This window comes from Nonomuraea rosea (assembly GCF_039539705.1).
Classification (GTDB): domain Bacteria; phylum Actinomycetota; class Actinomycetes; order Streptosporangiales; family Streptosporangiaceae; genus Nonomuraea; species Nonomuraea rosea.
The window spans coordinates 1-54,745 of sequence record NZ_BAABDQ010000063.1; the positions used below are offsets into that span (position 1 = coordinate 1).

A 54,745-nucleotide genomic window follows, 5' to 3' on the forward strand; every position below is an offset into this window, starting at 1 on the left:
GTCCGCCAAAACCCCAACGGCACCCTCCACTACCTCGGCCGCACCGACCACCAAATCAAACTCCGCGGCCACCGCATCGAACTCGGCGACATCGACACCACCCTCGAAACCCACCCCTGCATCACCCAAGCCGCCACCACCGTCCACCAGGACACCCTCGTCGCCTACCTCGTCGGCACCTCGATCGACCCGGCCGGCCTCCGCGCCCACCTCGCCGAACGCCTGCCCGCGTACATGATCCCCACGATCTTCATCCCGCTCGCCGCGCTCCCCCTCACCCCGAACGGCAAGCTGGACCGCAAGGCGCTGCCCGTTCCCGGGGTCGTGGCGGACGTGCCGCTGCGGCCGCGCGCCGCCGGCGCGCAGGTGCCGCTGTCCCCTGCTCAGGAGCGGGCCTGGTTCCACGCCTCCTACCTGGACGGCGACGCCGCCGCGCACCTGTCCGCGTCGCTCAGGCTGACCGGCCGCCTCGACGAGGACGCGCTGGCCGGGGCGCTGACCCGGCTGGCGAGCCGCCATGAGGGCCTGCGCACCCGCTTCCCCGGTGACGAGGGCCGGCCGCGGGTGGTCGTGGAGCGCGCGTACGAGCCGCCGGTCGGCAGGCACGACCTCACGGGGCGCCTGGATGCCGAAGAGGAGGCCGTGCGGCTGGTGGCCGCCGTGACCGGCGAGCCGTTCGATCTGGCCGCCGCGCCGCCGGTGCGGGTGGCGCTGGTGCGGCTGGCGGCCGACGACCACGTGCTGTGCGTGGTGGCCCATCCGGTCGTGGCCGACGAACGGTCGATGGGGGTGCTGCTCGACGACCTGGCCACGCTGTACGAGGGCCGCGAGCCGGCCCCGCTCCCCGTACAGGCCGGAGATGTCACGCGCTGGCGGGACAGCCGCGAGTCGATGGCCGCTCCCGCGCTCGATCACTGGTGCGGGCGGCTGGCCGGGGCTCCGGTCCTGGACCTGCCGCTGGACCGCCCCAGACCCGAGACCCCGGCCCGCGCCGGCGGGTGGCACGAGCTGCGGTTGCCCCCGGAGCCGGCGCGGGCGCTGGAGCGGCTCGGCGCGGGGGCCGGCGGCGACCTGTTCACGGTGCTGCTCGCGGCCTACCAGGTGCTGCTGGCCCGGCACTGCGGCCAGACCGGCTTCCTGATCGGCCGGCCCGTCGACGGGCGCGACCTGCCCGGCCTCGAACCGGTCTTCGGCCACCTCACCCGCCACCTGGTGCTGCGCGGCGACCTGTCCGGCGACCCGGCCTTCACCGAGCTGCTCCGCCGGACCAGGGAGTCCGAGCTGGAGGCGGCGGAACACGCGGACCTCTCGCCCGAGCGGCTGGTCTCCGCGCTCGCGGTGGAGCGCGATCTCGGGCGGGAGCCGCTGTTCCAGACGACGCTGCGGATGTGCGAGCCCGTGCCGGAGCCGGGGACGTTCGGCGGGCTGGAGCACCGGCCGTTCGCGGCCCGGCCGCCCGAGACCGTCTACGACCTGGCGCTGGAGGCCAGGCCCGCGGCCGGCGGCCTCACGCTGGTCTTCCAGTACGACGCCGCGCTGCTGGACGCGGGCACCGTCGAGCGGCTGGCCGGACGGTTCGCCGTGCTGCTCGACCAGGTCATGAACGCTCCTGACCGGCGCATCTCCGAGCTGCCCCCGCACACCCCGGCCGACGAGGCCGATGCCTGGCCGGAGCGGATCCTGGACCCCTGGGGCGGCCCCGTGCCACCGGGCGCCGCCGGTGAGCTGCGGACGCAGGACGGCGAGGTGCGACGGGTGCGGCGGCTGCCGGACGGGCGGCTGGAGACGCTGCCGGTGCCGCACGTCGTCGGGAGCGCGCGCACCGGGTTCAGGCCCGGGTACCTCGCGCCGCGTACCGACGCCGAGGCGCTGGTGGCCGACGTCTGGGGCGACCTGCTCGGCGTCCACAAGGTCGGCGCCGACGACGACTTCTTCCACCTCGGCGGGCACTCCCTGCTCGCCGTACGGGCTGCGGCCCGCCTGCGGGCCACGGTCGGCATCGAGGTGCCGATCCGCACGTTCTTCACCCATCGCACGGTGGCGGAGCTCGCCGGCGCGGTGGAGGAGATCCTGCTGGCCGACCTGGAGAACCTGTCGGATGAGGAGGCCCTGCGCCTGCTCGACTCCACGGAGGCGCCGTGACCAGCCTGTCCCCCGCCAAGCAGGCGCTGCTCGCCCAGCGGCTGCGTCGGCGTACGGCCACGACGACGATCGGCCCGCGCCCGCCGGGGAGCGAGCCGCCGCTGTCGCACGGCCAGGAGCGGCTGTGGTTCCTGGAGCAGTACGTGCCCGGCACGGCCGCCTACACCGTCTCGTGCACCGTGCGGGTGACCGGGGAGCTGGACGCCGGCGCGCTGCGGCGGGCCGTGCACGAGGTGGCGGCCCGGCACGAGGTCCTGCGCAGCAGGTTCGTGACCTCCGGCGACGGGACGCCGCGCGTCGTGGTCGACCCCGTGGGCGGCACCGAGCTCCAGACGGCCACGGCGAGCTCCGCCGCGCATGCCCGCGACCTGGTTTCGGCGGAGCTGGCCCGGCCGTTCGATCTGGCGGCGGGCCCGCTGCTGCGGGTCCTGCTGGTGCGGCTCGGCCCGGCCGACCACGTGCTGCTGCTGGCCGCCCACCACGCCGTCGCCGACGGCTGGAGCTGGGACGTCGTGCTCAACGAGCTGTTCGCGCTGCAGGCGGGCGGCACGCTGGAGCCGTTGCCCGTGCAGTACGGCGACTATGCCGCCTGGCAGCGCGAACGCGTGGGCACCCCCGCCTACCGGGCGGACGTGGACTACTGGCGGGATCAGCTCGCCGGGGTGCCGTCGCTGGAGCTGCCCACCGATCTGCCTCGGCCGGCCGAGCAGACGTTCGCGGGGGCGGCCCACGGGTTCCGGCTGGACCCGGAGCTGTCCTCGGCGGTGCGGGCGCTGGCCGGGGCGCGGGGCGCGACGCCGTACATGGTCCTGCTGGCCGCCTTCCAGGCGCTGCTGGGGAGGTGGGCGGGGCAGAGCGCGTTCGCCGTGGGGACCCCGGTCAGCGGACGGGGGCTGCCGGAGCTGGACGGGCTGGCCGGGATGTTCGTCAACACCCTGGCCATGCGGGCGGACCTGTCGGGGAGCCCGTCGTTCGCCGACCTGCTGGCCCGCGTACGTGACACCGCGCTGGACGCCTTCGCCCACCAGGAGCTGCCGTTCGACCAGCTCGTCAACGAGCTGCGCGTGGAGCGGGACGTCAGCCGCCCCGCGGTGTTCCAGGTGATGTTCGCGCTGCAGAACTACACCAGCCGGCCCGTCGACTCCGGCGCGCTGGAGCTGTCGTGGTTCGCCGCCGACACGTCCGTCAGCCGGTTCGACCTCAGCCTGTACCTGCACGAGGGGTCCGGTGGGCTCGACGGCACGTTCGTGTACAACACCGCGTTGTTCCGGGCGGGCACGGTGGAGCGGATGGCGGCGGGCTTCGAGACGCTGCTGCGCGCGGCCGTCGCCGAACCCCGGACGCGGCTGGCCGATCTCGACGTGCTCCCGCCTGCCGAGCGCGCCCGCCTGCGTGCGCTGGAGTCGGCTCCGCCGCCCGCGGCGCCGGCGTACGGCCTGCTGCACGAGCTGGTCGCGGCGCAGGCGGCCCGCACGCCTGACGCGCCCGCGGTGGTCTTCGAGGGCGAGCGGCTCTCCTACGCGGAGCTCGACCGGCGCGCGGGCCGTCTCGCGCGCCGGCTGCGGGGGCTCGGGGTGCGGGCCGGCGATCGGGTGGCGGTGTGCCTGGAGCAGTGCGCGGGGCTGGCCGTCGCGCTGCTCGGGGTGCTGAAGGCGGGCGCGGCGTACGTGCCGCTCGACCCGGAGCAGCCTGCGGAGCGGGTCGCGTACATGGTGGGGGACGCCGGCGTCCGTACGGTGATCACGTCGGCGGGGGCGCGCGGGCCGCTGCCGCCGGAGCTCACCGAGGTGCTGCTCGACGGCCCGGCGCCCGCCGACGGCCTGCCCGACGGCCTGGAGCTGGCCGGCGGCCCCGGTTCGCTGGACGGCGGGATCTCCCCGTCCGGCCTGGCCTACGTGATCTACACCTCGGGCACCACCGGGCGGCCCAAGGGGGTGGCGGTCCAGCATCGTGAGGTGGTCGCGTACCTGGCGGGGGTGAAGGAGCGGTTCGCGGTCGAGCCGGGCTCCTCCTTCGCCCTGCTGCAGTCGCTGGCCTTCGACTTCGGCGTCACGACCTTCTACCTGGCCCTGCTCACCGGCGGCTGCCTGCACCTGATCCCGTCCAGGACCCCGGCCCCCGAGCTGGCCGAGCACTTCGCCCGGAGTCCGGCCGACTACCTGAAGATCACGCCGTCGCATCTCGCCGCGCTGCTCGCCGAGGTGGAGCCCGCCGCCCTGCTGCCCCGCAAGCTGCTCATCCTCGGCGGCGAGGCGTCCGGCTGGGCGTGGGCCAGGGAGCTGGCCGCGTCCGGCCGGTGCGGGGTGGTCAACCACTACGGCCCGACGGAGGCCACGGTCGGGATCACCACCTTCGCCGTCGATCCGGCCGAGCCCGCGCGGGAGACGACGCTGCCGGTCGGCCGCCCGCTTCCGGGGGCGCGCGTACAGGTGCTGGAGGAGCGGCTGCGGCCGGTGCCCGTCGGCGTGGCCGGCGAGATCTACCTGGGCGGGCCGCGGCTGGCCAGGGGGTACCTCGGGAAGCCCGCGCTGACGGCGGACCGGTTCGTGCCCGATCCTGAGGGCGAGCCGGGCGCGCGCATGTACCGTACGGGCGACCTGGGCCGGTGGCTGCCCGGCGGCGACCTGCAGTTCCTCGGCCGTCGCGACCTGCAGGTCAAGATCCGCGGGTATCGGGTCGAGCTGGGCGAGGTCGAGTCCGTGCTGTCGGAGTGCCCGGGGGTCGCCCAGGCGGTGGCGGACCTGCGTGACGACCGGCTGGTGGGCTACCTGCTGCCCGCGGACGGGCCGGGAGACGCAGCGAGCGACGCTGCGGGCTCGGGCAGTGTGGCGGGCTCTGGGGGCGTGGCGGGCTCTGGGGGCGCTGGGGGCGCTGGGGGCGTCGCGCGGTTGTCGGCTGCCGAGGTGCGGGCTTGGCTGCGCGACCGGCTGCCCGACTACATGATCCCGGTCCGGTACGTGTGGCTCGACCACCTGCCCCTGAAGTCCCATGGCAAGGTCGATCGGGCCGCCCTGCCCGACCCCGGCGACGACCGGCTCGACGACGGCGCGGAGTTCGTCCCGCCCGGCACCCCGGCGGAGCAGACCGTCGCCGCCGTCTGGGCCGACGTGCTCGGGCTGGCCCAGGTCGGCGCGCTGGACGACTTCTTCGAGCTCGGCGGGCACTCCCTGCTCGCGATGCAGGTCCTGGCCCGGCTGCGCAGGGCCGTACCGGAGCGCCGGATCACCCTGATGGACCTGTTCAAGCACACGACCGTGCGGGAGACCGCGGCGCTGCTGGCGGGCGAGCCGGGCGGCGAGACCCAGGACGGCCTGCTGCACCGGCTCACGCCGGCCCGCGTGACGACGAACACGCTGGTGTGCGCGCCGTACGGCGGGGGCAGCGCGGTCATCTACAAGCCGCTCGCCGACGCGCTGCCGGATGACTGGGCGCTGTACTCGATCGCCGTCCCCGGCCACGAGCTCGGCGAGGAGGCGCTGCCGCCGGACGAGGTGGCGCGCCGGTGCGCCGCCGAGGTCGTGGCGAACGTCCCCGGCCCCGTCGTCCTGTACGGGCACTGCGGCCTGGGCGCCATGCTGATCGCGGAGATCGCCCGGCGGCTGGAGTCGGAGGGTCACGAGGTCGCGGCCGTCTATCTGGGCGGCATCTTCCCGTTCGCCCGGCCACGCGGGCGGCTGAGCGGGCTGCGCGACCGGCTCGACGACCTGCGCGGCGACCAGGGCCGGGTGAACGCGCTCACCGCGGCCGGGCTCGACGTCTCCGACCTGAGCCCCGAGGAGCTGCGGCTGATCGTCCGCAACCGCAGGGACGGCACCCGGGCGGCGGAGCGGTACTTCACCCGGCTGTTCGAGGAGGAGGCCGGGCGGCTCTGCGCGCCGGTCATCGCCGTCGCCGGTGAGCGTGACCCGATCATGGAGTTCTACCAGGAGCGGTATCGGGAGTGGCATGTCCTGTCGCCGGTGACGGGATGCGTGGTGCTCGATGAGGCCGCCCACTTCTTCGTGAAATATCGGGCGGAGGAGCTGGCGGAGATCGTCACCCGTACGCACCCCGCCATCGCGACCGGCCGGACCGGCCCGCTGGAGCGCGTCACGGGTGCGGAGACCTGGTGGCTGCAGGGCGTCTCCACGACCCCTGCCTCGATCACCGGCCCGCCGGACACCCAGCCGGGGGTGAAGGGGGACGGCGGGGTGGCCGGGGACGGCGGGGTGAGCGGGGGCAGCGGGGTGACCCGGGGCGGCGGGGGTGGGCCGCGGCCCAGTATGCGCAGGTTCTTCGGGGTCGCCGCCGGTCAGGCGCTGTCCATCGTGGGGTCGGCGCTGACCGAGTTCGCCATCCCGCTCTGGATCTACCTGACCACCGGCTCGCTGGTCGACTTCGCGCTGTTCTCCGTGCTGGCCCTCGTACCCGGCATGCTGGTGGCCCCGCTCGCGGGGACCATCGTGGACCGCAGCGACCGGCGCCGGGTGATGCTGCTCGGCGACGTGGGCGCGGGCGGCGCGCAACTGGCGCTCGGGCTGCTGCTGTGGACCGGCAACCTGCAGACCTGGCACATCTACCCGCTGCTCGTCTGCCTGTCGGTGGCGCTGACCTTCCAGCGGATCGCGTACGGCTCCGCCATCCCGCAGCTCGTGCCCAAGCGCTTCCTCGGCCACGCCAACGGCGTGGTCGGCATGATCAACGGAGTCGCGCAGCTCATCGTGCCCCTCGCCGCGGCCGGGCTGATGGCCCTGATCGGGCTGGAGGGCATCCTGGCCATCGACGTGATCAGTTACGCGATCGCGGTCGGCAGCCTGCTGCTCATCCGCTTCCCCGCCACCATGGCCCTGCGCCGCCGGGAGTCGATGACCGCCGAGCTCGTCAACGGCTTCCGCTACTCGTGGGGCAACCTGGGCTTCCGTCGCATGGTCACCTTCTTCGCGGTGGTCAACCTGTTCATGGCCGCGCTGTTCCTGATGATCTCGCCGCTGGTGCTGTCGTCCGGATCGCTCGCCGACGTGGGGACGGTCTCGTTCTTCGGCGGGCTCGGGGTGTTCCTCGGCGGCTTCGGCATGGCGGCGTGGGGCGGGCCGCGGGTGCGGCGGTTCAGGGGGCAGCTCATGTTCACGCTGTCGCTGGCGGTCTCCGCGATGGTGATCGGGGTGCGGGACGACCTCGTGGTGATCACGATCGGGGTGTTCGGCCTGTTCCTGTCGCTGACCCTGCTCAACGGCGTCTACACCACGATCGTCCAGGTCAAGATCCCGCAGCGCTATCACGGCCGGGTCTTCGCCCTGAACCAGCTCGTGGCCTTCTCGACGCTGCCGCTCGGCTACGCGGTGGTGGCGCCGCTGGGCACGGCCCTGTTCGAACCGATGCTCGCGGAAGGCGGCGCGCTGGCGGGCACGGTCGGCCTGCTGATCGGCACCGGCGAGGGCCGCGGCATCGGCTTGCTCTACGTACTGCTGGGCAGCGCCATCGCGCTGTGCGTGCTCGTCGCCCGCCGCCGTCGGGCGCTGTGGGACTTCGACGAGCTGGTGCCCGACGCGCTGCCCGACGACCTGATCGGATACGAGGCCCTGCGCAACCGCGGGGCACTGGCCGGCGAACCGGAGGAGAAGACATGGACGACTACCAGGTCGTGATCAACGGCGAGGAGCAGTACTCGGTGTGGCCCGCGGACCGGGAGCCCCCGGCGGGGTGGCGGAAGACCGGCTTCCAGGGGGCGCGGGAGGCGTGCCTGGCCCACATCGAGGACGTGTGGACCGACATGCGCCCGCTCAGCGCGCGCTGATCGCGGGCGGGTGCCGGTCAGCGTCCGCTGATCGCGGGAGGCGCGGCCGGGCCGGGGCCGCTCGGCGCGCGCTGGTCGCCGAGGCGCCCGGACGGGTCGCCGGGGTGCGCGGCTGGGTCGCCGGAGTGGGCGGGCCGGTCGCGCAGGGCGCGTGGTGAGGCGCCCAGTTCGCGCCGGCACGCCTTGTTGAACGCCTGCAGGTCCGGGATCCCCACCGCGGCGGCGATCGCCGGGATCGGTGCCGGGCAGCCACCTGCGCCGGATCAACGAGTCACCTGCTGCACACCGCATATCTATACCAACCACGCTTTAGGGGAAGAACAACCAGTAGTTGGTGATTTGCCCCAACGACACGGCGCGGGCGCGATCTTCGCAGTTGATTCCGCCGTACCCGGGGGGTGAGTACGACACGTCGTTCCTGAAGCACGAGTTCTTCTTCGAGAAGCTGTCGCAACCCGGACATTCAGCCCTATCGTGTGGATCGCCCGACTCGCGATGGAAGGAGCGGGATGCCGGACATGCGCCCGCTCCACGAGAGCGATCCCGAGCGGATCGGCGGCTACCGGCTCGCCGGGGTGCTGGGCTCGGGCGGGCAGGGCGTGGTCTACCGCGCGACCGGCGACGACGGGCGCGAGGTCGCCGTCAAGGTGCTGCACGGCCACCTGAGCCATGACGACGGCATCGCGAAGGGGTTCCTGCGGGAGGCGGAGGCGGCGCGCCGGGTGGCGGCGTTCTGCACGGCGGCCGTGCTGGACGTCGGGATGCTCGATGACCGGCCGTACATCGTCAGCGAGTACGTGCCCGGCGAGACCCTGCAGGCGCTCGTCCGGTCGGCGGGCCCGCGTACGGGCGGGGCGCTGGACCGGCTGGCGATCTCCACGCTGACCGCGCTGACCGCCATCCACCAGGCCGGGATCGTGCACCGGGACTTCAAGCCGGGCAACGTCCTGATGGGGCCCGACGGCCCGATCGTCATCGACTTCGGGATCGCCAAGGCGCTCGACGCCACCACGCGCACGTCGGGGCCTGTGGGGACGCCCGCGTACATGTCGCCCGAACAGTTCAAGGCCGAGCGGGTGGGGCCGGCGTCGGACGTGTTCGGCTGGGCGGGGACCATGGTCTTCGCCGCCACGGGCCGCCCGCCCTTCGCCGGGGAGACGGTCGCGGCCATCGTGAACGGGGTCCTGAGCGGCTCGCCCGTTCTGGAGGGGGTGCCGGCGCATCTGCTGGACGTGATCGAAACCTGCCTGGCCAAGGACCCGCCGGCCCGCCCGACGCCGGCCGCCCTGCTCCAGCAGCTGATCCGGCAGGCAGGCCCGGCCACCAGGTCCCACCCCCGGACCCCACCCCTCCCCGGCTCCGCGCCCCATGGCCCTTCTGGCCCCGAAGCCGGGCGCGTGGGCCCTGCCGTTTCCGGCCCTCCGGGCTCCGCCGTCCCCGGCTCGTCGCCTGCCGACCTGGCCGCTCTCGGCTCCCCGTCTGCGGGAACACGTGACCCGGCGTCCTCTCGCGGCGGGACGTCCAGCCCCTGGATCCCGCCCGCGGGCCCGGCGGTCCCGTCCTCGGGAACGTCACGCGGCGAGGCTGCGCCCGTGGGTCCGGCCGTTCCGTCCCCGGGGACGGCACCCGGCGGAGCACCGCCCAAGGGGCCGGCGGTTGCGGGCGGGGGGCGTACCGGATCGGTGCCGTTGGGAACGGTCCTGCCCCTGGCCCGGCCCGCGGCCCCCGAGACGACCACGCCGCGCGGGGCGCTCAGCCGGCGGGTCCTGATCGGCGGTCTCGCCGCCGTGTCCGTCGCCGGAGTCGCCGCGTACGCCGTGCTGCGGCGGGACGAAGGTACGACGGGGCGGCCCGTCGGAGGGCCGACGGACCCAGCGGCCAAGGCGTCGGAGCGGCCGATCGGCAGCGGGTCGCCGTCCGCCCCCACCGGCAGCGCGTCGCCGGCTCCGTCCGCGTCGGCCGAGCCGTTCGGCACGCAGGTCATGGACCCCGTACCGCTGCCCGGAGCGAGCGGCGCGCCGGCGACCCTGGCCGCCGCGACGCTCGCCGGAGCGGCCGGAACCACCGCGACCAGCGCGGCCACGCCGGCCGGTGGATCCACCGTCGTGTGCGGCACGGCCAAGGGCGTGGTGCTGGGGTGGGACCCGGGCGCGGCCGTCACCCGGCTCGGCGACGGCGGCGGCGCGGCGACCTCGGTGGCCGTAGGCGCCCTGGGCGGCAGGAAGGTGGCGGCCTCCGGGCATGCGGACGGCAGGATGCGCCTCTGGAGCCTGACCGGCGAGAGCCTGGCCACGCACCGGGCCGCCGACCCGATCCTCGCCGTGACGATCACCGGCCAGGCGGGCGGGGGCCGGGCGGTCGCGGTGTCGCAGAAGTACGACGGCATGACCGACTTGCACAGCGTCGTACGCCTCTGGGACATCGCCACGGGCAAGCAACTCGGCCCCGCGATCACCGACCACTTCCAGGGGATCAGAGGGCTGGCGTTCGGCCGGCTCGGCGGCGACGACGTGCTCGTCACGGGAGACGGCGGCCAACGCGTCCGGGTGCGCCGCCTGACCACGGGCCGGTTGACGCATTCGTTCCGCACCGGGGAGATCGGCGGCATCGAGCTGCTGGCGTGCGGTGAGCTGAAGGGCAAGCCGGTGCTCGTCTCCACCCACCAGGACGCCACCCTGCGCGTGTACGACCTGGCGACCGGCAAGCGCAGGAAGAAGTGGACGTTCAGCGACCAGAGCCCGGACGACCGGGGCACCGGCGCCCTCGTGGCGGGCCTGCTCGGTGAGACGCCCATCGCGGCCGTCGCCCACGCCCCGGCGGGCGGGGAGGTCATCGTCCGCGTCTGGAACCTGAACGACGGCGAGATCCTGGGCGTCCTCGGCCCGGGACCGGGCGGCGCGATCCGGACGCTGGCCCTGGCCGAGCGGTCCGGCCGGCCCGTCATCGTGGGTGCGGACGACGACGGGCTGCTCCGCGTCTGGAGCCTCGGCCCGGCATGACACCGCGCCCGGCCGGGCGGCGGCGGTTACGGTGTGCGCAAGCGGTCGATGAGCGCTCGCGCGTCCCGGACCAGCGCGTCCCGTGCCGCCGCGTCCGGCACGTTGCCCCGCTTCTCGGCGATCTTCACGAAGCGCTGCAACGCGTCGATCGCGAGCCTCGGCCTGCCCTTCTTCTCCTGCCACTCGGCCAGGTCGAGCTGCCCGGTCAGCTCGTACGCGGCCCACCCCGTCACCGCCCCCGACTTCCTGAACCGGCCGACCAGCGCCCGCACATCCGCGTACGAGGTCGTGACCTGGAACGTCACGGTCGACGTCGTCGCCCGCCCCGCCCGGTCGGTCACGGTGCCCGTGAGCACGTGCGCCCCGAGCGCCAGCGGCCAGAGCGGGAGAGCCGCGCCCGAAGTGACCGGTTTGCCGTCGATCTGGGCGACGACGCCCCCGACGCCGGAGATCGCGTCGGTGCCCGACAGGACCGGCGTGAGCGAGGCCGAGTCACCGTAGGGCCGGGCCTCCACCCCGGTCATCGACAGCACGGGATCCGTCTTGTCGATCTTGATGCTGACGGTCCCCACGGGTGAGACGTTGCCGCCGCTGTCGGTCGCCCGGTACCGGACCTCCTTGGCGCCCTCGGCGCTCAGCGTCACGGGGTTCGCCGCGTTGGCCCAGGTGAGACCGCCGTCGAGGGAGTACTGGCGGCTCGACACGGCACCGTCGTCGGTCGCGGTGACGGTGAGCGTGACGTTGCCGGTGTACCAGCCGTTGGCGCCGTCCGGCTGGGCCGGGGACAGCGCCGCCGTCACGACGGGCGGGCTGGTGTCGCCCACGCCGCCGCCCTGGAAGGTGAACGCGTCCACCTCCACGCCGCCGGTCGAGGTCACGTACAGCCGCCCGCTCCCCTCGGGCGGAGCGGCGAACGCGGTCGTGACCGTCTGCCAGCCCGCGCCCGCCGGCACCGCCACGGTGGCGAACGGCGCGGCGTCCGGCGACTTCCAGCGCAGGGAGAGCGTCCCCGCGCCGGAGGCCGTGGTGCGCACGCCGGTGATCCCGGTGAAGTCGACCGGTTCGTAGGCGATCCAGTCTCCCGCGTCGAACGAGGTGACCTTGGCCTTGCCCGAGGCGGTCCCGTCGGGGGTGTCCGTGACGCCGCTGGTGTCGTCGGCGTGCTCGGCCTGGGTCAGCTTCGGGTTGAGGATCAGGGTGTCCTCGCCGAGCGCGCCGGGGATGCCGTTCGCGCCGTTGTCGCGGTAGCTCACGACGACCACGCCGTAGATGTTCTCGGTCTCGCCGTGCTCGGGCGCGCTCGCCGGGGTGGGCCAGGCGCCGGAGCAGCCCGTGCCGGTGGTCTCCGGGTGGGCGTGCACGTCGTGGCCGAGCCCGAACGTCCACTGCACCCGGCCGCACACCGGCTGGTCGCCGTCCTCGGCGTCGGACACCCCGATCCGGTACGGCAGCGCGTTCCCCCAGTCGAAGAACCCGCCGTCGGGCGGCGTCTTGATGCTCACCACGGGCGCGGTGTTGCCCACCGTGATCTCCAACGAGGTGAGCCCGGCCCGGCCGCCGGAGTCGGTGACCCGCAGCCGCGCCGCGTACTGTCCCAGCTCGGTGTAGGTGTGCCCGGCCATAGCCCCGGTCGCGTCGAACGTGCCGTCCCCGTCGAAGTCCCACTCGTACGTCAGCGCGCCCGGCTCGGCGTCGCGCGACGACGTGGCGTCGAAGGCGACGGTGAGCGGCGCCTGGCTGCTCGACGCCTTGTCGACGGTCATCTTCGCCTGGGGCGTCTTGTTGTCCGGCGTGTAGTCGATCCGGTAGAGCCCGGCGTCCGGGTTCGCGCGGAAGAACCCGTCGCCGTAGTCGAGCACGTACAGCGACCCGTCGGGGCCGAACTCGATGTCCATCGGGCTGTCGGTGATGGGCTGCGCGGCCGTTCTGAGCGCGCTGTTGGGCAGGAAGTGCTCGATCGCCGTGACGGGCCCGCCGGGGCCGGTCACGGTGAACGCCGCCAGGTAGTCCTGGGAGAACTCGGCGAAGAACGCCTTCCCGTCCCAGTACGCCGGGAATCTGCCGGTCGCCGGGCCGGTCGCGTCGTAGTGGTAGATCGGCCCGCCCATCGGCCCCTGCCCGCCCTGGGCCTCGAAGTCGACCAGCCCGGCCCACGCCGCGGGCTGGTGGGTGTTGTTGTCGCCGTAGTACAGGTCGGCGGGCACGGCGGGCGGGAGCCGGTCGATGCCGGTGTTCCAGCGCGAGGTGTTCAGCGGGCCCGCCGCGCAGTCGAACCACGGGCCCGGCTTGGCGCTCTCGAAGTCCCAGTCGTTGTAGTTGAACTGGTCGCCGGTGCAGTAGGGCCAGCCGCTGTTCATGGGCTCGGTGAGCGGCGTGATGTTCCACTCGACGTAGCCGAGCGGGCCGCGGGCGGGGTCGCCGGTCCCGGCGTCGGGTCCGTAGTCGCCCCACGACAGGGTGCCGGTCTCCGCGTCCACGTCGATGCGGAACGGGTTGCGTACGCCGGTCACGAAGATCTCCGGCCGGGTCCCCTCCGTCCCCGGCGCGAACAGGTTGCCTTCCGGGATCGTGTACGTCCCGTCGTCCCGCACCGTGATCCGAAGGATCTTGCCGCGCAGGTCGTCGCTGTTGCCCGCGCCGCGCCGGGAGTCGAGGCCCGGGTTCATGCCGGGCGCGTCGTTGTTGGGCGCGAACCCGTTGGCTCCCGGTGTGCCGGCCGGGGTGTTGTCGCCGGTGGCCAGGTAGAGGTTGCCCGCGGCGTCCCAGTCGAGGTCGCCGGCGACGTGGCAGCACTGCCCGCGCTGCGTCCCGACCTTGATGATGACCTGCTCGGTGGACAGGTCCAGCGCGCTGCCCGTCCACTTGAAGCGCGAGAGCTGGTTGTAGCCCTTCCACTGGTTCCAGTACGTCTCGTCGGCCCCTGCGGGCAGCGAGGTGGGCGCGGAGCCGGCCGGGGTCGTCTCCGGGTAGGGCGCCGACATGGTCCTCGGCGCGTAGTAGAGGTAGACCCACTTGTTCTCGGCGAAGGCGGGGTCGAGGGAGACCGTCTGCAGGCCGTCCTCGGAGTTGCCGTACACCGGGATGGTGTTGACGATCTTCGTGACGCCGGTGGCCGGGTCGGTCAGCCGCAGGTCCCCGTTGCGTGCGGTGTGCAGCACGCGCAGGTCGGGCAGGACGGCCAGGTCGATCGGCTCTCCGACGTTCTTGGTCAGGGTGTTCTTCTCATAACTGGACCATTCGGTGGCGGGATCGTGCGCCCGCGCGGGTAAGGCGGGGACCGTGACGGCGGCGAGGACCGCCAGGGCCACGAGGGTACGCTGCATGGAGATGCTGCTCCTAGGACGAGGAGTGTCGGTGAACCGGACCGCCGCGCCTGCCGCTGCAACGGCAGAGATCGCGTGGCGGTCCGGCCTTCGAGCGCGCTTTCGTCAGCCGCGCAGGGCGGCCATGTTGCGGTAGCTCAGCTCGGCGTACCGCAGTGACTGGGCCGGGTCGGTCCCGGGCGCGTTGTCCTGCTCGTACATCGGGTTGTGATAGCCCCTGGACCGCAGCCCGGAGAAGAAGCGGGTGTAGTCGATGTCGCCGGTGCCGAACGGCACCATGTCGTACCCGTTGGCGCCGGCCGGGTTGGACGTGCCGTCCTTGGCATGGAACAGCGGGAACCGCTTGGCCCGCGGCTGGACGGTGCCGAGCGGGTCGAACACGTCCGTCTGGACGGAGCCGTCGGGCGCGGTGAACGTACGGTGCTTGAACTGCGCCACGTGCGCCCAGAAGATGTCCATCTCGAAGTAGACGCGCCTGGGGTCGCTGATCCCGAAGAAGTACTCCAGCTTGCGGACGCCGGAGGAGCGGGTGGGCCTGCCCTGCTCGTCGAGCGGGCCGCTGTCGAGCAGGAAGGCGTAGGCCGCGTCGTGGTTGTGGGTGTACAGCCTGATCCCGGCCGCGCAGGCGATCGAGCCGAGCTCGTTCCACTTCGCCGCGGCGAGGTCCCAGTCGGCCTTGTACGCGCTGCCGGTGGGGTCGGAGCCGGTGCCCATGTGACCGAGCCCGAGGATCCCGGCGATCTCCAGCGCCTGCTTGAACCGGTCCACGTCGGCGGTGGTCAGCGGCCACGAGGACGGGATGAACCCGTGGTTGCCCTCGGCCCGCAGCCCGTTGTCGTCGAGCCAGCGCCGCAGCAGCCTGGCGCCCTCGACCGTCTCCAGGTTCGCGCCGCCCTCGGAGCCGGCGTGCTGGCGGTATCCGGCGAACTCGACCTGCTCGAAGCCGAAGCCGGCGAGCGCCTCCAGCACGCGGCGGAAGCCCGACGGCAGGGGCGTGGACGCCGGGTCGCGGGAGATGGCGTCGCGGACGGTGTAGAGGATGATGCCGCGCTTGCCGCGCGGGATCAGGGGGCGGCGGTGCGCGGCGGCCTGCGCCGGCTCGGCGAGCGCGATCGAGGCCGCGGCGGCCATGCCGGTGGTGGCCGCGAGGAGCTGGCGGCGGCTCAGGCCGAGCCCGCGGCGCAGCGCTCGCTCGTGTTCGTGCTCTTCGGATGGGTGAGTACGGCTCACGCCCGGTTCCCTTCCTTGAGGGACGCGTGCGCCGACCACGTCACAGCGGTCTCGCCCCGGGGTCCGCGAGCATGCCACAGCCGCGAAAGCCAGGGACGATCAATTGTTACTACGCCGCTGACATGGGGTCAATGGGGCCCACGCCGGCGGCCTCACGTGACGGCCTCACGTGACGGCGCGGTCGATGGCCTCGGGGGCGAGGACGTGCTCGACCACCATGACGGCGGCGCCGATGACGCCCGCCCGGTCCCCCAGCTCGCTCGCCCGGATGCCCAGGTGCTGCGTGGCCAGCGGCAGCGACCGGCTGTAGATCGTCTCCCGCACCCCCGCGAGCACCTGCTCCCCCGCCTCGGCGATGTCGCCGCCGAGGACGATGACCGAGGGGTTGAAGAAGTTCACGATGGAGGCCATCACCGCCCCCACCTCCCGCCCGGCCTGCCTGACCAGCCGCGTGGCCCTGAGGTCGCCCGCGCGCATCAGCGCCACCACGTCCCTGCTGCCCCGCGCCTCGACCCCGGCCGCGCGCAGTGCCGCCGCCATCGACGCGCCGCCCGCGATCGCCTCCAGACAGCCGGAGTTGCCGCACCTGCACGGCGCGTCCGACGCCGGCACCCGGATGTGGCCGACGTCGCCGGCGGCTCCCTGCGCCCCCCGGTGCAGCCTGCGGCCCGAGATGATGCCGCAGCCGATTCCGGTGCCGATCTTGATGAAGATCAGGTGATCGACGGCGGGCCTGGCGGCCCAGTGCTCGCCCAGCGCCATGATGTTCACGTCGTTGTCCACCAGCACCGGAGGCGGTCCGGTGCGGCGCCCGCCGCCGAGCCGGGCGCCCAGCCACTCGGGCACGCAGAACCCGTCCCAGCCGGGCATGATCGGCGGGTTCACCGGGCGTCCCGAGGCGTGCTCGACCGGCCCTGGCAGGCCGACGCCCACCCCGCAGACCGCCGCGGGGTCATGCCCGAGGCCGGCCAGCGACTCCTCGAACGCCGCCGCCACGAACTCCAGCGTCCGCTCGGGCCCCTCGTCGATGGGCAGCTCCACGGCCTGCTCCGCGAGCACGGTCATGCCCAGGTCGAGGACGGCCAGGCGGGCGTGGGTGGCCCCCAGGTCGGCGGCGAGCACGACGTGCGCGCTCCCGTTGAACGCGAACACCGCGGCGGGCCGGCCGCCCGAGGAGATCGCGCCGTCGCCGGCCACGACCCAGCGGTGGTCGATCAGCCCGTCGAGCCGCTGCGAGACCGTGGACCTGGACAGGCCGGTGAGCTGGGCGAGTTCGGCGCGGGTGCGCGCATGGCCGTCCCGGAGGATCGCCAGCAGCGCTCCCGCCCCCGTGCTCTGGCCGTTCGATCCACTTGGCATGCGCACTAGCTTACTTCGAACGTCACCCTACTTATGTTGACAAGAATTAAAAGTCGGATCTATCGTCGCGAAATATGCAGGACATATGCGGCACGCGGCGACAGCTTCGGGGCTCGTCCGGCATTTCCCGATCTCCTCGCGCCGAAGGGCGCGAACCCGGAGGTGGTGCCCTGCGCGCGCCCGTCGAGCCACCGTCCGGCCCAGCCCGCTGACCGGCACCCCACTCCGCACGTCCCTCTAGAGGATCCGGCCCGGACCTCATCCGCCGTCGCGCCGAGACGGCGGGTACCGGGAATGCCACCCGGCCGGATCCTCCCACGGCACGCCGTGACGTGGTTGCGGACGCCGGCCGGATTCTCAGCCGGATTCTCAGCCGGCGTCCCACAGGTCGCAGTTGTGCTCGGCCGCCATCGTCGCCGACGGGACCGGCGTCGAGCGGCCACCGGCGCGCAGCGACATGATCCGGGAGGTCCGGTTGACGTCGGGCCAGCCCGCCGCGTCGCGCGCCTGCGGCCGTCCGGTGCGCGTGAACGCCCCCCAGTAGTGCACCATGTCCCGCGCCAGCCGGCGCTCGGCGGCGTCGAACGCCGGCGCGATCGGCGTGCCGTTGTCGAAGCTCGGCCACAGGTAGGCCAGCTCCGCCGCGTGCCCGGCGCCCCACTCGTAACCGGCCGGCTCCGGGGTCAGGCCGGGTCCCGTGCGGTGGTCGAAGCGGTAGCCGTACACGCGGGTGTAGGCGGACAGGGCCTCGATGAAGTGCAGCGTGGGACAGCCGCCGATGCCGGCCAGGAAGCCCGCGTCCGTGAAGATGGCCGCCGTCAGATACGCCGAGGTGAACTGGTCGGACTGCGCCGGCCACGGATACCGGGCCAGGACGGCGCCGGCGCGGTCGCCGACGAGGCCGCGCACCCACGTCTCGTACCGCTCCCGGCTCCAGCCCCGGTTGTTCTGCAGGAACGTGCGGCCCTCGTCGCGGGTGGAGCCCACGACCAGCGGCACCCGCTGGAAGCGGCCGGCCCGCACGGCGGTGTCGGGGTTCTCCGGCAGCACGGGGCCGCCGTGCACGAACGAGGTGAACTGCGGCCCGTCCACCAGCCGCGCCGGGCTCAACGCCCGCAGGCACGCGGCCGTCGGTCCGTCGGCGGGACAGCCGAGTGTGGTCGCGATGGCCGTGCCGGACTGCTCGCCCTCCGCGACCGTGCGGCTGCCGCAGTAGCCGCTCTGGATGATGCCGCGCCCGAACAGCCCGGCCGAGGCGGGTGCGACGAGGTGGGCGCAGACGGAGAATCCGCCCGCCGACTCCCCGTCGATGGTCACCTGCCGCGGGTCGCCGCCGAACGCGCCGATGTTCTGCCGCACCCAGCGCAGCGCCGCCTGCTGGTCGAGCAGGCCGTAGTTGCCGGACTGGCCGGCCTCCGCGCTCAGCGCCGGATGGGTGAGGAAGCCGAGCACGCCGAGGCGGTAGTTGACGCTGACCACGACGACGTTCTCGAGCTGGGCGATCAGCGAGCCGTCGTGCTGGTTCCCCGAGCCGTTGAGCAGGCCGCCGCCGTGGATCCAGAACAGGACGGGCAGCCGCCGGCCGGCCTTCGTGCCCGATGGGCGGAACACGTTCAGGTAGAGGCAGTCCTCGGTCTCGGAGCGCGGGCCGTTGCTGCCGGCGGCGACGGGGCACCGGTTGCCCCGTCGGGCGGCGTCGCGCACGCCGCTCCAGGACGCGGCCGGCTGCGGGGCCCGCCAGCGCAGGTCGCCGACGGGCGGGGCGGCGTACGGGAGGGCGAGGAAGCTGTCCACCCCGGCGGCGCGCGCACCACGTACGAGACCCGTGCCGGTACGCGCCACCGGCCGGTCGCCGCCCCCCTGAGCCGCGGCGGCGGGGAGCGGGGCGAGCAGGGAGGCGACGAGCGCCACCGCCGCGGCGAAGGCGATCGGCGGCCTTCCGCGAGGGGACGGCTTGGGGTTGCGCGCTGCGGCCATGTGCACGACTCCTTCGAGGGAACGGGACGGCAGGCGTGTTGTCACCCGGAACGGTTTCCGCCCGGAACATACGGGCCGGAACATACGGGCCGGGCGGGGCGCGCGATACCGCGTTCACCGCTGGACGGAAGGCTTTCGCACCAAGAACATGAGACGGAGGTGAGGAGGCGTCGGCCATGACCACAACCGGTGACGGCGCGGCGATCCACCGTGGCGTCCGCACCCGGGACACGGCGAAGGAGCCCGCGGGCCGTACGGTGACCAGCCGGGTGCTGAGCGTGCTCAGCGCGTTCTCCGGCGAGCGGCGCCGGTTGAGCCTGTCCGAGATCAGCCGCCGTGCCGGGATGCCGCTGACGACCGCGCATCGCCTGGTCAGCGAGCTGATGGCGTGGGGCGCGCTGGAGCGTGACCGCGACGGCCGCTACCAGATCGGGCTGCGCCTGTGGGAGGTGGCCGCGCTGGCCCCGCGCGGGCTGGGGCTGCGCGAGGCGGCCATGCCGTTCCTGGAGGACCTGTACGAGGCCACCCGCCAGCACGTCCAGCTCGCCGTCCTGGACGGGCCCGACGTCCTCTACCTGGAGCGCATCTCCAGCAGGGACGCGGTCGGCGTGCACAGCCGGGTCGGCGGCCGGTTCCCCGCGCACGCCACGGGCGTCGGCCTCGTGCTGCTGGCCCACGCGCCGCCGGACGCCCAGGAGCGGTATCTGGCGGGGCCGCTGGCGACGTTCACCGACAGGACCATCGCGGATCCCGGCCGGCTGCGGTGGGCGCTGGCCGACGTGCGGCGCAACGGCTACGTCATCAGCGACCGGCAGGTGACGCTGGACGCGGTGTCGGTGGCGGCGCCCGTGCGGGACGCGGCCGACGAGGTCGTCGCGGCCCTGTCGGTCGTGGTGCGGCTCGGCGATCCCCGGCCGGTGGCTCTCGTCCCGCCGGTGGTCGCGGCGGCCCGCGGCCTGTCCCGCTGGCTCCTGTCCCACCCGGACCACCCCTGACGCCCCAGACACCCCTGACACCCCGGCGCCCCGTCGCGGGGGTGCCGGGCTTGCGCCGCTCCTGTGTCATGTGATGTTGTGCCGCTCCGGAGCCCGGCGGAGGGCACGCGCCGCGGGACGCCCCTTGCGCGCGACTGCCCGACGCCGTGCGCCGGCCCCTTTTCCGTCATCTGCAGGAGGCTTGGCCGTGCCGTTCATCGTTGACTTGACCAGCGGAAACGTCGAACGCGAAGACCGATCGGCCGAGCCTGGCCACTATGGCGGCTCGATACTGGGGCTGCGCCTGCTGGCCGAGCGGACGCCTGCCGGGCTGGACCCGTACGATCCGCGGGCCCTCCTGTACGTGGCCGCCGGGATGCTGGGCGGGACGGCGGCCCCCGGGCTGGCCAAGGCGGTGTTCCTGGCCAAGTCGCCGCTGACCGGGGTGGCCGGCGAGGCGCACGCGCTGGGCCCGTTCGCGGCGGGGATGCGCGGGGCGGGAGCCAAGGCGCTGGCCGTGACGGGACGGGCCGAGCGGCTGTCGTACCTGCTGATCCAGGACGGGGAGATCTCCCTCCACGACGCGGGCGAGCTGCGCGGGCTGGGCACCGGCGCGACGACCGACGCGTTGCGGGCCAGGCACGGCGAGGCGGCGCACGTCGCGGCGATCGGCCCCGCAGGGGAGAGCCTCGTCCGGTACGCGAGCGTCGTCACCGACCGCGCCTACGCCGCCGGGCGGTACGGGCTCGGCGCGGTCTTCGGCGCCAAGAACCTCAAGGCGATCGTGTGCGCGGGCGACGCCCCCGCCGAGGTCGCCGACCCCGGCGCGGTCGCGGAGGTGGCCGCCTACTACCGGTCGGCGCTGGCCGGAAACCCGCTCGCCGCGCTGCAGGCCGGTGAGCCCGGGTTCGCGGGGTGGGTGGGAGACCCGCTGGACCCCGGGTACGCCTCCGTGCGGAACTTCTCCGTCCCCGGCGCGACCGGGCTGCGGGTCCCCGTCGCGGGCGACTACGACGGCCGGGCGGTGGCGATGACGGGCGCGTGTCCCGGATGCCCGAACGACTGCCTCAAGGTGTACGCGCCGGAGATCCCCGAGCGGCGCTCCGGCGGGCTGGGCCAGGAGGCGTTCGTGTCGCTCGGCTGGAACCTCGGGATCGACGACCTCGACACCGTCCTCACCGCGAACGCGCTCTGCAACGACCTCGGCCTCGACCCCGTCTCACTCGGCGGGACGCTCGCCTTCGCGATGGAGTGCGCGCAGCGCGGCCTGCTGGCGGGCGGGCCGGTGTTCGGCGCGGCGGCGGCGCTGCCTGGGCTGATCAGGGACGTCGCGGCGCGCGGCGGGGCCCTGGGCGACCTGCTCGCGGAAGGCGCGGAGCGGGCGGCGGCCAAGCTGGGGCCGGAGACGGCCGCGTACGCGATGACCGTCAAGGGGGCTGAAATGCCCTGCTTCGACCCGCGGATCCAGCCGGGGATCGGGCTCGGGTACGCCATCTCACCCGGCGGCCCCCGCTACGACGCCCTGGAGCACGACCTCGACTTCGACCCCGTCGCCGGGCTGGCCTACAGCTTCCCCGAGGCGCGGCTGGTGGCGGCCGAGCCCGCGCCGCTCGCCGAGCTGGACGCCGAGCGGGGCCGGCGCAGCGCCCGGCTGCTGCGGCTGTGGAGCGGGCTGGACGCGCTCAACCTGTGTGTGTTCGCCTCCACCCCGACCAGGCCGCTGACCGTCGACCGCCTGACCGCGCTGGTGACCGCCGTGCTCGGGACCGCCTTCACCCTGGAGGACCTGCTGGCGGCCGGGCAGCGGCGGCTGGACGAGCTGCGGGCGTACGCGGTGCGCGAGGGCGGCGGCGGGCGCGACGAGCTGCCCGGCCGGATGCACGACGAGCCGATCACGGAGGGCCCGCACCGGGGCGCGGTGCTGGACCGGGCGGCGTTTGAGCAGGCCCGCGACGCCTTCTACGCCGAGCTCGGCTGGCTCCCCGCCCCCTGAGGGCCGGCGCCCGTCCCCCACGGCGGGCGCCCGTTCCCCTGGCGACGTTAAGCCGGGGGAAATTTCCCAATAAAAACGATTGACCTCCCTCTTGTTCCGTTTGTGAGGCCGCTGCTATGTTCAGGTCAATCGTTTGAATGGACGCGAGGGAGACCATCGGGGATGGCTGTCACGATCGATCTGACGGGCCGCACGGCGCTCGTCACGGGCGGCGCGGGAGGTCTCGGGTTCGCCTGCGCCCGCGCGCTCGCCGACGCCGGAGCGGACGTCGTCCTCTCCGACCTGGAGGGCGCGCGGCTCACCGAGGCGGCGGCCGAGCTGGGCGTGGCCGCGCAGGCGGCCGACCTCACCGACCCGGCCCAGGCCACGGCCCTGGCGGCCGGACCGGCCCGGATCGACGTGCTGGTGAACTGCGCCGGGATCATGCGCACGACCCCGCTGCTCGACATCGAGGCCGCCGAGTGGCTGCGCATCGTGGACGTCAACCTGAACGCCACGTTCTGGCTGACCCAGGCCGTCGGGCGGCGGATGGCCGAGCAGGGCGGCGGCTCGATCGTCACCCTGGCCTCGGTCGCCGCCCGCTCGGGCCGCCCCAACGCGGCCCACTACTCGGCCACCAAGACCGCGCTGCTGTCGCTGACGAAGTCGGCCGCCGAGGCGCTGGCCCCGGTGCGGGTGAACGCGGTCTGCCCCGGCGTGATCCTGACGAACATGTGGGACGACATCATCAGCGACCGCGACCGGCGCTTCGGCCCTGAGGCGGGCCACGGCTACCTGAAGGAGGTCAGCGAGCGCTCGCCGCTGCGGCGTCCCGGGGAGCCGGCGGAGGTCGCCTCGGCGGTGCTGTTCCTGGCCAGCGACCTGGCCTCGTTCATCACGGGGCAGGCGCTGAACGTCGACGGCGGACTGGAGATGAGCTGATCGTGCGCCAGACGTTCAAGCTGCTGCCCGAGCTGTTCGGCGACGGCGGCATGACGGAGATCTTCTCGGCCGACCGTACGGTGCTGGCCTGGCTGCGCACCGAGGCCGCGCTCGCCCGCGCGCAGGCCGAGTCGGGCGTGATCTCCGAGGCCGACGCGCAGGCCATCGCCGCCGCGTGCGTGCCCGGCAACATCGACCTGGCGCGCCTGTGGTCGGAGGCGGTCAACGTCGGCTATCCCATTCTCCCGCTGGTGCGGATGATCTCGGCGGCGCTGCCCGACGGGCCCAACGGCCGCGTCCACTACGGCGCGACCACGCAGGACATCATGGACACCGGCCTGGCCCTGCAGATGGGCGAGGCGCTCGACCACCTGGCCGCGCTGCTCGCCTCGTTCGGCGACGCGCTCGCCCGGCTGGTGGCGGCGCACGCGGGCACGGTCATCGCCGCCCGCACCCACGCCCAGCAGGCGGTGCCCACGACGTTCGGGGCGAAGATGGCGGTGCTGCTGGCGGAGACGGCCAGGCAGCGCGAGCGGGTGCGCGCGGCCACGCGGCAGGTGCGGGTCGTGTCGCTGTTCGGCGCGGGCGGCACGTCCGCGGCGATGGGCGAACGCTCCTCGGCGGTCCGCGAAGGGCTGGCCGGCCGGCTCGGCCTGCGCACGACCGAGGTGCCGTGGCACGTGGCCAGGGACGGCGTCGCCGAGTTCGGCGTCGCCTGCGCGTCCCTGGCGGCGACGGCCGCGCGCTTCGCCCGCGAGGTCGTGGACCTGTCGAGGACCGAGGTCGGCGAGGTGCGCGAGGCGGGCGGCCACCACCGCGGCGCGTCCTCGACGATGCCGCAGAAGGCCAACCCGATCGGCTGCGAGGCCGTCATCGGCATGTCGGGCACGGCGGGGGCGCTCAGCTCCGGCCTGTTCCGCGCGATGGAGGCCGGGCACGAGCGGGCGGCCGGCGAATGGCAGGTCGAGTGGTACGTCGTGCCGCTGCTGGCCGAGCTGTCCGCCGGCGCGCTGGCCACGGCCGCCGAGGTGGCCGCCGGCCTGCGGATCTACCCGGAGGTCATGCGGGCGAACCTGGGCGCGGAGGGCGGCCTGATCATGGCCGAGGCGTACATGATGCGCCTGGCCCCCGCGCTCGGCCGGGAGCGCGCGCACGACCTGGTCTACAAGGCGGCGCACGAGGCTCGCGAGCACGGGCGGGAGCTGGCCGACGCGCTGCGCGACGTCGCCGGGCCCGACGATCTCGCGAGCCTGGGCACGCTGCCCATCCCGCCCGAGTCCTACATCGGCGACGCGGAGGCGATCTGCGCCGCGGCCCTGGACGCCTGGAGGAATGATCGATGAGCGAGAGAAGGCTCGCGGACCTGCTGGCCATGTGGCGGATCCGCGCGTTCGAGGAGAAGGTGCGCGACCTGCGGGCCGAGGGGCCGATCGTCGGCTCCGTGCACCTGTGCATAGGGCAGGAGGCCATCCCGGTCGGCGCGTGCGACGAGCTCGATCCGCAGGACGCGCTGTTCGCGACCTACCGCGGCCACGGCTGGGCGCTGGCCAGGGGCGTGCCGGCGGAGCCGCTGTTCGCCGAGCTGATGGGCCGGGCGAGCGGCGTCAACGGCGGGCGCGGCGGATCGGCATACTTCACCGCCGCCGAGTACGGCTTCCACGGCGAGAACTCGATCGTCGGCGCCGGCGCGCCGATCGCCTGCGGGGCGGCGCTGGCGGGCCGGTTCGACGGCTCGAACCGCGCGGCGGTCACCGTCTTCGGCGACGGCGCGATGAACCAGGGTGCGGTGCACGAGGCGATGAACTTCGCCGCCGCCTTCGCCCTGCCGGTGGTGTTCGTCTGCGAGAACAACCGCTATTCCGAGCTGACCCCGATCGCCGACATGGTGCGAATCCCGCGCCTGGCCGACCGCGCCGCGGCGTACGGCATGCCGGGTCACCGGATCGACGGCAACGACGCCGAGGCGGTGCGCTTCCACGTGCGCGACGCGCTGGAGGTCGCCCGCGAGGGCGGCGGGCCGACGCTGCTGGAGTGCATGACCGAGCGGCTGGTCGGCCACTACATCGGCGACGCCGAGACCTACCGGCAGCCCGGCGAGCTGGAGCGGATCAGGCGCCGCGAGCCGATCGCCCGGCTGCGCGCGGGCCTGCTGGCCGACGGCGTGCCCGCCGCCGAGATCGACGCGGCCGAGCAGCGGGCGCGGGCCGAGATGGAGTCGGCCGCCGCGGCCGCACTGGCTGCGCCGTTCGCCGACCCCGCCACCGCGAGGGAGCACCTGTATGCCTGACCTGTCCTACGGCGAGGCCGTGAACGCCGCGCTGCACCGGCTCATGGAGGAGCTGCCGGAGACCCTGGTCTACGGCGAGGACGTCGGCGTGCCCGGCGGCGTCTTCGGCGTGACCAGGGGGCTGCGCAAGCAGTACGGCGACCGCGCGTTCGACACCCCGATCAGCGAGGCGGCGATCCTGGGCAGCGCGGTGGGCGCGGCGATGATGGGCCGCCGCCCGATCGTCGAGATCATGTGGGCCGACTTCTCGCTGGTGGCGCTCGACCAGATCGTCAACCAGGCGGCCAACGTCCGCTATGTGTCGGGCGGCCGGCTGCGGGCGCCGCTGACGATCCGTACCCAGCAGGGCAACGCGCCGGGGGCGTGCGCGCAGCACTCGCAGTGCCTGGAGGCGCTGTTCCTGCACGTGCCCGGGCTGCGCGTGTGCATGCCGAGCACGCCGCAGGACGCCTACGACCTGCTGGTCACCGCGGTGCACTGCGACGATCCGGTGCTGGTGATCGAGAACAGGTCGCTGTACTTCGGCCGCAAGGAGCCGGTCACGACCGGTCCTGTCCAGCCGATGGGCGCGGCGCGCACCCGCCGCGCCGGCTCCGACGTCACGATCGTCACCTGGGGCGCGATGACGCACCGGGTGCTGGAGGCGGCCGGCGCCCTGGCGCTCGACGGGATCGAGGCCGAGGTGGTGGAGACGCCGTGGCTCAACCCGTTCGACACCGAGGCGGTCGTGGACAGCGCGCGCCGCACCGGCAGGCTGGCGGTCGTCCACGAGGCGAACGTCACCGGCGGCTTCGGCGCGGAGATCGTGGCCCGCGTCGCGGGGGCGGGGGTGCCGCTGCTCGCGCCGCCGATCCGGATCGGCACGCCTGACGTGCGGATGCCGGCCGCGCAGGTCCTGGCGCAGGCACTGGTGCCTGACGCCGGGCGCATCTCGGGGGATGTACGTGCCCTGGTCAAGGGCTGACACCCATTAGTCAAACGATTGACTTCAGCAGGAGAACCATGAAGAAGGCCATCCTCGTCGCCGCCGTCCTCCTCACCGGCGCGACGGCCTGCGGCGGATCCACGGATTCCGGCTCGTCCGGCGACGGCAAGAAGGAGTACACGGTCGGGGTCTCCAACCTCGGCCTGAGCTTCCCGTTCCCGGCCGCCATCGGCAAGGGCATCAAGGAGGAGGCGGCCAAGCTCGGCGTGCGGATCGTCGAGCTCGACGCACAGGGCAAGGCGGACAAACAGAGCAACGACGTCCAGGACCTCATCGCCCAGCAGCCCGACGGCGTACTCATACTGCCCGTCGACTCCGGCGTGGCGCAGGGTCTGGCCGACCGGCTCAAGGCTTCCAACGTGCCGACCGTGGCCGTCGCCTCCCAGGTCGGCGACCCCAAGAAGCGGCAGCTCAAGGACGTCTACCCCGGCCTGGTGGCGCTGGTCACCCAGGACGAGTACGCCGCGGGCGGCAAGGCGGGCGAGATCGCGGCCGGCGTCGTGCCGGACGGCGGCAAGCTCGCGATCGTGGAAGGCGCGGCCGGGTTCGCGGAGGTGGTCAACCGCTTCCAGGAGTTCCCGAAGTCGGCGGCGGCGAAGGGCGCGACGTACGAGGTCGTGGCCCGCCAGCCGGGCGACTGGGTGCAGGACAAGGCCCAGTCGGCCTGCCAGAACATGCTCTCCTCCAACCCCGGCACCCAGCTCTTCTACGCCCAGTCCGACGACATGGCCGTGGGCTGCGCCAAGGCCGTCTCGGCGGCCGGCTCCAAGGCCAAGATCGTCGGGATCGGCGGCAGCAAGCTCGGGATCGACGCGGTGAAGTCGGGCGCGATCTCCGGAACCGTCTGTTACAAGCCCGAGGACCTCGGCAAGCTGGCGCTGGACACGCTCTACCGGCACCTGACCGGCGAGAAGAAGCAGGACGCGGCCTTCGTGACGTACGACACCCCGGCGATCACCAAGGACAACCTCGCCGATTGCACACCGCAATGGTAGGCCCGCCGCTGCTGGCCCTGGAGGGCCTCGGCAAGTCCTTCCCGAACGGCACGGTCGCGCTGCGCGAGGCCCGGCTCACCGTCCACCCGGGCAGCGTGCACGGCCTGGTCGGGGCGAACGGCGCGGGCAAGTCCACGATGATCAAGGTCATCGCCGGCGCCCACCCGCCGACCTCGGGCGTGATGCGCTGGAAGGGCGAGGAGGTCGTCTGGCGCACGCCCGGCGCGGCCAGGAAGGCCGGCGTGGCGACGATCATGCAGCACGTCCCGCTCGCGCCCACGCTGAGCGTGCTGGAGAACGTCTTCCTCGGCGCGCCCGGCCCCTGGCGGCTGCCGCGGGCCAGGCGCACCGAGTTCGCCCGGCTGCTCGATCGGGTCGGCTACGCCATCGACCCCGACGCGGAGGTGGCCGGGCTGGCCATCGGCGAGCGGCAGATGGTGGCGATCCTGCAGGCCCTGGCCACGGGCGCGGAGCTGGTCGTGATGGACGAGCCGACCGCCTCGCTGGCCGGGAGCGAGCGCCAGGTGGTCTTCGACGTGGTACGCCGGCTGTCCGCGCAGGGCACGGCGTTCCTGTACGTGTCGCACTTCCTCGACGAGGTGCTCTCCCTGACCGACCGGATCACCGTGCTGCGGGACGGCACGGTCGTGGAGGAGGGCGAGACCGCGGGCTACGACGAGGACCGGCTGGTCCAGGCGATCGTGGGCCGCGACCTGCTGGCCGCCGAGCGGCGCGGCCCCGCTGCGGTCGCGCCCGACGCCCCCGTGCTGCTGTCCGTACGCGGGCTGAGCTCGGCGGCGGGCGTCCGCGACGTGTCGTTCGAGGCCAGGGCGGGCGAGGTGATCGGGTTCGCCGGGCTGCTCGGCTCCGGGCGCTCGGAGCTCCTGCACGCCGTCTACGGGGCCGATTCGCGGGCGCGCGGCGAGGTGCTGGTCGACGGCCGCCGGGTGGGCCGCACCCCCCGGGCGGCGGTCGCGGCGGGCATGGCCCTCGTCCCCGAGGACCGGGGCGCCCAAGGCTTGGTCGGCACGTTCCCGATCTGGCAGAACATCTCGCTGCCGCACCTGCCGGCCCTGTCGTCCGGCCGGGCGCTGCCGCGCGAGGCCGCCGAGACCGAGCGGGCCGAGCGGGCCATCGCCGACCTCGGCATCGTCTGCCCGGGCCCCGGCGCGCTGCCGGGCGAGCTGTCCGGCGGGAACGCGCAGAAGGTCGTGTTCGGCAAGTGGCTGTACGGCGGCGCGCGCGTGTTCATGCTCGACGAGCCCACCGCCGGGGTGGACGTCGGGGCCAAGGCCGACATCCTCGGTCTCGTCCGCGCGTTCGCCGCCGGCGGGGGCGCGGTGCTCATGGTGAGCAGCGAGTTCGAGGAGATCCTCGCGGTGGCGACCAGGGTGCTGGTCGTGCGCGAGGGCCGGATCGTCGCCGAACGAGCGGCGCACGAGACATCCGAGGAGGAGTTGCTGATGCTGGCGAACGGATTCGGCGAGGGAGGCGCCCGCGATGCCGCGTGAAACCAGCACGGGACGCTCCAGGATCGCGGCGGCGCTGAGGCCGGGCAACGCGGGCGTGGTCTACGCGCTGCTGCTGATCGTGGCCATCCTGACGCTGCTGTCCACCCAGCTCGGCCGGCCGCCCTACCTGTCGCCGACGAACATCATCAACATCCTCGACCAGTCGTCGCTGATCGCGATCCTCGCCGTCTTCACCACGGTCGTCCTGATCAGCGGGAACTTCGACCTGTCCGTGGCCTCGGTGGCGGCGTTCTCGGCCGCGACCGTGCTCAGCCTGGTCGCGCCGCTCGGGCTGCCGGTCGCGATGGCGATCGCGCTCGGCGCGGGGCTGGTGTGCGGCGCGGTGAACGGGCTGATCGTGCAACTGGTCGGCATCAACGCCTTCATCGTGACGCTGGGCACCATGACGGCGGTGCGCGGGCTGGTGCTGATCCTGACCGACGGCCGTACGATCACCGCCGAGGACCCGGAGGCGCAGCAGTCGCTGATCGCCCTGCAGGCCGGCTACTGGACGGTCCCGCACGTCCTGGGCCTGCTCGGCGCGGCGGCGATCGTCGCGGGGGCGGTCATGGTGCTGCTGGCCCGCAGGTCGGGCGGCCGTCCCGTCGCGGGGGCGGTCACCGCCGCGGCCGGCGTGGTGGTGCTGGTGCTGGACCCGGTGCTCGGGTTCGACCTGCGGCTGAGCAAGCCGACGTACTATCTGATCATGATCGCCGCGATCACCTGGGCGGTGCTGCGCTACACCGTGATCGGCCGCCGCCTGTACGCGGTGGGCGCGAACGCCGAGGCGGCCCGCCTGTCCGGGATCAACGTCAGCCGCTACAAGATCGGCGCGTTCGTCCTGAACGGGCTCGGCTCCGGCTTCGTCGGTGTGCTGTTCGCCGCCAAGCTGCTCGCCATCAACCCGACGGGCCTGCAGGGCACCGAGCTGACCGTGCTGGCCGCGGCCATCCTCGGTGGCACCTCGCTGTTCGGCGGCCTGGGCAGCGTGCTGAAGTCGGTGGTGGGGGCGCTCATCCTGTTCACTCTGGACAACGGCTTCAACGTGCTGAACCTGGGGGCCAACTACCAGGGCGTCATCGTCGGCACCGTCGTCGTCGTGGCCGCCGCCATCTACACCGTCGCGGGCCGCGCCCGGCAGGTCCGCCGGATCCGCGAGCCCCAGTCCCAGCCGCAACCACAACACCCGCAGGCCGGTCCGCCGGCCGAGATCGAGCAGGAGTCATTGCGTTGAGAGGCGTCTGGCACTTCTCCTTCACCGTCGCCGACCTCGACAGGTCCGTGGACTTCTACCGGGACCTGCTCGGCTTCACCCTGGTGCACCGGCAGGAGCAGGACAACGACTACACCCGCAGGCTCGTCGGCTACCCCGACGCCGTCCTGCGCGTCGCCCAGCTCGCCGTGCCCGGCCAGCCGCGCGGCGTCTCCACGCACGACCTGGAGCTGGTCGAGTACGTACGGCCGCGGGGCGAGCCCCGTGACCCGGCCCGCCACCTGCCGGGCGCGGCGCACCTGGCGCTCGTCGTCGAGGACGCCCGCGCCGAGCACGCCCGGCTGTCGGCGGCCGGGGTGCGATTCGTCAACCCGCCCGGCGAGATCACGGCGGGCGTGAACAAGGGCGGCTACGCCTGCTACTTCCTCGACCCCGACGACATCACCCTGGAGCTGGTGCAGCCGCCCGCGCGCCTTTGACACCTCCGCCGGGTAGCTCTACGTTGTGCACGCTCAATCGATTGATCAAGGGAGGAGACCGGATGCCCGTCGTCGACGCGCACCAGCACTTCTGGAACCTGGAGACGGGGTCCTACCCCTGGCTGACGCCCGAGGCCGGGCCGATCCACCGGACGTTCGAGCCCGCCGAGCTGATCCCCCAGCTCGCGGCGGCGGGGGTGGACCGCACGGTCCTGGTGCAGTCGATGGACTCCTACGCCGACACCGACGCCATGCTCGCGCAGGCCGACGCCCATCCGTTCATCGGCGCGGTCGTGGGCTGGGTGCCGCTGGACCGGCCGGACGAGGCCGCCGCCGCGCTGGAGCGCTACCGGCGCCATCCCCGTTTCGCCGGGGTGCGGCACCTGATCCACGACGAGCCCGACCCCGACTGGGTGGTGCGGGACGCGGTGATCGAGGGGCTGGGGCTGCTGGCCGCCGCCGGGCTGCCGTTCGACGTGGTCGCGGTGCTGCCGCGGCATCTGGAGCACGTGCCGGTCCTGGCCGAGCGGGTGCCGGGGCTGCGGATGGTGATCGACCACCTGGCCAAGCCGCCGATCGCGGAGAAGGGCTGGGAGCCCTGGGCGTCGGCGCTCGCCCGCGCGGCCGAGTGCCCCGGCGTGTATGCGAAGGTGTCGGGGCTCAACACGGCCGCCGGCGACGCGGAGACCTGGACGGGCGAGGATCTGCGGCCCTACGTGGAGCACGCGATCGAGGTGTTCGGGGCCGAGCGGCTGATGTTCGGCAGCGACTGGCCGGTGGCGGTGCTGGCCGGCGACTACGCGAAGGTGTGGCGGGAGACGGGGGTCGCGCTGGCCGGGCTGCCCGGTGACGCGCGGGCGGCCGTGCTCGGCGGCACCGCGACCCGCTTCTACGGCATCCGGGAGATCGAGTCATGATCGACGTTTTCGCGCCCATCTCGGCCGCGGCAGACCTGTCCGTCCCCGCCGGGCACCGGCTGCCGATCGCCGTCGTCGGCGCGGGGGCCATCGTGGACGTGGCGCACCTGCCCGCCTACCGGCAGGCCGGGCTGGAGGTGACCGGCCTGTACGACCTCGACGCCGGCCGCGCCGCCGAGGTGGCGCAACGGCACGGGCTGCCCAGGACGTACGCCTCGCTCGATGAGCTGCTGGCCGACGAGCGGGCCGCGGTGGTGGACATCGCCGTCGCGCCGGGGGCGCAGCCCGGCATCGCGCGGGCGGCGCTGGAGGCGGGCAAGCACCTGCTGTGCCAGAAGCCGTTCGCGCCCGACGTGGCGACCGGCGCGGAGATCGTCGAGCTGGCGGCGGCCCGCGGCCTGAAGGTCGCGGTGAACCAGCAGCTCCGCTTCGACGAGGGCATCGCCGCCGCCCGCGCCATGGTGCGCGCGGGCTGGATCGGCGAGCCGACGGCGATGACGTTCACCGTGAACATCCTGACCGACTGGAGCGCGTGGGACTGGCTCGTCACCACCGACCGGCTGGAGATCGTCTACCACTCCATCCACTACCTGGACGCGATCCGCTCGATACTCGGCGACCCGGAGCTCGTCTTCTGCACCGGCAGCCGCACGCCCGGGCAGGCCGCCAAGGGCGAGACCCGGACGATGAGCACGCTGGTGTACCCGGGGGACGTGCGGGCGCTCGTCCACGTCACGCACGAGAACCGGACGGGCGACCAGGAGGCGTCCTTCCGCATCGACGGCACGGAAGGCGCGATCAAGGGCACGCTCGGCCTCCTCTACGACTACCCGCACGGCCGCCCCGACACCCTGGCGGTCAGCAGCAGGGCGCTGCCCACCGACGGCTGGCTGCCGTACCCGGTGACGACCCGGTGGCTGCCGGACGCGGTCGCGGGGCCGATGGGGTCGCTGCTCGCGGCGATCGCGGACGGCGGCGAGCCCGAGACGTCCGGCGCGGACAACCTCGGCACGCTGCGCCTGCTCGACGCCCTCTACCGGTCGATGGACAGCGGCCAGAGCGTGCGTCCCGGAGCGATGGACAGCGGCCAGAGCGTGCGTCCCGGAGCGCGGGCATGAAGCGCACCCGGGTGACGCTCGCCGACGTCGCCGCGATCGCGCGGGTCGACCGCGCCGTCGTCTCCCGTGTCGTCAACAAGGACCCGACGCTCAACATCCGGCCGGAGACGCGCGAGCGGGTGCTGGCCGCGATCGACGAGCTGGGCTACCGGACCAACGTCGCCGCGCGGAGCCTGCGCACGGCCCGCGCGCACATGTTCGGGCTGTTCATCCCCGACTTCGCCAACCCCGTCTACGCGGAGATCATCAAGGGCGCGGAGGCGGAGGCGGCCTCGCAGGGGTACGTGCTGGTCACCGGCAGCGCGACGGGCGCGGGGGCCGGCGAGTACATGGACCGGCTCGGCCAGGGCCGGATCGACGGCCTGCTGCTGGCCGGGACCAGGGACGAGCCGGGGCTCATCGAGCAGCTCGACCGGGCGGCGGTGCCGTGGCTCATGCTCAACAACCGCAGCAGGAGCGTCAAGCGGTACGTCATCCTCGACGACGAGCGGGCCGCCGCGCTGGCGGTGGAGCACCTCGTACGCCTCGGTCACCGGCGCATCGCCCACCTCGCGGGCCCGTCCGGGGCCGACACGGCCACGCGCAGGTCGGCGGGGTATTCGGCGGCCATGAGCGAGGCCGGGCTGCCGGAGGGCCCGATCGTCGCGGCCGACTACACGCCCGCGGGCGGCGCGGCGGCGATGGCCGGCCTACTGGCCGTCCCCGAGCCGCCGACGGCCGTCTTCGTGGCGAACGTGGCCTCGGCGATCGGGGCGATGGAGAGCGTCAGGTCGGCCGGGCTGGAGATCCCGCGGCACGTCTCGATCGTCGCGGTGCACGATCTGGACCTGGCCAGCTACCTGTTCCCGGCGCTGACCACGGTCCGCATGCCGCTGGCCGAGCTGGGGCGGCGCGGGGTGACGCTGCTCGGCAGCCTCAAGCCGGACGACACGGTGGCCGAGGTGCTCGCCGGGCCGATAGAGCTGATCCAGCGCCGCTCGACCGCTCCCCCACCGGCTTGAGGGGCTGGCTCCTCCATTTTTTGCACCGCCGACCGGCGGCTTGACGACTCCACCGCTCCCCCCGCCGGTCGGCGGCTGATGGTGACCGGCCGGTGCCCGGCCGTCGTGCCGTGCCCGCGCCCGGGGCGGCCGCGAGGGCGGGTGCTGAATTTCCGGGAATCGGCGCTGTGGCGCAGCTCCAACAAGCTTGTTAGCGTTAACAACGTTTCGCAAAAGCGGCTTGAACATATGGACGCTGACAGGGCCTGTCAAGGTCCGGACGGCCGCGACGACCCCGAATGCGCAGCCGACCGGCCCGGACCCGATGTAACTTTCACCATCGGCGGCGTCAGGGTTGACGGCCCAGAAAAGCCGCGCTTACATTTCCACCGACGCACCGGCGCAGCGTCCCGGCAGGCACATGGGCGATGGGCGAGTTCACGCCCCCGCCCGTTCACCCCACCGAGGAGGACCCTTGCGCCGCCTGCCCCGCATCATCGTCGCCGCACTCGCCGCGCTGCCGCTCCTGGGCGGCTCCGCGCTGGCCTATCCAGACCCCGGCCGGGTCACGGGAGACGTCGTGGTGCACGACCCCACGATGATCCACACCCCGTCCGGCTACGTCCTGTACTCCACGCACGGCTACCTGGAGGCCCGCACCTCCGCCGACCGGATCGCCTTCACCCGCGCCGGGTCCGCCTTCGGCTCGCCGCCGTCCTGGTGGCGTACGTACTCGTCGGGGAACGACCCGTGGGCGCCGGACATCTCCCTGCAGGGCGGGAGATACCTGATGTACTACGCGGTCTCCAGCTTCGGCTCCAACAACTCCGCGATCGGCCTGGCCACCAGCTCGACCGGCCGGCCCGGCTCGTGGACCGATCAGGGCGTCGTCTACGCGTCCAGCACGAGCTCCGACCACAACGCCATCGACCCGAGCCTCCTGGTGGACGCCTCCGGCCGGTGGTGGCTGAGCTTCGGCTCCTACTGGACCGGCATCCGCATGATCCGGCTGAACCCCTCCACGGGCAAGCGGCTGTCCTCCGACCAGACGCTGTACCACCTGGCCACCCGCCCGGACGCCCCCTACGCCGTCGAAGCGCCGGCCATCATCCGGCACGGCTCCTTCTACTACCTGTTCGCCTCCTACGACCGCTGCTGCGCCGGGACGGACAGCACGTACAAGATCAAGGTCGGCCGTTCCAGCAGCCCCACCGGCCCGTACGCCGACCGCTCGGGCCGCTCCATGCTGAGCGGCGGCGGCACGATGGTGCTGGAGACGCACGGCCGGTTCATCGGCCCCGGCGGTCAGAGCATCATGCACGACAGCGACGGCGACCTGCTCGTCTACCACTACTACGACGGCGCGGCGAGCGGCACGCCCAAGCTCGGGATCAACCTCCTGGGCTGGGACTCGGCGGGCTGGCCCTACGTGTACTGACCCGTCTACTGACCCGTGTATTGACGCCGATCAGGCGGTCGTGGTCACCCGCCGCGGCCGCCTGCCCCGGGTTTGGGACGTCCGATTCATTGGCATTGACATCTCCACAAAACGGACTTTAGGTTGTGCGAAACGTTTCGACAACCCTATCGGCCACTCGATGGCCGATAACACCCGGGCCGGAGTGGAATGTCCTCGTTACGAGACGTGGCCGAGCGCGCGCAGGTCGCGGTCAGCACCGTGTCCGCCGCGCTGAACGGCACCCGCCCCGTCGCGGCGGCCACCAAGCGGCGCATCGAGCAGGCCGCGGCCGAGCTCGGCTACCGCCCGAACCTGCTGGCCCGCGGCCTGCAGAGCAAGCGGACGCGCATCCTGGCGCTGTTGTTCCCCGCGCCGCGGAGCGGGTTCGGGCTGACCGAGATGCAGTTCGCGACCGGCGCCGCGGAGGCGGCCAGGGAGCTGGGCTATCACCTGCTGCTCTCGCCGGAGCACGCCGACCCGATCGAGGAGCTGCGCCATCTGACCGGCCTCGGGCTGGTGGACGGCGTGCTGCTGATGGAGGTGCGCCTCGACGACGAGCGCACGGACTTCCTGACGCGGGCGGGCGTCGCGTTCAGCATGATAGGGCGGACCCGCGACCCCGGCCCGATCGACTACGCCGACATCGACTTCGCGGCCACGGCCAGGGACGCGGTGGCGCACGTGGCCGGGCTCGGGCATCGCAAGCTGGCCTTCTTCAACCACTCGACCGACGCCTACGCGGCGCAGTACGGGCCGGCCATCCGCGCCGGGGAGGAGTTCGCCAGGGCCGCCGGCGCGGCCGGGATCGGCTACGTGGACGACTTCCGGCCCGGCTCCGCCGAGGAGGGCGGCCGGGCGTTCGAGGCGCTGATGGCCGCGCACCCGGACGTGACGGCGCTGGCCGTGATGGACGACCACGCGGCCGTCGGCGTGCTGGCGGCCGTGGCGGCGCGCGGGTGGCGCGTGCCGGAGGACCTGACGCTGATGCTGGTGCTGTCCTCGTCGCGGGTGGCCGAGATGTTCCATCCGCGGCTCACGACGCTGGAGCCGCCGAGCGCGGAGCTCGGCAGGCTCGGCGCCCGCATGCTGATCGACCGCCTCGAAGGCGGTCCCCCGGGAGAAGGCGGGCCGCAGGGGGAAGGCGGGCCCCCGGAAGGCGGGCCCCCGGAAGGCGGACCGCAGCGGCGGCTCGTGCCCTGCCGGCTGGTGATCGGCGACAGCTCCGCGCCCCCGCGCCCGTACCACGGCGGCCTTGACCCTGAACAAGGGGAGCCGCCCTACGGCCGCGGGTCCCCGAATGACCTCCAGAACGGATCTGCATGAAGTTCAAAGACGGCTACTGGCGGATGCGACCCGGGGTGCGGGGTGACTACGCCACCTCGGCCTACGACATGACCGCCGGCACCGCCGCGCTGCGGGTGCTGGCCCCGACCCGGCTGATCACCCGTCGCGGCAACACCATCGACGGGCCCGTGCTGCGGCTGGATCTGTCGTCCCCGATGCCGGACGTGATCAGGGTCCGCACGGTGCACTTCGCCGGATCCGTACCGGCCGCCCCGGCCTTCGAGGTGCGCGACGAGCGCCCCGGCGTGGAGATCGCCGTGGACGGCGAGGAGGCCTGCCTGACCAGCGGCGACCTCACCGTACGGGTGCGGCGGGACGCGCCGTGGGAGATGTCGTTCAGCGCGGGCGGGCGCGAGCTCACCCGCAGCGCGGGCAAGAGCCTGGGCGTCGTGCACGACGCGGACGCCCGGCACTTCATGATCGAGCACCTCCGCCTGAGCGCGGGCGAGCTCGTGTACGGCCTGGGCGAGCGGTTCGGGGCCCTGGTGCGCAACGGGCAGGCCGTCGACAGCTGGAACGACGACGGCGGCACCAGCAGCGAGCTGGCCTACAAGAACGTCCCCTTCTACTTCACCAACCGCGGTTACGGGGTGTTCGTCAACCATCCTGGGCGGGTGTCGTTCGAGGTGGCCTCGGAGAGCGTCTCGCAGGTGCAGTTCAGCGTCGAGGGCCACGACCTGGAATACCTGATCATCCACGGGCCGACCCCGGCCGACATCCTGCGCCGCTACACCGCCCTGACCGGCCGTCCGGCGCTGCCGCCCGCCTGGTCGTTCGGGCTGTGGCTGTCCACGTCGTTCACCACCGACTACGACGAGGAGACGGTGACCTCGTTCGTGGACGGGATGGCCGAGCGCGACCTGCCGCTGAGCGTGTTCCACTTCGACTGCTTCTGGATGCGGCAGTTCCGGTGGTGCGACTTCGAGTGGGACCCCGAGGTGTTCCCCGATCCGGAGGGCATGCTGCGGCGGCTGAAGGAGCGCGGGCTGCGGGTGTGCGTGTGGCTCAATCCGTACATCGGTCAGGCGTCGGAGCTGTTCGACGAGGGTGCGGCGGCGGGCCACCTGCTGCGCCGCCCGGACGGGACCGTCTGGCAGGATGATCACTGGCAGGCGGGGCGGGCGCTGGTGGACTTCACCTCGCCGGCCGCCAGGGAGTGGTACGCGGGCAAGCTGCGCGGGCTGCTGGACATGGGGGTGGACGCGTTCAAGACCGACTTCGGCGAGCGCATCCCGACCGACGTCGCCTACTTCGACGGCTCCGACCCCGAGCGGATGCACAACTACTACAGCCTGCTCTACAACCAGACCGTCCACGACGTGCTGGCCGAGCGGCGCGGGGCGGGCGAGGCCGTGCTGTTCGCGCGCTCGGCCACGGTCGGCGGGCAGCGGCTGCCGGTGCACTGGGGCGGCGACTGCGAGTCGACCTACGAGGCGATGGCCGAGTCGCTGCGCGGCGGGCTGTCGCTCGGGATGGCCGGGTTCGGGTTCTGGAGCCACGACATCGGCGGGTTCGAGGGGCGTCCCGATCCGGCCGTGTTCAAGCGGTGGGTGGCCTTCGGGCTGCTGTCGTCGCACAGCCGGTTGCACGGGAGCGGGTCGTACCGGGTGCCGTGGCTGTTCGACGAGGAGTCGGTCGAGGTGCTGCGCTCGTTCACGCGGCTGAAGGCGCGGCTGATGCCCTACCTGTACGGCGCCGCCGTCCAGGCGACGACCGACGGGCTGCCGATGATGCGGGCGATGCAGCTGGAGTTCCCCGGGGACCGGGCGTGCGACTACCTGGATGCCCAGTACATGCTGGGGCCGGATCTGCTGGTGGCTCCGGTGCTGTCCACCGATGGCGATATTTCGTACTACGTCCCTGAGGGGGTGTGGACCCGGCTGCTCGACGGCGAGCGCGTGACCGGGCCCGGCTGGCGTACCGAGCGGCACGGGTTCGACAGCCTGCCGCTGCTGGTGCGGCCGGGGGCGGTGGTGCCGACGGGCGCCCGCTCCGACCGGCCCGACTACGACTACGCCGACGGCGTCACCCTGAACGTCTACGAGCTGGCCGACGGCGCGAGCCGTACGGTGACCGTCCCCGCCGCAGATGGCGGGACGGGCGGCGTGTTCGAGGTGTCCCGCGCGGGCGACCGCGTACGGGCCCGCCGAGTCCAGGGCTCCCCCGCGCCCTGGCGCCTGCAGTCAGCGGGGATTCTCGGCACCGCCGAGTCCGGCACCGATCACATCGAGATCACTCTTTAGGAGCAGCCGCATGACCGCTTTCCCCGAGAACTTCCTGTGGGGCACCGCCACCGCCGCCTACCAGGTCGAAGGCGCCTGGAACGAGGACGGCCGCGGCCCGTCGATCTGGGACACCTTCTCCCACACCCCCGGGCTGGTCGCCAACGGTGACACCGGCGACCTGGCCTGCGACCACTACCACCGGCTGGAGGAGGACCTCGACATCCTGACCGGGCTCGGCGTCGGGGCCTACCGCTTCTCCATCTCCTGGCCGCGCGTACAGCCAGGCGGTCGCGGGCCGCTCAACCAGCCGGGCGTGGACTTCTACTCCAGGCTGGTCGACGGCCTGCTCGCGCGGGACATCGCCCCCGTGGCCACCCTCTACCACTGGGACCTGCCGCAGGAGCTGGAGGACGCGGGCGGCTGGCCGGAGCGCGACACCGCGCTGCGCTTCGCCGAGTACGCCCGGCTCATGGGCGAGGCGCTCGGCGACCGCGTCCGCGCCTGGATCACCCTGAACGAGCCGTGGTGCGCGGCCTACCTCGGCTACGCCTCCGGCGTGCACGCCCCGGCCAGGACCGACCACGCCGCCGCCCTGGCCGCGGTGCACCACCTGAACCTCGGCCACGGCCTGGCCGTCCAGGCCCTGCGCTCGACCGCGGCCCGCGCCGCGCAGATGTCGGTGACGCTCAACCTGCACCACGTGCGCGGCGTGTCCGAGGCCGACGCCGCCGCCGTGCGCAAGGCGGACGCCCTGTCCAACCGGGCCTTCCTCGGCCCGATGCTGGAGGGCGCCTACCCGCGCGACCTCATCGAGGCCACCGCCGCGGTGACCGACTGGTCGTTCGTCCGCGACGGCGACGAGGCCGCCGCCTGCCAGCCGCTGGACGTGCTCGGGGTCAACTACTACAACCCGACCCTGGTACGCCAGTGGGACGGCGCCACCGCGAGGGAGACCGCCGACGGTCACCAGGACGGCGCCGCCTCGCCGTGGATCGCGTGCGAGGACGTCGAGTTCGTCCGGCAGCCGGGGCCGTACACGGAGATGGGCTGGAACATCGACGAGACCGGCCTGACCGAGCTCCTCCTGCGCCTGCACCGCGACTACCCGGACATGCCCACGATGATCACCGAGAACGGCGCCGCGTTCCCCGACGTCGTGGACGCGGACGGCCGCGTCCACGACGAGACCCGCGTGGACTACCTGCACCGTCACCTCTCCGCGGTGGCCGAGGCCATCGAGGGCGGGGCGGACGTGCGGGGCTACTTCGTGTGGTCGCTGATGGACAACTTCGAGTGGGCGCACGGGTACGCCAAGCGGTTCGGCATCGTCCGCGTGGACCGCGACACGATGGAGCGCACCTGGAAGGACAGCGCGTACTGGTACCGCGGCGTGGTCGCCGCCAACGCGCTGCCCACCGGCCCGCAGGCGAACGCCGAGCCGGTGCGCTGATCGTCGGCGTCAGGGCTTGCGTGCCACGCCTCCGACGAAGGTGTGGTACGTGATCCCCTGCGTGGCGTGGTCGTCCTGGTCCGGGCGCCATTCCGGGAGCGGCACGAGGCCGGGCTCCAGCAGCTCCAGCCCGTCGAAGTAGGCGAGGATCTCCTCGCGCGTGCGCCACCGGCCGGTGCCGAGGTGCTCGTTGAAGATCTTCTCCGCCGCGTAGGCCTGCTCCGACACCTCGGGGCGGGCCTGGCCCGGGTTGTGGAAGTGGGAGATCACCACGTGGCTGCCGGCGGCGAGCGGCGCGATGAGCCGGGCGGCGATGCCGGCCGGGTCCTCGCTGTCGGCCAGGTGGTGCAGGATCCCGAACAGCAGCAGCCCGACCGGCTCGGAGAAGTCGATGAGACCGCGTGTCTTCGGGTCGTCGAGGATCCGCTCCGGCTCGCGGGCGTCGGCCTCGACGATCGTGGTGGTGGCGTCCACGGCGAGCAGGGCCCGGCCGTGGACCAGCACGATCGGGTCGTGGTCGACGTAGACGACCCTGGTGCCGGGGGCGACGGACTGGGCGATCTCGTGGACGTTGCCCTGGGTGGGCAGCCCCGAGCCGATGTCCAGGAACTGGCGGATGCCCGCCTCCGCGGCGAGATGGTGGACCGTGCGCCGCAGGAACTCCCGGTTGGCCAGGGCGGCCTCGGGGGCGTCCGGCGCGACCTTCAGCGCCATGGCCGCCACCTGACGGTCGATCTCGTAGTTGTCCTTGCCGCCGAGCATGTAGTCGTAGACGCGGGAGACACTGGGCTTGGTGGTGTCTATCCCTTGCGGCGCTTGATCCTGCTCACTCTCGGGCACTGTCCGCTCCTAGATCGGGTGGCCTTTTCTGGGGCCATGGGGGGCCGGAGTATCGGTAGCCGGAATTCACATGATCTTAGTTCGGAGCAGGCGGGCCGCGCCCGCCATGGCGCGCATCTTGCCCGCGGCGGCGGCCCTGGGCAGATATTTCATCCCGCAGTCGGTGGCGATGACGATCCGCTCGGGCGGGACCCGGTCGAACGCCCTGCTCACCCGCTCGGCCACCACCTCGACCGGCTCCACGTCGGGGGTCGACAGGTCGATCACGCCGAGGATGATCGTCTTGTCCGAGAGGTCGGACAGCACGCCGAGGTCGAGCCCCGACTGCGCGGTCTCGATCGACACCTGCCCGACCGGGCAGCCGGCCAGCTCCGGCAGGAACGAGTACGCCTCCGGCCGCTCGTGGATGATCGCGGCGTAGCCGAAGCAGATGTGCACCGCCGTGGTGCCGGTGACGCCGTCGAGCGCGGCGTTCAGCGCGGCCAGCCCGTACGCCCGCGCCGCCGCCGGCCTGGCCTGCATGTACGGCTCGTCGATCTGCACGATGTCGGCCCCGGCGGCGAACAGGTCGCGGATCTCGGCGTTGACCGCGGCCGCGTAGTCCATCGCGGCGGCCTCGGCGTCGGGGTAGTGGTCGTTCTGCGCCTGCTGGCTCATCGTGAACGGCCCCGGCACCGTCATCTTGACCGTGTGGTCGGTGTGCGCGCGCAGGAACCGCAGGTCGTCGACCTCGACCGGGCGCGGGCGGCGGATCGGGCCGGCGATGCGCGGCACGGGGTTCGGATGGCCGCTGCGGTCCAGCGCCGAGCCGTGCCGGTCGAGGTCGAGGCCCTCCAGGGCGGTGGCGAAGTGGTTGGAGTAGCTCTCGCGGCGGATCTCGCCGTCGGTGATGATGTCCAGCCCGGCGCGCTCCTGGGCCCTGATGGCCAGCTCGGTGGCGTCGTCCTGGGCCTGGGCGAGGTGCTCGGGCGGGATCCGCCACAGCTCGCTCGCCCGTACGCGCGGCGGGAACCGGCCGGCCAGCCTGGCGCGGTCGATCAGCCACTCGGGCTGGGCGTAGCTTCCGACGAGCGAGGTCGGCAGCAGCGGTAAGGAGTTCACGTGGGCCCCTCCTTCAGGTAGGTCCTCCCACTGTGCGCCTACCAGCGATCGACGTGAAGCACCTCGTCGAGCGGCTGGCGGGCGGCCGGCTTGAAGGTGTCGCCGGTGTAGTAGGCGGTGGGGACGAGCACGCCCTGGCGCACATCGGCGGGGATGCCGAGCAACTCGGCGATCTCGCTCTCGTACGCCAGGTGCAGGGTCGTCCACGCCGTGCCGAGCCCGCGGGCGCGGGCGGCCAGCATGTAGCTCCACGCGGCCGGCAGGAGCGAGCCCCACAGCCCCGCCTGGTTCCCCGGGGGCAGGCCGCCGGTCGCGGCGATGCACCCGATGACCAGCACCGGCACGTCGCCCATGTGCTCGCCCAGGTAGGCGGCGCTGTCGGACACCCGCCGCTGCGTCGCCCCGCGCACCGGGTCGTCCTGGTACAGCTGGCCCGCCGCGGTGCCCGAGTCGTAGTACGCGCGCAGCGAGCGCCCGTAGTAGTCGCCGATGGTCTTGCGCAGCCCGGTGTCGGTCACCACGATCCAGTGCCAGCCCTGCCGGTTGCCGCCGGTGGGGGCCTGGAGGGAGATGTCCAGGCATTCGCGGACGAGGTCCATGGGGACGGGGCGGGTGAGGTCGAGACGCTTGCGCACGCTGCGGGTCGTGGTGAGCAGCTCGTCCGAGGCCAGAGGCTTGATCGTCATGCCACCCATCATGCCAACCTCAGCGGGCGATGCGCAGGGCCCATTCGACGGCGGCCCCGGAACGGTCGGCGTGCAGCAGCAGGACACGGCGGATGGCCGTCCCGCCGCCGCGAAGGAGGCGGCGGGACGGCCGGTGGTCAGAGGCTGCCGAGTACGTTCATGGCGGGCAGCGCCCGGTCCCCGTAGTCGAACAGGGCCTGGTTCTCCCAGCCGTTGCCCGACGACGGGTCGGCCGGGTCCCAGCCGTTGCCCTTGACGCCGGTCCAGGTGGCCTCCCAGGTGAACAGGCCGAGCCCGAGGCCGTTCGGCACGGCGCGGACGATGTCGGCGACCTTGGCCAGCAGCGCCGACTGCCCCTGCGGGGTGGCCCGGTAACCGGGGTACGGCTCCGCGGCGGTGATGATGTTCGGCCAGCCGTCGTCGTCGGCCGTCGTGAACGGGTAGGCGGTCTCCACCACGGCGACCGGCTTGCCGTACCTGGTCGCGACGTCGTTGATGTTGGCCTGGAAGACCTGCAGCGTCCCGTGCCAGTACGGGTAGTACGACAGGCCGATCACGTCGTACCGGATGCCGTTGGCCTTGGCGTTGTCGAACCACCACCGGTACAGCCCGTTGTCGCCGCCGTTCGCCAGGTGCAGCACGACCCTGGTCGCGCTCGACACCCGCTTGACCGCGTCGTAGCCGGCGTTCAGCAGCCGGGCCGTGTTCGCCCAGTTCGCGTTGGAGCCGTCGGGCCAGAGCAGCCCGCCGTTGATCTCGTTGCCGACCTGCACCATGTCGGCCGTGGTGCCCTGGCGGCGCAGCGCGTCGAGCACGTCGAAGGTGTGGTCGTACACGGCCTGCCTGAGCTGGTCGAGCGTGAGCGCCTCCCAGGCGGCGGGCTTGAACTGCTTGCCCGGGTCGGCCCACGTGTCGGAGTAGTGGAAGTCCACCAGCAGCTTCATGCCCTGCGCCTTGACCCGCCTGGCCAGCGCGAGCACCTGCGTCTTGGTGTTGTAGCCGTCGGCCGGGTTCACCCAGACCTTGAGCCTGATGTAGTTGAGTCCCGCCTGCGACAGGATGCGCAGCGCGTCGCCCGTGCGGCCCTGGGCGTCGCGGTAGACGCCGCCGAGCGCCTCCGACTTGGCCAGGCTGGAGACGTCCGCGCCCCTGATCTGGAGTCTGGCCTGGGCGTGCGCCGGTTGCTGGGCGACGACGAGCGCCGCGAGTAAGAGCAGGGTGGTCAGGATGCGTTTCATCGTGGATCTCCCTGGGGTTGGGGGGATTCCACGACGACCGTGACCGCGCCGGGCGCGACGGTGACCGCGCCGTCGTGGCGTACGCCGTCGAACACGCCGGTGCCGGTCACCCCCTCGACCGTCACGGGCTCGTCGCCGTGGTTGATCAGGAAGACGTGGCCGCCCCTGCGTACCAGTTCGAGAGTGTCGGGGAGGCCGCGCGGGCGCGACACGTTCGCGTGGTCGAGCACCTGGCCGAGCAGCTCGCGCAGACCCGTGACGGGGGCCGTGGCCAGGTACCATGCGGTGCCGGCGCCCAGATCGTGGCGGGTGAACGCCGGATGGCCGGCGTCCGGTCCCGCCGCGAAGTCCAGCACAGGGACCGCGCCCGCCGGGCGGACCCGCTCGGACCAGATGCGCGCGACGCCGCCGCCGGCGAGCGGTCCTGTGCTGGGCCCGGTGAGGGCTACGGTCTCGTGCTCGCGCAGCGGGTGGAACTCCTCGATCGACAGGCCGAGCAGTTCGCGCAGCGCGCCGGGGTGGGCGCCCGGATGGATGGTGTCGTTCTCGTCAACGATGCCGGAGAAGTACGACACCAGCAGGTTTCCGCCTGCCTCCACGTACCGGTGGAGGTTCTTGGCGGACGTCTCGGTCAGCAGGTACGAGCTGGGCGCGACCACCACTCGATACCCCGAAATATCGGCGGAAGGGTGGACGAAGTCCACCATGACGTGCTCCCGCCACAACGCCTCGTAGAAGGCGTCCACCCGCTCCCTGAACGTCACGTCCACCGACGGCCGCCAGTCCAGCTCCATCGCCCAGTACGACTCCCAGTCCCAGACCACGGCCACCTCGGCCCGCACCCTGCTGCCCCGCAGCCCGGCCAGCGCGCGCAGGTCCGCGCCCAGCCGCACCACCTCGTTCCACTGCTCGGAGCCGGTCCCGGCGTGCGGCACCATCCCGGAGTGGAACTTCTCCGCCCCGAACCGCGAGGCCCTGAACTGGAAGAACAGCACGCTGTCCGAGCCGCGGGCGACGTGCGCGAGGCTGTTGCGGCGCATCTCGCCCGGCCGCTTGGCGATGTTGCGCGGCTGCCAGTTGACCGCGCCGGCCGAGTGCTCCATCAGCATCCACGGCGCGCCGCCGGCCACCGAGCGGGCCAGGTCGGCGGACATGGCCAGGTCGATGTGGTTGTCCGGCGCCTCCGCCTTCAGGTAGTGGTCGTTGGCGATCACGTCCAGCTCGCGCGCCCACTGCCACAGGTCGGCGGACTTGCAGTTCACGGTGCCGGCGAAGTTCGTGGTCACCGGCAGGCCGGGGGCCAGCTCGCGCAGGATGTCGCGCTGGAGCGCGTAGTGCTCGCGGTGCTGGCCGTCGCTGAAGCGGGCGTAGTCGAGCCGCTGGGCCGGGTTGACCGCGGTGTGGTTGAAGCGGGGGGCGTCGATCTCGGCCCAGTCGGTGTAGGTCTGGCCCCAGAACGTGGCGCCCCAGGCCTCGTTCAACGCCGAGATGTCGCGATAGGAGGTGCGGAGCCACTCGCGCCAGGCCGCCACGCTGTGCGCGCAGTAGCACTCGCCGAGCGGCGCCCCGTACTCGTTGTGCACGTGCCACATGACCACGGCGGGATGGCCGCGGTAGTGCTCGCCGAGCGCGCGCACCAGCCGCGCGCTCGCCTCGCGGAAGGCGGGGGCGCTGGAGCAGGCGCTCTGCCTGCCGCCGAACCCGATGCGCGTCCCCTCCCTGGTCACCGGCAGGACGTCGGGGTGCCGGGCGACGAACCAGGCGGGCGGCGCGGCGGTCGGGGTGGCCAGGTCCACGGCGACGCCCGCGGCGTGCAGCCGGTCGATGATCTCATCCAGCCAGCCGAACTCGTAGCGCCCCTCGGCGGGCTCCATCAGCGCCCACGAGAACAGGCCCAGGCTGACCAGGTTCACCCCGGCCGCGCGCATCAGGGCCGCGTCCTCCTCCAGGACCTCGCGCGGCCACTGCTCTGGGTTGTAGTCCCCGCCATAGGCGATACCGGCAGGACGCTCCGGATACATCCATCCCCCTTGAGAATCTCTGTGAACGTGCACAGTAATCCTCTCTCTCCCACCCTGGGAACCGTTGTCTGCAAATTTGCTGCTACATCAGGAGGTTAACGAGAACGTAACGACCCCTTGACGGCCGTTTCGGCGCTGTTCCACTCTGTGCACGTTCACAGAACCTTCTGGAGGTACGCATGCGCGCCAACCGCCTTGGAGCAGCCCTGGCCGTAGCCCTCATGGCTACCCTCGCGAGCTGCGGGTCCAGCGAGCCCGCCGAGAGCACCGAGGCGGCGCAGAGCAGCCCGGCCGCCTCCGCCCAGGGCCCGGTCAAGCTCATCTACTGGACCTGGGCCCCCAACATGGACAAGATCGTGGCGGTCTGGAACCAGGCCCACCCGGACATCCAGGTGACGGTCAGCAAGCAGGCCGGCGGCGACGACGCGGCCGCCAAGTTCCTCACGGCCGCCAAGGCCGGCAACCCGCCTGACCTGGTGCAGGCCGAGTACCAGCACCTTCCGTCGTTCATCGCCGCCGACGCGGTGGCCGACCTCAAGGCCGAGACCGCCGCGATCAAGGGCGAGTTCACCGAGGGCCTGTGGGGCCTGGTCACGCTCGGCACCGACGCGGTCTACGCCGTCCCGCAGGACAGCGGCCCGATGATGCTCTTCTACCGCAAGGACCTGTTCGACAAGTACGGCATCGCCGTCCCCAAGACCTGGCAGGAGTACGGCGACGCGGCCCGCACCGTGCGCAAGAAGGATCCCAAGGCCTACCTCGGCACATTCAGCAGCAAGGATCCGGGAGCGTTCACAGGTCTGGCCCAGCAGGCCGGGGCGCAGTGGTGGTCGATCAGCGGCGAGTCGTGGAAGGTGAACATCGCCGACGAGCCCACCAAGAAGGTCGCCGACTACTGGGGCGCGCTGGTCAAGGAGGACGCCATCGACGACATGCCGTTCTTCACCCCCGAGTGGAACAAGGCGCTCAACGACGGCAAGCTGCTGAGCTGGCCGTCCGCGGTCTGGGCGCCGGGCGTGCTGTCGAGCAACGCGCCCAAGGCGAAGGGCAAGTGGGCCGTCGCCCCGCTCCCCCAGTGGAACGCCGGTGAGAGCTTCAGCGGCTTCTGGGGCGGCTCGTCGGTCGCCGTGGCCGCCAAGTCACCGAACAAGGCCGCCGCCGCCCAGTTCACCACCTGGCTGAACACCGACCCGGCCGCCCTGGACCTGCTGGTCAAGGAGGCGGCGATCTACCCGGCCGCGACCAAGGCACAGGCGGCGCTGACCGACGCGCCCGACTACTTCGCCACCCAGCCCGACTTCTGGCAGCAGGCCGCCGCCGTGTCCGCAGGGGCGCGCGGCTTCACCTTCGGCCCGAACGTCGGCGTGACCTACAACGCCTTCAAGGACGGCTTCGACAAGGCCGTGCAGAACAAGTCCTCCTTCTCGGAGGCCGTGCAGGGCATGCAGGACGCGACGGTCGCCGACATGCGCAAGTCCGGCTTCACGATCGCCTCGTGAGACGGCACGTCATGAAGCGTTCGGAGAGGGGGGCGTGGCCGTACCTGTTCCTGACCCCCGCGATCGTGCTGTTCACGCTCTTCCTCGCCGTACCCATCGGCTACACCGTCTACCTGGCGATGCGCCGTACCAAGGTCTCCGGGCTCGGGCTGGGCAAGGGGGCGCGCAGGGAGGTCTACGTCGGCTTCGAGAACTTCGCCGCCGCCGTGTCCGACCCCGAGCTGTGGAGCGGGTGGCTGCGGGTGCTCGGCTACGGCGCGCTCGTGCTGGTGGTGATGCTGGGGCTGGCGCTGCTGTTCGCGCTGCTGCTGGACTCGGCACGGGTGCGCCTGGCCAGGTTCTCGCGGATCGCGATCTTCCTGCCGTACGCGGTGCCCGGGGTGGCCGCCACGCTGCTGTGGGGCTTCCTCTACCTGCCTTCGCTCAGCCCGATCAGGGACGTCCTGGACATCGACTTCCTGAGCGCGACCACCATCACGTACTCGATGGCGAACGTGGCGGTGTGGGGCGGGGTCGGCTTCAACATGCTCGTGCTCTACACCACGCTCCGTGCGATCCCGCGCGACCTGTACGAGGCCGCGCGGCTCGACGGCGCCTCCGAGCTCACCATCGCGATCCGCGTCAAGATCCCGATCCTGACCCCGGCGATCATCCTGACCACCGTGTTCTCGATCATCGCGACGATCCAGGTGTTCACCGAGCCCACCGCCCTCCGGCCGCTGACGAACACGATCAGCTCGACGTGGAGCCCGCTCATGAAGGTCTACCGCGACGCGTTCGTCACCGGCGACCTGTACTCGGCCGCCGCCACCTCGATCGTCATCGCGGCGATCTCGCTCGTCCTGTCGTTCGGATTCCTGCGCGTCGTCCGCGACCGCGCCTTCGGGGAGGGCTGATGGCCGGGATCACCCGGACCACCACGGGTACCACGGGTCCCTCGGGTCCCACGGGCGCCAGCACGCGCCGCCGGGCGCACGGCGCCCCGACCGGGCCCAGGCGCCTGGGGCTGGCCCCGACCGGGCTGCTCCTGCTGGGCGCGATCTACTGCCTGTTCCCGGTCGGCTGGGTGCTGATCGCCGCGACCAAGTCGCCCGGCGAGCTGTTCACCACCTCGACGCTCGCCTTCGGCACCGGGTTCCTCGACAACGTGGCGGAGCTCTTCGCCTACCGCGACGGGGTGTTCTGGCGGTGGGCGGCCAACACGCTGCTGTACGCGGGCGGCGGCGCGCTGCTGTCCACCGCGGTCTCGGCCGTCTCCGGGTACACGCTGGCCAAATACCGCTTCCCCGGCCGGAATCTGATCTTCAACCTGCTGATCGGCGGCATCCTGGTGCCCGCCGTGGTGCTGGCCGTCCCGCAGTACCTGCTGTTCTCCAAGATCGGCCTGGCCGACAGTTACTGGGCGGTTCTGCTGCCGCAGATCCTGCACCCGTACAGCATCTATCTGGCCCGCATCTACGCCACCGCGGCCGTCCCCGACTCGCTGCTGGAGGCGGGCCGGATCGACGGGGCCGGCGAGTGGCGGCTGATGTCGCAGGTGGCGATGCCGCTGATGGTGCCGGGCATGGTGACGATCTTCCTGTTCCAGTTCGTGGCCATCTGGAACAACTTCCTGCTGCCGTTCATCATGCTCGGCGACGACGGCAAGTTCCCCCTCACGGTCGGCCTCTACACGCTCCTGGCGGCCGGGGCCAACCAGCCCGCGCTCTACAACCTGATCCTCACGGGGGCGTTCCTGTCGCTCCTGCCGTTGATCGCGCTCTTCCTCACGATGCAGCGATACTGGAAGACCGACCTGTCCTCCGGAGCCGTGAAATGAAGCGCCCTACGATCCACGACGTCGCCGCCGCCGCGGGCGTGTCCCGCGGCACGGTGTCCCGGCTGCTCAACGGGGACAAATACGTGAGCCCGGCGGCGCGCGTGGCCGTCGAGCGGGCCATCTCCGAGACCGGCTACGTCGTCAACAGGGCCGCCCGCAGCCTGGTCACGCAGCGTACGGGGTCGATCGTGATGGTGCTGTCGGAGCCGCACGAGAAGCTGTTCGAGGACCCCAACTACAGCACGCTCATCCGGGTCGCCATCAGGATGCTGGCCGAGCGCGACCTGTCGCTGGTGATGATGCTGGCCGGCGACGAGGGCGACCGCGAGCGGGTGGTCCGCTACGTGCGCGGCGGCCACGCCGACGGCGTCCTGCTGGTCTCCACGCACGCGGGCGACCCGCTGCTCGACGCGCTGCGCACCGGCCCGCCCGCCGTCTCCTGCGGCGCCGTCATCGGCCGCGAGACCGTCATCCCGTACGCTGCCGCCGACGAACGGCTCGGCGCCCGGCAGATGACCGGCTACTTCGTCGGCCAGGGCCGCAAGCGGATCGCCATGATCACCGGGCCGATGGACACGCCGGGCGGCATCCAGCGGCTGGAGGGGTTCGCCGACGTGCTCGGGCGCAAGGCGACCCAGAAGGTGATCGCGCACGGCGACTGGACGCAGGCCAGCGGCGAGCGGGCGATGACCGAGCTGCTGGCGCGCGCGCCCGACCTCGACGCCGTCTTCGTCGCCTCCGACCTGATGGCGGCGGGGGCGCTGGCCGCCCTGCGGGCCGCCGGGCGCAGCGTGCCCGGTGACGTGGCGGTGGGCGGGTTCGACGACTCCCCGGTGGCGCTCTCGACGCATCCGCCGCTGACCACGATCCGGCAGCCGCTGGCGGAGATGGCGCAGGAGACCCTGCGCCTGCTGCTGGCGCTCATCGACGGGGCCGGGCACGTCGAGCCGGTGATACTGCCGACCGAGCTGGTGATCCGCGAATCCGCCTGAACGGGCGATCCGGGCATTTCACCAAAAACCTACGGTCACATCAGTACGATCATGCCAGCCGTCTTCACTGACGTACCAGAAGGAGCCGACCATGAGCGAGATCGGGAGCGAGCAGGACCGGGCGCCCAAGGGTGTGGACACCACGAAGCCCAGCGTCTCCCGCGTCTACGACTACATGCTCGGCGGCAAGGACAACTACGAGGTCGATCGCCAGGTGGCCGCGATGGCGCTGGAGGTCGCGCCGGACGCCCCCGAGGCCGCGCAGGCCAACCGCGAGTTCCTCGGCCGGGTGGTCCGCTACCTGACCGCCGAGGCGGGCATCCGCCAGTTCCTGGACATCGGCTCGGGGCTGCCCACGCAGGGCAACGTGCACGAGATCGCCAAGTCGGCCGCCGAGGGCACCCGGGTCGTCTACGTCGACCACGACCCGATCGTCCTCGTCCACGGCCGGGCCCTGCTCGCCGTGGACGACGGCACCACGATCGTCGAGGCCGACCTCAGGGATCCCGCGGCGATCCTCGACGACCCCGAGGTCAGGCGGCTGATCGACTTCTCCGAGCCGGTCGGGCTGCTGCTGTTCGCGATCCTGCACCACCTGACCGACGAGGAGGATCCGGCCGGCATCGCCGCCAGGCTGCTCGACCGCCTGCCGCCGGGCAGCTATCTCGCCGTCTCCCACTTCCACAACCCGGGGCCGGCCCACCCCGAGGTGTCCAAGCAGGCGTACGCGGCCGAGAAAATCTTCAACGAGACCCTCGGGACGGGCCGCTGGCGCACGCGCGAGGAGATCCTCGCCTACTTCGACGGGCTGGAGCTGCTGGAGCCGGGTCTCGTGCCGCTGCCCGAGTGGCGGCCGGAGTCCGACGACCGGGCCGAGCCCGGCATCACGTACCACACCTTCGTCGGAGCGGTCGCCCGCAAGCCTTAGAGCCTTTGAGTTCTGGAGAGCGCCGAGTTCTGGAGAGCGCCCGCGCTAGAGGGCGCCCTCGTACACCCAGCGCCCGTCGAGCCGGACGAACCTGCTGTGCTCCTCCATCTCGCCCGGCCGCCCGCGATCGACGTAGTGGGCGCGGAAGCGCACGGTGCCCTCGGTGTGCACGACGCTGCCGCCGGTGCTCTCCAGGACCTCCAGCCGCACCCAGCGCACCTTCTTGTCGAGATCGACGCGGGCCGGGCGCGCGGCCGGGTGCCAGGTGCGCAGCAGGTAGGCGGCGTCGCCCACCCCGAACGCGCTGAACCTGGAGCGCATGAGCTGCTCGGCCGTGACCGCCGCCCCCTCGCCGCGGTGCAGCCTGCCGCAGCAGTCCGGATAGAGGGCGGGCAGGCCGCAGAGACAGGTGCGTGGCATGCGCTCTATTCTGCCCCCAGCCGCAGGGTGAGATCGGTCAAGGTGGCCCCCAGCGGGGCGTCCACGGTGAGCAGCGCGTCCGCGTCGCCGCCGGTCGGGCCCTGGTTGACGATGGCGATCGGGACGCCGAGCGCGGCGGCCTTGGTGACGAACCGCAGCCCCGACTTGATCATCAGTGAGGAGCCGAGGACGAGCAGCGCCCGCGCCCCCGCCACGACGGCGAAGCACTCGTCGACGCGCGGCTTGGGCACGTTCTCGCCGAAGAACACCACGTCCGGCTTGAGCAGCCCGCCGCAGCCCGTGCAGTCGACCACCCGGAACCCCTCGACCTGCGCGTCGGAGAGCACCGCGTCGCCGTCGGGGTTGATCAGCCCGCTGGCCGCCCAGTCCGGGTTCGCGGCCCGCAGCCGCCGGTCCAGCTCGGCGCGCGGGGTGCGCTCCCTGCACGACAGGCACACGACCCGGTCGAGCCCGCCGTGCAGCTCGATCACCCGCCGCGCGCCCGCCGCCTGGTGCAGGCCGTCCACGTTCTGGGTGACGATGCCGGCCAGCAGCCCGCGCCGCTCCAGCCCGGCCACCGCCCGGTGGCCGGCGTTGGGGCGGGCCTGGCCGATCTGCCGCCAGCCGACGTGGCTGCGCGCCCAGTAGCGCCGCCGCGCCTCGGCGCTGCTCACGAACCGCTGGTACGTCATCGGCTCCGCCCGCCTGGACCGGCCCGTCGGCCCCCGGTAGTCGGGGATCCCCGACTCCGTGGACAGCCCGGCGCTGAGCACCGCCACGCCTCCCCGGCCGACCAGCCCGGCCAGCTCCGCGAGCGGGGACTTCGTCATCGTCACGACATCCATGGTGCCCGACCAGACCACCTGCCTGTTCCCCGGCCTCCATGCTGCCCAGCCTGACCACCCTGACCACCCTGACCACCCGCTTGTTCCCCGGCCTCCATGCTGCCCGGCCTGACCACCCGCTTGTTCCCCCGCCTCCATGGTGCCCGACCTAACCACCTGCTTGTTCCCCGGCCTCCGCGATCAGCTCCGCGCTCCACAGCCGGCGCATCTCGGCGCAGCTCTCCAGCAGCTCGCCGAGCGGGCCCCGCCCGGCGACCCGGCCCCGGTCCAGCACGATGACCTGGTCGGCGCGTTCGAGCGCGGCCTGCCGGTGCGAGACGACCAGCACGGTCGCCGGGCCGCGGCCGGCGATCCTGTCCCACAGCAGCCGCTCGGTCTCCACGTCCAGCGCGGAGGACAGGTCGTCCACGACCAGCAGGTCCGGGTCACGGACCAGGGCGCGGGCGGCCGTGGCCCGCTGCACCTGCCCACCGGACAGCCGCACGCCGCGCGGGCCGACCACCGTGCCCAGCCCGTCCGGCATCGCGGCCAGGTCCTGCTCGAACGCCGCCAGCTCCAGCGCCCGCGCGATCTCCGCGTCCGTCGCGATCTCGCCCAGGAGCAGGTTCTCCCGCAGGGTCTCGGAGAACAGCCTGGGGACCTGGCTCGCGTACGCCCGCCCGGTCCGGCACCAGGAATGTGCGCCCATCAGGGCCGCGCCGGCGGCCCGCGCCCGGGCCGCGGACGGGACGGCCAGCCGCTGCGCGCGGGTCATCCCGAACCCGATCAGCAGGCAGTACGCCAGCAACGCGCAGCCGATGCGCCGGTCCACGCCGAACACGATCACGACCACGCCGGCCAGCAGCAGCGCGCCGGCCACGACGTCGAGCAGGAAGGCGACGACGAAGTCGGCCACGGCCACGACGTCGCCGTCGACGCGCTCGATCAGCTCGCCGGGCGTGTGCCGGCCGTGGTAGTCCAGGTCGAGGCCGAGCGCGTGCCCGGCCAGGCGCTCGCGCAGCCGGTTGGTGCCGTCCCAGGCGAGGCGGCTCGCGAGCCAGGCGGTGACCATCCTGGCGGCCTGTCCGGCGACGGCGAGCCCGAGGTAGGCGAGGGCGATCAGGGTCAGGTGCCGGGTGCTCGCGCCGCCGATCGCGTCGTCCACGAAACGGCGGGTGAGCTGGGGCGCCGCCAGGGGGAGCGCGGTGGCGGCGGCGCCGGCCGCGGCCAGCGCGGCGGCGAGTCCGCGTCCTGGGCGCAGCAGGCGCAGGACCGAGGTGTTATGTGGTGCGGTCCCCGGGTCGAGTGGTCTCAAGAAGCGTCATGCCCTTTGCATCGGAGGTGTCGGTGTGCCGTGGGAACATGACAGCTCCGCGCATTTCGGAGGCCTCCTTGATCGATGAGCGCTTCCCCGGGAGTACACCAGCCCCCGTAACCACCCAGCAACCGATTTACGCCACCCCCCATGCACCGAACGGGGCCGGCGCACGGGGACGCACGGGGACGGGACCTCGGGGGCGGGACCTCGCGCACCGGGCACCGGGCGCGCATGGAGCATCACGCACGGGGCACCGGCCGATCGACGGCGTCGTCGTCGGCAGCAGCAGCAGCAGCGGTAGCAACTGCAGCAGCGGGCTGAGTCCGCCTACTGCCGCGCCCACCCGACAAGGCATCCGAGCCGCAGCCGCGTGTGCCGAGCCGCCGCCGTCGCCGCCGCTCCCCCGGCCCGCCACCACAGGTGCCCGGGAGCCGGCAGCATCTCGGTGACGAGCACCTCCGCCGGGTCCTGCCTGGCCAGATCCTCCACCGCGAGCGGATCGCAGAAGTCGACGTAGACGGGCGCCGGCTCGGCGGGATGGTGCACGAAGGCGTACCGAGGCAGCCCGTGCTCGCCGCGCAGCCGGTGCACGGCCAGCCAGCGGTCGAAGGCGTCCGCACCGCGCTCGGCGGGCAGGCGCACCCGCCAGCGCTCCCGCTGGTAGACCACATCATCGATCATGATCCGTGGCGTATGGGCCCCCAGGTCGATCTCCACCGGCGCGAACGCGGGCAACGACAGCGCCCTGTGCAACGTCGTACTCGCGTCGGCGGGATGCAGCAGCATGCGCCGCCCCTGTACGTCGATCGCGTCGCCACCGGCGGTCACCAGCACGTCGGAGACGGGCACGGTCTGCTCGCGCGGCTTGCCCGACAGCCCGCCGAGCTCGATCGACAGGCCAGGTAGCTCGGGCGCGACCCGCGTACCACGCCGCCGCGTGACCACCGTGGCGGCGCTCTCCGGCGGCACGACCTGTGCGGCCCGCTCCAGAAGGCCGCCCCAGAGGGTGCCCGGCTCGCTGTGCAGCCCACCTTCGAACCCCCCGAACAGGGGGCCGCAGTCGTCCCGCAGCCCGGTCAGCACCCAGGTCGCGCATGCCAGATCCGTCCCGACGGCCATGAGCTCAGGCCCCGGCAGACAGGGATCGCGCCGATCCCCCGCCCGCGCCCACAACCCCTCCGTCGCCGCCCCCACCTCGCCGGCACTCAGCCGCACGACCTCCGCCCCGCCGCACACCCCCGCACCCGGCCAGCCGAATCCGTACCTCCGCCCATCCCGCCCACCAGCCGCATCCCCCCGCACATCCTGATCGCCACCCCCGAACCTCCAGACTCCCTCCGCACCGGCCCCAAACCCTCGCACCCCTTCCGCACCATCCTCGAATCCCCGCACCCCGCCCGCACCA

At 72.9% G+C, this 54,745-nt stretch carries 40 protein-coding genes; 26 read left to right on the forward strand and 14 right to left on the reverse strand.

The window, feature by feature from the left end; genetic code table 11:
* From ABEA43_RS63230 to ABEA43_RS63240, 3 genes are all read left to right on the forward strand, one after another.
* Positions 1–2,142 (forward strand): condensation domain-containing protein (locus tag ABEA43_RS63230; RefSeq protein WP_345579028.1); only part of this gene is annotated, 2,142 nt, incomplete at its 5' end.
* Positions 2,139–7,766 carry a non-ribosomal peptide synthetase/MFS transporter gene (locus tag ABEA43_RS63235; protein WP_345579030.1) on the forward strand — a complete coding sequence of 1,876 codons (5,628 nt, stop codon included), beginning with the start codon at positions 2,139–2,141 and terminating at the stop codon, positions 7,764–7,766. The genes ABEA43_RS63230 and ABEA43_RS63235, both read left to right, overlap by 4 nt.
* The gene (locus ABEA43_RS63240; protein ID WP_345579032.1) at positions 7,745–7,915 is read left to right on the forward strand and encodes an MbtH family protein; all 171 of its coding nucleotides are present in this window, start codon (positions 7,745–7,747) and stop codon (positions 7,913–7,915) included. The genes ABEA43_RS63235 and ABEA43_RS63240 overlap by 22 nt, the downstream gene beginning before the upstream one ends.
* Before the next feature lie 17 nt (positions 7,916–7,932).
* Here ABEA43_RS63240 and ABEA43_RS63245 read toward each other — a convergent pair whose 3' ends face one another.
* Entirely contained in the window at positions 7,933–8,130 is a 198-nt protein-coding gene (locus ABEA43_RS63245) for a hypothetical protein (RefSeq protein WP_345579035.1), read from the reverse strand.
* Between the two features lie 294 nt (positions 8,131–8,424).
* On the opposite strand from ABEA43_RS63245, the gene ABEA43_RS63250 reads away from it, so the two are divergent.
* Entirely contained in the window at positions 8,425–10,914 is a 2,490-nt protein-coding gene (locus ABEA43_RS63250; protein WP_345579038.1) for a protein kinase domain-containing protein, read from the forward strand.
* Positions 10,915–10,940: 26 nt separating this feature from the next.
* Here the strand turns inward: ABEA43_RS63250 and ABEA43_RS63255 are convergent, their stop codons facing one another.
* The 4 genes from ABEA43_RS63255 to ABEA43_RS63270 all read right to left on the reverse strand — a co-directional run bounded on the left by ABEA43_RS63255 (position 10,941) and on the right by ABEA43_RS63270 (position 18,803).
* The gene (locus tag ABEA43_RS63255; RefSeq protein ID WP_345579041.1) at positions 10,941–14,237 is read right to left on the reverse strand and encodes a PQQ-dependent sugar dehydrogenase; all 3,297 of its coding nucleotides are present in this window, start codon (positions 14,235–14,237) and stop codon (positions 10,941–10,943) included.
* A 105-nt stretch (positions 14,238–14,342) separates the two neighbouring features.
* Positions 14,343–15,467 carry a sugar phosphate isomerase/epimerase family protein gene (locus ABEA43_RS63260; protein ID WP_345579044.1) on the reverse strand — a complete coding sequence of 375 codons (1,125 nt, stop codon included), beginning with the start codon at positions 15,465–15,467 and terminating at the stop codon, positions 14,343–14,345.
* 165 nt (positions 15,468–15,632) lie between these two features.
* The gene (locus ABEA43_RS63265) at positions 15,633–16,826 is read right to left on the reverse strand and encodes an ROK family protein (protein WP_345579046.1); all 1,194 of its coding nucleotides are present in this window, start codon (positions 16,824–16,826) and stop codon (positions 15,633–15,635) included.
* Positions 16,827–17,195: 369 nt separating this feature from the next.
* Positions 17,196–18,803 (reverse strand): carboxylesterase/lipase family protein, encoded by a 1,608-nt coding sequence (locus ABEA43_RS63270; RefSeq protein WP_345579049.1) that lies wholly within the window; start codon positions 18,801–18,803, stop codon positions 17,196–17,198.
* A gap of 176 nt (positions 18,804–18,979) precedes the next feature.
* Here ABEA43_RS63270 and ABEA43_RS63275 point away from each other — a divergent pair, with 176 nt between their 5' ends.
* From ABEA43_RS63275 to ABEA43_RS63355, 17 genes are all read left to right on the forward strand, one after another.
* Complete coding sequence (locus tag ABEA43_RS63275) at positions 18,980–19,798, forward strand: IclR family transcriptional regulator (protein ID WP_345579052.1); 819 nt, start codon at positions 18,980–18,982, stop codon at positions 19,796–19,798.
* Positions 19,799–19,985: 187 nt separating this feature from the next.
* Entirely contained in the window at positions 19,986–21,770 is a 1,785-nt protein-coding gene (locus ABEA43_RS63280) for an aldehyde ferredoxin oxidoreductase C-terminal domain-containing protein (protein ID WP_345579055.1), read from the forward strand.
* Between the two features lie 162 nt (positions 21,771–21,932).
* The gene (locus ABEA43_RS63285; protein ID WP_345579058.1) at positions 21,933–22,691 is read left to right on the forward strand and encodes an SDR family NAD(P)-dependent oxidoreductase; all 759 of its coding nucleotides are present in this window, start codon (positions 21,933–21,935) and stop codon (positions 22,689–22,691) included.
* A gap of 2 nt (positions 22,692–22,693) precedes the next feature.
* Complete coding sequence (locus tag ABEA43_RS63290; protein WP_345579061.1) at positions 22,694–24,034, forward strand: class-II fumarase/aspartase family protein; 1,341 nt, start codon at positions 22,694–22,696, stop codon at positions 24,032–24,034.
* Complete coding sequence (locus tag ABEA43_RS63295) at positions 24,031–24,978, forward strand: thiamine pyrophosphate-dependent dehydrogenase E1 component subunit alpha (protein WP_345579063.1); 948 nt, start codon at positions 24,031–24,033, stop codon at positions 24,976–24,978. Before ABEA43_RS63290 ends, ABEA43_RS63295 begins: the two co-directional genes overlap by 4 nt.
* Complete coding sequence (locus ABEA43_RS63300; protein WP_345579066.1) at positions 24,971–25,942, forward strand: alpha-ketoacid dehydrogenase subunit beta; 972 nt, start codon at positions 24,971–24,973, stop codon at positions 25,940–25,942. Before ABEA43_RS63295 ends, ABEA43_RS63300 begins: the two co-directional genes overlap by 8 nt.
* Positions 25,943–25,980: 38 nt before the next feature.
* A complete protein-coding gene (locus tag ABEA43_RS63305; RefSeq protein ID WP_345579068.1) occupies positions 25,981–26,958 on the forward strand; it encodes a sugar ABC transporter substrate-binding protein in 978 nt (325 codons plus the stop codon).
* Complete coding sequence (locus tag ABEA43_RS63310; RefSeq protein WP_345579070.1) at positions 26,940–28,469, forward strand: sugar ABC transporter ATP-binding protein; 1,530 nt, start codon at positions 26,940–26,942, stop codon at positions 28,467–28,469. Before ABEA43_RS63305 ends, ABEA43_RS63310 begins: the two co-directional genes overlap by 19 nt.
* Complete coding sequence (locus ABEA43_RS63315; RefSeq protein ID WP_345579071.1) at positions 28,459–29,703, forward strand: ABC transporter permease; 1,245 nt, start codon at positions 28,459–28,461, stop codon at positions 29,701–29,703. The genes ABEA43_RS63310 and ABEA43_RS63315 overlap by 11 nt, the downstream gene beginning before the upstream one ends.
* A complete protein-coding gene (locus ABEA43_RS63320) occupies positions 29,700–30,161 on the forward strand; it encodes a VOC family protein (protein ID WP_345579072.1) in 462 nt (153 codons plus the stop codon). Before ABEA43_RS63315 ends, ABEA43_RS63320 begins: the two co-directional genes overlap by 4 nt.
* 62 nt (positions 30,162–30,223) lie before the next feature.
* Complete coding sequence (locus ABEA43_RS63325; RefSeq protein ID WP_345579074.1) at positions 30,224–31,078, forward strand: amidohydrolase family protein; 855 nt, start codon at positions 30,224–30,226, stop codon at positions 31,076–31,078.
* The gene (locus tag ABEA43_RS63330; protein WP_345579077.1) at positions 31,075–32,196 is read left to right on the forward strand and encodes a Gfo/Idh/MocA family protein; all 1,122 of its coding nucleotides are present in this window, start codon (positions 31,075–31,077) and stop codon (positions 32,194–32,196) included. Before ABEA43_RS63325 ends, ABEA43_RS63330 begins: the two co-directional genes overlap by 4 nt.
* Positions 32,193–33,197, forward strand: coding sequence for a LacI family DNA-binding transcriptional regulator (locus ABEA43_RS63335; RefSeq protein ID WP_345579080.1), 1,005 nt, complete (start codon positions 32,193–32,195; stop codon positions 33,195–33,197). The genes ABEA43_RS63330 and ABEA43_RS63335 overlap by 4 nt, the downstream gene beginning before the upstream one ends.
* Positions 33,198–33,651: 454 nt before the next feature.
* Positions 33,652–34,614 (forward strand): arabinan endo-1,5-alpha-L-arabinosidase, encoded by a 963-nt coding sequence (locus ABEA43_RS63340; protein WP_345579083.1) that lies wholly within the window; start codon positions 33,652–33,654, stop codon positions 34,612–34,614.
* Between the two features lie 189 nt (positions 34,615–34,803).
* Positions 34,804–35,958, forward strand: coding sequence for a LacI family DNA-binding transcriptional regulator (locus ABEA43_RS63345; protein WP_345579086.1), 1,155 nt, complete (start codon positions 34,804–34,806; stop codon positions 35,956–35,958).
* Entirely contained in the window at positions 35,955–38,222 is a 2,268-nt protein-coding gene (yicI, locus tag ABEA43_RS63350) for an alpha-xylosidase (RefSeq protein WP_345579089.1), read from the forward strand. Before ABEA43_RS63345 ends, yicI begins: the two co-directional genes overlap by 4 nt.
* 10 nt (positions 38,223–38,232) lie before the next feature.
* Positions 38,233–39,654, forward strand: coding sequence for a GH1 family beta-glucosidase (locus ABEA43_RS63355; RefSeq protein WP_345579092.1), 1,422 nt, complete (start codon positions 38,233–38,235; stop codon positions 39,652–39,654).
* Positions 39,655–39,663: 9 nt separating this feature from the next.
* Here the strand turns inward: ABEA43_RS63355 and ABEA43_RS63360 are convergent, their stop codons facing one another.
* The 5 genes from ABEA43_RS63360 to ABEA43_RS63380 all read right to left on the reverse strand — a co-directional run bounded on the left by ABEA43_RS63360 (position 39,664) and on the right by ABEA43_RS63380 (position 45,540).
* Entirely contained in the window at positions 39,664–40,494 is an 831-nt protein-coding gene (locus ABEA43_RS63360; RefSeq protein ID WP_345579095.1) for an SAM-dependent methyltransferase, read from the reverse strand.
* A 66-nt stretch (positions 40,495–40,560) separates the two neighbouring features.
* Entirely contained in the window at positions 40,561–41,595 is a 1,035-nt protein-coding gene (locus ABEA43_RS63365) for a cobalamin-independent methionine synthase II family protein (RefSeq protein ID WP_345579098.1), read from the reverse strand.
* Positions 41,596–41,633: 38 nt separating this feature from the next.
* Complete coding sequence (locus ABEA43_RS63370; protein WP_345579101.1) at positions 41,634–42,281, reverse strand: nitroreductase family protein; 648 nt, start codon at positions 42,279–42,281, stop codon at positions 41,634–41,636.
* 137 nt (positions 42,282–42,418) lie between these two features.
* Positions 42,419–43,519, reverse strand: a complete 1,101-nt coding sequence (locus tag ABEA43_RS63375) for a glycoside hydrolase family 53 protein (protein ID WP_345579104.1) — start codon at positions 43,517–43,519, stop codon at positions 42,419–42,421.
* The gene (locus ABEA43_RS63380; RefSeq protein ID WP_345579107.1) at positions 43,516–45,540 is read right to left on the reverse strand and encodes a beta-galactosidase; all 2,025 of its coding nucleotides are present in this window, start codon (positions 45,538–45,540) and stop codon (positions 43,516–43,518) included. Before ABEA43_RS63380 ends, ABEA43_RS63375 begins: the two co-directional genes overlap by 4 nt.
* A gap of 221 nt (positions 45,541–45,761) precedes the next feature.
* Here ABEA43_RS63380 and ABEA43_RS63385 point away from each other — a divergent pair, with 221 nt between their 5' ends.
* From ABEA43_RS63385 to ABEA43_RS63405, 5 genes are all read left to right on the forward strand, one after another.
* A complete protein-coding gene (locus ABEA43_RS63385) occupies positions 45,762–47,039 on the forward strand; it encodes an ABC transporter substrate-binding protein (protein ID WP_345579110.1) in 1,278 nt (425 codons plus the stop codon).
* An 11-nt stretch (positions 47,040–47,050) separates the two neighbouring features.
* Complete coding sequence (locus ABEA43_RS63390; RefSeq protein ID WP_345579113.1) at positions 47,051–47,935, forward strand: carbohydrate ABC transporter permease; 885 nt, start codon at positions 47,051–47,053, stop codon at positions 47,933–47,935.
* A complete protein-coding gene (locus tag ABEA43_RS63395) occupies positions 47,935–48,858 on the forward strand; it encodes a carbohydrate ABC transporter permease (protein ID WP_345579116.1) in 924 nt (307 codons plus the stop codon). Before ABEA43_RS63390 ends, ABEA43_RS63395 begins: the two co-directional genes overlap by 1 nt.
* Entirely contained in the window at positions 48,855–49,850 is a 996-nt protein-coding gene (locus tag ABEA43_RS63400; protein ID WP_345579119.1) for a LacI family DNA-binding transcriptional regulator, read from the forward strand. The genes ABEA43_RS63395 and ABEA43_RS63400 overlap by 4 nt, the downstream gene beginning before the upstream one ends.
* A 91-nt stretch (positions 49,851–49,941) precedes the next feature.
* The gene (locus ABEA43_RS63405) at positions 49,942–50,778 is read left to right on the forward strand and encodes an SAM-dependent methyltransferase (RefSeq protein WP_345579122.1); all 837 of its coding nucleotides are present in this window, start codon (positions 49,942–49,944) and stop codon (positions 50,776–50,778) included.
* Positions 50,779–50,823: 45 nt separating this feature from the next.
* Here ABEA43_RS63405 and ABEA43_RS63410 read toward each other — a convergent pair whose 3' ends face one another.
* From ABEA43_RS63410 to ABEA43_RS63425, 4 genes are all read right to left on the reverse strand, one after another.
* Positions 50,824–51,198, reverse strand: coding sequence for a YchJ family protein (locus tag ABEA43_RS63410; RefSeq protein WP_345579125.1), 375 nt, complete (start codon positions 51,196–51,198; stop codon positions 50,824–50,826).
* A gap of 5 nt (positions 51,199–51,203) precedes the next feature.
* The gene (locus ABEA43_RS63415; RefSeq protein WP_345579131.1) at positions 51,204–52,028 is read right to left on the reverse strand and encodes an NAD-dependent protein deacetylase; all 825 of its coding nucleotides are present in this window, start codon (positions 52,026–52,028) and stop codon (positions 51,204–51,206) included.
* A 163-nt stretch (positions 52,029–52,191) separates the two neighbouring features.
* A complete protein-coding gene (locus ABEA43_RS63420; RefSeq protein WP_345579127.1) occupies positions 52,192–53,337 on the reverse strand; it encodes an ABC transporter transmembrane domain-containing protein in 1,146 nt (381 codons plus the stop codon).
* Between the two features lie 330 nt (positions 53,338–53,667).
* The gene (locus ABEA43_RS63425) at positions 53,668–54,555 is read right to left on the reverse strand and encodes a lantibiotic dehydratase family protein (RefSeq protein WP_345579129.1); all 888 of its coding nucleotides are present in this window, start codon (positions 54,553–54,555) and stop codon (positions 53,668–53,670) included.
* Between the last annotated feature and the right edge of the window lie 190 nt (positions 54,556–54,745).

Bases quoted from the DNA above. Each gene is read 5' to 3' on its own strand.
- ABEA43_RS63240 (WP_345579032.1), top strand. From the start codon at position 7,745: ATGGACGACTACCAGGTCGTGATCAACGGCGAGGAGCAGTACTCGGTG.
- ABEA43_RS63250 (WP_345579038.1), top strand. From the start codon at position 8,425: ATGCCGGACATGCGCCCGCTCCACGAGAGCGATCCCGAGCGGATCGGC.
- ABEA43_RS63255 (WP_345579041.1), bottom strand. From the start codon at position 14,237: ATGCAGCGTACCCTCGTGGCCCTGGCGGTCCTCGCCGCCGTCACGGTC.
- ABEA43_RS63265 (WP_345579046.1), bottom strand. From the start codon at position 16,826: ATGCCAAGTGGATCGAACGGCCAGAGCACGGGGGCGGGAGCGCTGCTG.
- ABEA43_RS63270 (WP_345579049.1), bottom strand. From the start codon at position 18,803: ATGGCCGCAGCGCGCAACCCCAAGCCGTCCCCTCGCGGAAGGCCGCCG.
- ABEA43_RS63275 (WP_345579052.1), top strand. From the start codon at position 18,980: ATGACCACAACCGGTGACGGCGCGGCGATCCACCGTGGCGTCCGCACC.
- ABEA43_RS63285 (WP_345579058.1), top strand. From the start codon at position 21,933: ATGGCTGTCACGATCGATCTGACGGGCCGCACGGCGCTCGTCACGGGC.
- ABEA43_RS63295 (WP_345579063.1), top strand. From the start codon at position 24,031: ATGAGCGAGAGAAGGCTCGCGGACCTGCTGGCCATGTGGCGGATCCGC.
- ABEA43_RS63300 (WP_345579066.1), top strand. From the start codon at position 24,971: ATGCCTGACCTGTCCTACGGCGAGGCCGTGAACGCCGCGCTGCACCGG.
- ABEA43_RS63305 (WP_345579068.1), top strand. From the start codon at position 25,981: ATGAAGAAGGCCATCCTCGTCGCCGCCGTCCTCCTCACCGGCGCGACG.
- ABEA43_RS63315 (WP_345579071.1), top strand. From the start codon at position 28,459: ATGCCGCGTGAAACCAGCACGGGACGCTCCAGGATCGCGGCGGCGCTG.
- ABEA43_RS63325 (WP_345579074.1), top strand. From the start codon at position 30,224: ATGCCCGTCGTCGACGCGCACCAGCACTTCTGGAACCTGGAGACGGGG.
- ABEA43_RS63330 (WP_345579077.1), top strand. From the start codon at position 31,075: ATGATCGACGTTTTCGCGCCCATCTCGGCCGCGGCAGACCTGTCCGTC.
- ABEA43_RS63335 (WP_345579080.1), top strand. From the start codon at position 32,193: ATGAAGCGCACCCGGGTGACGCTCGCCGACGTCGCCGCGATCGCGCGG.
- ABEA43_RS63345 (WP_345579086.1), top strand. From the start codon at position 34,804: ATGTCCTCGTTACGAGACGTGGCCGAGCGCGCGCAGGTCGCGGTCAGC.
- yicI (WP_345579089.1), top strand. From the start codon at position 35,955: ATGAAGTTCAAAGACGGCTACTGGCGGATGCGACCCGGGGTGCGGGGT.
- ABEA43_RS63355 (WP_345579092.1), top strand. From the start codon at position 38,233: ATGACCGCTTTCCCCGAGAACTTCCTGTGGGGCACCGCCACCGCCGCC.
- ABEA43_RS63370 (WP_345579101.1), bottom strand. From the start codon at position 42,281: ATGACGATCAAGCCTCTGGCCTCGGACGAGCTGCTCACCACGACCCGC.
- ABEA43_RS63375 (WP_345579104.1), bottom strand. From the start codon at position 43,519: ATGAAACGCATCCTGACCACCCTGCTCTTACTCGCGGCGCTCGTCGTC.
- ABEA43_RS63380 (WP_345579107.1), bottom strand. From the start codon at position 45,540: ATGTATCCGGAGCGTCCTGCCGGTATCGCCTATGGCGGGGACTACAAC.
- ABEA43_RS63385 (WP_345579110.1), top strand. From the start codon at position 45,762: ATGGCTACCCTCGCGAGCTGCGGGTCCAGCGAGCCCGCCGAGAGCACC.
- ABEA43_RS63390 (WP_345579113.1), top strand. From the start codon at position 47,051: ATGAAGCGTTCGGAGAGGGGGGCGTGGCCGTACCTGTTCCTGACCCCC.
- ABEA43_RS63395 (WP_345579116.1), top strand. From the start codon at position 47,935: ATGGCCGGGATCACCCGGACCACCACGGGTACCACGGGTCCCTCGGGT.
- ABEA43_RS63400 (WP_345579119.1), top strand. From the start codon at position 48,855: ATGAAGCGCCCTACGATCCACGACGTCGCCGCCGCCGCGGGCGTGTCC.
- ABEA43_RS63405 (WP_345579122.1), top strand. From the start codon at position 49,942: ATGAGCGAGATCGGGAGCGAGCAGGACCGGGCGCCCAAGGGTGTGGAC.
- ABEA43_RS63410 (WP_345579125.1), bottom strand. From the start codon at position 51,198: ATGCCACGCACCTGTCTCTGCGGCCTGCCCGCCCTCTATCCGGACTGC.
- ABEA43_RS63415 (WP_345579131.1), bottom strand. From the start codon at position 52,028: ATGACGAAGTCCCCGCTCGCGGAGCTGGCCGGGCTGGTCGGCCGGGGA.